The organism is [Rhizobium] kunmingense (genome assembly GCF_977018605.1).
On record NZ_CDRNXG010000002.1, the window covers coordinates 110,950 to 166,295 of the forward strand.

The following is a 55,346-nucleotide window of genomic DNA, read 5'->3' on the forward strand; positions in this document are numbered from 1 at the left end:
CAGCCCGCTCATGGCGACGTTAAGGACGGAGGCATCCCGACCGGCGCACAGGGCTTCAAGGAGGAATGCCTTCGGAATCGCGTGAGCCGAACAGGCCGGAGCGAGACGAACAGCAAGCGGTGCGACCCGCACCATGAGGGAGGAGAATGACATGAAGACTTCGCATTTGCTTGGAGCCCTGCTGGGTTCTGTCCTCGCACTCGGCACCGGCGTCAATCCGGTTTACGCCGCATCGACGGATATCAAGATCGTCCTGCCGGAAGAGGCCGACCTGCTCGAGCCCTGCATGGCGACGCGCTCCAATATCGGCCGCGTCATCATGGAAAATGTCAGCGAGACGCTGACCGAACTCGACGTGCGCGATAAAAAGGGCGTCATGCCCCGCCTCGCCGAAAAGTGGGAACAGACCGCTGACGGCACATGGCGTTTTCACCTGCGTCAGGGCGTCAAATTTTCCGACGGCAAGACGTTTGGCGCAAAGGATGTCAAATACTCGTTTGACCGCATTTTCAGCGACAAGAACATCTGCGAATCCCGCCGTTATTTCGGCGGCATGAAATTCGACGTGAATGTCGTCGACGACAACACGATCGATTTCAAGGTCGATCCGGTTCAGCCGATCCTGCCGCTGCTTCTGTCGCTCGTCACCATCGTTCCGGAAGGCACACCGCTGGAATTCGTCCGCGAGCCGATCGGCACAGGTCCTTACAAGCTCACCAACTGGACGCCGGGCCAGCAGATCGTTCTCGACGCCCGTGACGATTATTGGGGCACGAAGCCCGCCGTCACCAAGGCAACCTACCTGTTCCGCTCGGATCCGGCCGTTCGCGCCGCCATGGTTCAGGCCGGCGAAGCCGATCTTGCACCGTCTATCTCGCAGGTCGAGGCCACCAACGAAAAGACCGACTTCTCCTATCTCGACAGCGAAACCGTCTATCTGCGTATCGATGGCAACATCGCGCCGCTTAACGACGTCCGCGTCCGCAAGGCGCTGAACCTCGCGATCGACCGCCAGGCCTTCATCGGCACGCTGGTGCCGCAGGATGCGGTTCTTGCAACCGCCCTTGTACCGCCGACCACGCTCGGCTGGAACCCGGACGTCAAGGTGCCGGCTTACGATCCGGATCAGGCCAAGAAACTGCTTGAAGAAGCCAAGGCTGCCGGCGTGCCGGTAGACACCCCGATCACCGTTGTTGCCCGCACCGCAAATTTCCCGAACGTGACGGAAATCATGGAAGCCATCCAGGCGCAGCTGCAGGATGTCGGCTTCAAGATCGATCTGCGCTTCGTCGAAGTGGCCGAGCACGAGGTTTATTATTCCAAACCGTTCAAGGAAGGTCGCGGGCCCACCATCGTCGCTGCCATGCACGACAATTCCAAGGGTGATCCGTCCTTCACCATGTTCTTCAAGTACGACTCGAAGGGCACTCAGTCCGGCTATGCCGACCCCAAGGTCGATGATCTCATCGCTCGCGCTTCGGCCGCCACCGGCGATGAGCGTGCAAAACTCTGGTCGGAACTGATCGCCTATGTCCACGACGATCTCGTCGCCGACGTCGCGCTCTTCCACATGGTCGGTTATTCGCGCGTCTCCGAACGTCTGGACTTCAAGCCCAGCATCGCCACCAACTCCATGCTGCAGCTCTCCGAGATCGGCATCAAGAACTAACCACCCCATAAACCTTAGGGCGATCCTGCACCGAGAGGGCTGGGGTCGCCCCAATCGAAGCGAAATGGACGGTGGTTTCGCCGCCGTCCATTCCAGCAAGATCGAGGTCACCATGCTCAGTTTTATCCGCAAGCGCGCCTTCGCCAGTCTCATCTCGCTCATCGGGCTGCTGGTCATGGTCTTCTTCCTGTCCCGTCTGACGGGCGACCCGGCATCGCTGTTCCTTCCCGTCGAAGCCTCCGCCGAAATGAAGGCCGAGTTCCGCGCCCTTCACGGTCTCGACCAGCCGCTGCTCGTTCAGTTCGGCCAGTATGTCGGCAATGTCGTGACCGGCGATCTCGGCGAGAGCCTGCGCAAGGCCCGCCCTGCACTCGATGTCGTGCTCGAAGCCTTCACATGGACACTCTGGCTCGCCGTCATCACCATGACGCTGGTCACCGTCTGCGCCATCGTCGTCGGCTCGCTCGCCGCTTTCCGCACCGGCGGTTTCTTCGATCGTTTTTCCTCGATGGTCTCGCTGATCGGCGCGTCCGTGCCGGATTTCTGGCTCGCCATCGTCGCCATCGTCGTTTTCGCCATCCAGCTTTCCTGGTTGCCGACATCCGGCACCGGCTCGCTGTCGCATTGGATCCTGCCGATCTGCGTGCTGTTCGTTCGTCCCTTCGGCATCATCGTTCAGGTCGTGCGCGGCTCGATGATTTCGGCACTGTCTTCGGCTTACGTGAAGACGGCCCGTGCCAAGGGCGTCAAATCCGGCCCGATCATCTTCGTCCATGCGCTGCGCAACGCCATGCTGCCGGTCATCACCGTCATCGGCGACCAGGCGGCCAGCCTTCTGAACGGCGCTGTCGTCATCGAAACCATCTTCGGTTTCCCCGGCGTCGGCAAGCTGATGATCGACAGCATTTTGCAGCGTGATTTCAACGTCGTGCTGGCGGCGATCCTCGTCACCGCGTTCGCCATCTTCCTCATGAACCTCGTGATCGACATGGCCTACGCCCTGCTCGACCCGCGCATCCGCTACTGAGGATCGACATGACCATGGCCATTCAATCCACACCCACCACCAAGGAAACAGTCGCGGAAGAACCGAGCGCTGTCGTGCGCATGGCGCGCATGCTCTGGGCCGACAAGTTCGCGCTCTGTGCCGCCATCTTCCTCGTTTTCGTCATCATCATGGCCATCATCGGCCCGACCCTTCTCGATGATCTCGCCACCAAGCAGAACCTGCGCGGCCGCAACCTCGCGCCCTTCATGTTCGACCGTGAATGGTTCATGTGGCTCGGCGCCGATGCACTTGGCCGCCCGCTCTGGCCGCGCATCATCGTCGCCACCCAGAACACCATCATGGTCGCCGCCGGCGCCGTGCTGATCTCGGCCGTTATCGGCACCCTGCTTGGCCTGATCGCCGGTTTTGCCTCGGAGCGCACCAGCCAGATCATCATGCGTCTTGCAGACGTCATCATGTCCTTCCCGTCGCTGCTGGTCGCGGTGATCGTGCTCTATATCCTCGGCTCGTCCATCCTCAACCTGATGCTGGTCCTGTCGATCACCCGTATCCCCGTCTACCTTCGAACCACCCGCGCCGAAGTTCTGGAAATCAAGAGCCGCATGTTCGTGCAGGCGGCCCGCGTCATGGGCGCGTCGTCCAAGCGCATCCTGTTCCGCCACATCCTGCCGGTGGTGCTGCCGACGCTGACGACACTTGCCACACTCGATTTCGCCTATGTCATGCTGGCGGAAAGTGCGCTGTCCTTCCTCGGCATCGGCATCCAGCCGCCGGAAATCACCTGGGGCCTGATGATTTCGCAAGGTCGCCAGTACCTCACCAATGCCTGGTGGCTGTCCTTCTGGCCGGGTCTGGCGATCATCCTCACAACGCTCTCGCTCAACCTTCTGTCCAACTGGCTGCGTATCGCGCTCGACCCCGTCCAGCGCTGGCGCCTGGAAATGAAAGGACCGAAAAATGGCTGATCATCTTCTCGAAGTCCGCAACCTCTCGGTCGATTTTCACACCGCAACCGGCACCGTCCACGCCGTGCGCAACATCTCCTACCATCTCGATCGTGGCGAAACGCTCGCCATCCTCGGCGAGAGCGGTTCCGGCAAGTCGGTCTCCTCGTCGGCGATCATGAACCTGATCGACATGCCGCCGGGAAAGATCGCGTCCGGCGAAATCCTGCTCGACGGCAAGGATCTGTTCAAGATGAGCAGCGAGGCCCGTCGCGAGGTCAACGGTCGCCGCATTGCCATGATCTTTCAGGACCCACTCAGCCACCTGAACCCGGTCTATACCGTCGGCTGGCAGATGCGCGAGGCGCTGAAAACCCACGGCAAGGGCAATAGCGAGGCCCAGGCCGAAGCGCTGCGCCTGTTCAAGCGCGTCGCCCTGCCGGAGCCGGAAAAGGCGCTCGACAAATACCCGCACGAATTTTCCGGCGGCCAGCGCCAGCGTGTCATGATCGCCATGGCGTTGGCACTCAAACCGGACCTGCTGATCGCCGACGAACCGACAACCGCGCTCGACGTGACGGTGCAGGCGGAAGTTCTGCTTCTCCTCAAGGAATTGCAGCGCGAGACGGGCATGGGCGTGCTGATCATCACCCACGATCTCGGCGTCGTCTCCGAAGTCGCCGACCGGGTCGTCGTCATGGAAAAAGGCCAGCTGGTCGAAAGCGGCACGGTGCGCGACGTCTATCGCAACCCTCAGCACGCCTATACCAAAAAACTGATCGCCGCCGCTCCGGGCAAGGGCGACATGCACGAACCGGCGACGTCAGGCGAGCCCATCCTCAGCGTCAAAAATGCCAAGAAATTCTACGGCGGCTTCGAAGCCCTGAAAGGCGTGTCCTTCGATCTCAAGGCCGGTGAAACCGTCGCCGTCGTCGGCGAAAGCGGCTCGGGCAAATCCACTCTCGCCCGCATTCTTCTGCGCCTCGAGGAAGCCGATGGCGGCACTGCGGAGTGGAAGGGAAAAGACCTTTTCACCATGTCACCGGGCGACCTGTTCAAGCTGCGCCGCGATCTGCAGATGGTGTTTCAGGACCCCACCCAGTCGCTCAACCCGCGCATGACCGTCTACCAGCTGATTTCGGAGGCCTGGGTCATCCACCCGGAAATCCTGCCAAAAGCGAAATGGCGCGAACGTGCTGCCGAACTGCTCGATCAGGTCGGCCTGTCGCCGGAACATATGGGCCGTTACCCGCACCAGTTTTCCGGCGGCCAGCGCCAGCGTATTGCCATTGCCCGCGCACTGGCACTCGAACCAAAGCTGATCGTCTGCGACGAGGCCGTGTCAGCCCTCGACGTCTCGGTTCAGGCGCAGGTGATCACGCTTCTCGACAAGCTGCGCAAGGAAATGGGCATCGCCTTCATCTTCATCGCCCACGACCTGCCGCTGGTGCGTGACTTTGCCGATTACGTGATGGTCATGCAGAAGGGCGAAGTCGTCGAATTCGGCACCGTCGCGCAGGTCTTCGACAATCCTCAAAAGCCCTATACGCAGGCGCTTCTCGCCGCCAGCCTCGATCCCGACCCGGACGTGCAGGCTGCAAACCGCAACGCGCGCCTCGCAACCGCATCCTGATTTGATTGATACCGGAGTAGAATGATGACCAAGAAAGCCTTTGTCGCGATCGTGACATGCTTCAACGACGACGAAACCATCAATTACGAAGCGACCCGCGCGCAGGTGCGCCGTCAGGTGGCGGCCGGCAACAACATCATGTGCGCCGGCACAAACGGCGATTTTTCGGCGCTAACCTTCGGCGAGAAGGTAAAACTGCTTGAGGAAGTGGTCGATGAAGTCGGCGGCAAGGTCGATGTCATCGTCAATGCCGGCATGCCCGCCACGTTCGAAACGCTGCAGCTGGCCAAGGAATTCGACCGTATCGGCGTCACCGGCATCGCCGTCATCACGCCCTTCTTCATCGCCTGCACGCAGGACGGCCTGATCCGCCACTTCTCCACGGTTGCCGATGCCGTCAAGACACCGGTTTATCTCTACGACATCCCGGCCCGCACCCAGAACCACATTGAGCCGGAAACCGCCCGCAAGCTTGCCACCCACGGCAACATCGCCGGTATCAAGGATTCTGGTGGCGCGCAGGAAACCCTTGCCGCCTATCTGCAGGTCTCCAAGGACGTCGAAGGGTTCGAAGTCTATTCCGGCCCGGACCATCTGGTGCTGTGGTCGCTGCAGAACGGCGCCGCCGGCTGCATTTCCGGTCTCGGCAATGCAATGCCGGACGTTCTCGCCGGCATCGTCGGCGGCTTCAACTCGGGCAATATTGCTGAAGCCGAACGTCAGCAGGACATCTACACCGCTTTCCGCACCGACCTTTACCAGCACGGCTTCCCGCCGGCCATGGTCAAGCGTGCGCTCTATCTGCAGGACGCGTCCGTCGGCGCCAGCCGCCAGCCGGCTCTGCTGCCGAATGCTGAGCAGGATGCCCGGATCGGTGAGACGCTGAAGAAATTCGGCCTGCTGTAAGGAGGCTATCATGTCGATTGTCGTTGCCACGACGTCGCCCGGTTTCGGGCGGCACGGACGTTTGCCGCGACTGCTCGAAGAAACCGGCTGGGAGATCATCCGCTGTACCGACACATCGTTGCCGGATGGCGGTCTGGCGCAGCATATCGATCGGGTTGATTTCCTCGTTGCAGGGCTTGTGCCCGTACGCGCGGAAACGATCGCCACCGCGCCGCGCCTTCGTGCGGTGCTGAAACACGGTGTCGGGGTCGACAATGTCGATATTCCTGCGTGCACGGCTAAAGGCCTTCCCGTCACCAATACGCCGGGCGCCAATTCGAATGCGGTGGCGGAACTGGCGGTGGGCATGATGTTCTCCATGGCCCGCAACATTCCTCAGGGTCACATGAGCGTCGTGTCCGGCGGCTGGGATCGCCGACCGGGAACGGAGATTTCCGGAAAGGTGCTCGGCATCGTCGGGCTCGGGAATATCGGCAAGCTGCTGGCTCGCAAGGCGATTGCGCTCGGCATGACGGTTGTGGCCGCGGATCTCTATCCCGACCAGGCATTCGTTGCCCAGCACGGGATCGAGATCCTCGAACTGGACGCACTTCTGGCACGTTCCGACTATGTGTCGCTGCATGTCTTCGGTGGTACGGGGAATGCGGCCATGATCGGCACGCGGCAGATCGCGGCGATGAAGCCGGAAGCCTGCCTGCTCAATCTCGCACGTGGCGAGGTTGTCGATAACGACGCGCTGGCAGAGGCGCTCGCGCAGGGCAGGCTCAAGGGCGCGGCGATCGATGCCTTCGCCACCGAGCCGCCGGATGTCTCGCACCCGTTGTTCAAGCTCCCGAATGTCGTCTTCACGCCCCATAGCGGTGCCGACAGCCTCGAGGCGATCGAGAATGTCGGGCTGATGGTGATTAGCGACATTCATGATTTCATAGCCGGACGCCGCCCCGAACGCGTTCTCAATCCGGAGGTTTACGACCGATGACCGATCCCCGCTATTCGAGCGATGCACTCGTCGCATTTGCCAGGGCACTTTTCTCTGCCGCCGGCCTGGAAGATGACAAGGCGGACGCTGTTGCCACCTACCTCGTCGAGGCCGACCTGATGGGGCATTCGACGCACGGCCTTGCGCTGGCCGGCTGGTATCTGCAGGGCATTGCCGATGGTGTGGTGACGAAAGCCGGTTCCTACCAGACGGTCAGCGATCGGGGTGCGGCGATCTGCTGGAGCGGCAATCGCCTGCCCGGTGCATGGCTGACATCCGAGGCAGTCAAGCTGGCGGTAGAGCGCGCTCGCGAATTCGGCACGGCGTCTGTCGTGATCGGCAATAGCCATCATATCGGAGCGCTGGCCGCTTATCTGCCAATCGCAACGGAAAAGGGGATGCTGGTCTCGATCGCGTCCTCGTCGCCATCCGGAGCGCAAGTTGCACCTTTCGGTGGAACGAAGGGCGTCTATACGCCCGATCCCGTGGCGCACGGCATTCCGACGCCGGGCGATCCGATCCTGATCGATATCTCGGCGTCGATCACGACGGTGAACATGGCGCAACGACTGATCCGCGAGGGCAGGCAGTACGAGGCTGACTGGCTGATGGATGCGGATGGCAAGCCGTCGCGTGATCCGAAGGTGCTGGAAGCCGGCGGAACGCTTCTGCCGACCGGCGGCATCGATCACGGCCAGAAAGGCTATGGCATGGCGCTGATTGCCGAAGCGCTGACGCAAGGGCTCGCCGGTTATGGACGGGCTGATGCGCCAAAGGGGACCAATGCAGCCGTTACCGTGCAGGTCTGGGACCCGGAAGCCTTCGGCGGCAGCCAGGCCTTTCTGCGGCAGACCGGCTGGCTGGTGGACGCCTGCCGCGCCAATCCGCCCCGGCCGGGCATTGCCGCGGTGAGACTGCCGGGCGAGGCGGCGATGGCGCGCAAGCGCGCGGCAATTGAAGGCGGCGTCGCCCTGCATGCGGGCATCATGGCTTCGCTGTTGACGCATGCCGAGCGTCTCGACATCGAGGCACCGGCACCGCTCGAATAGACCTCGGCCAAACCGGCCAGCCGTGATAATCACGTCCACAAACCGAATCTGTAATTCTCCGGAGACGCCTGATGAACGACACCTCCTCTGCATCCTTCGACTACAACGCCCTGGCCGGCAGCTTGTTTGACCTGCGCGCGGCAGGTCGATCGCAGGCGACTGAAAAGTTTGCCCTGCCACGGGATGTGGCGGAAGGGATGCGTGTTCAGCAGGCTCTCGCCGAGCGGGAAGGCGCGGCCGGTCATGCCTGGAAGGTTGCAATGTCGCCGGACAAGCATCCCGTTGTCGCACCGCTTCATCCCTATGTCGAAGCCAGCCGTGAGGCGGAACTGCCCTATCTGCCGGGGATGAAATTCGAGGTGGAGATCGCATTGCGCCTCGGCCGCGATCTGCCGGTCAGGCAAGATCCCTATTCGCGTGAGGATATCTACGAGGCGGTCTCAGAGGTCTATCTCGGCGCGGAACTGGTGTCGACCGCGATCGAGGAAGGCGGCAAGGTTTCGTTTCCGCTTTATCTCGGTGATCGTATCGGCAATCGCGGATATGTGCTGGGGCCGGTCGTGCCCAAGACGCTTGTCGACACGGTCGGCGGCGCGGCGCTGAGCGTCGTTCAAGCGGGCGTCGAGATCTATCGGGGGCCGGCCAAGCATCCGGTCGAGGACGTGCTTGCCTGGCTCGTTGCCTATGCCAATGACGCAAGCCGCCCCACAGGCTCGCTCGCTTCGGGCATGGTCATCACGACCGGTGCGATTTCCGGCGCAATGCCGCTGCCGGGGCCGGGCACGGTCGAGATCGTGCTGGCCGATGCGTTTGCGCTCGACGTCACGCTTTCTGCCTAACCGGTCACAAACCATGCTCGCCTCGCCCTCTCTGCGATCCGACCTCTGATATGGTCGTGTCGCAGCACATCCCGCAACGGGCTTCGTCGCTGGCGATCGCCTACGCGGCGACTGCCGCTGCCATGACCGCTGTCGATGTGATGATCGTGCGGATGCTGGCAGGCGAGGTACATCCTTTTGTCATGGCATTCTTTCGCGGCTTTTTCGGCCTGCTCGCGATCCTGCCATGGGTGGCGTTCCGGCCTTCGGTCCTCAGAACCCGCTTCCGGATCATGCATGTCTTGCGCGCGACGGTGAAGATATTGTCGATGGTGTGTGCGTTTACCGCCTTTGCGGTCGCACCTCTGGCGGATGTCATGGCAATCCTCTTCACCGCGCCAGTTTTCGTCACGCTGGGTGCCTGGCTTCTGCTGGGTGAGCGGCTGACGTTGATGCGCTCGGCATCCGTTCTCTGCTGTTTCGTCGGCGCCGTCATCATCATCGGGCCTTCGGGGGGCGGCGAGACGATGTTCGCGCTGCTCATGGCCGTGTCGGCGGCCGTTCTTCTGGCCGTGATGCAACTGATGCTGAAGAAGATGTCCTCGGTCGATCCCACCGATACGCTCGTCTCCTGGAACCTGATCGTGACGGTACCGATCGCGGCCGTTCCCGCATGGTTCTTCTGGACGACGCCGAGTTATGAAAACCTGATCCTGCTGGTGCTGCAGGGCATCCTGGGGGCGGCCAATATGTCGATGATGACGAGAGCCTTTTCGCTTGCGCCAGCCACCCATGTCGCCACGGTGGATTTCCTCAGGCTGCCTTTCGTGGCCTTCCTCGGCTTCATGGTCTTTGGGGAGATCGTGCGCCAGAGCACCGTGCTTGGTGCAGTACTCATCGTCGGCGCGCTCACCGTGCCGCTCCTCATGCGAAGCGGCAGGGCTTAGAGAAAGACAGACATTGAGCCGCCAGGGCTTGGGAGGTGGGTGCGCCCGGCGGCTCAAGTCAGACTGGACGAGATCAGATGTCCTCGTCGCCGCCGAAGTCCATGTCGTCCATCGGGGCCTCGGCATCAGGAGCCGCAGCTTCAGGCTCGGCAGCCTGAGCTTCGTCGCCGCCCATCATGCCCATGATCGCGTTGCCGAGCAGCACGCCGCCGGCGACACCCATGGCTGTCTGGGCCGCACCGGCAAGGAAGCCGCCGCCTGCGCGCGGCTGCTGCATGCCCTGCTGGCCGTAGCCGGCCTGACCCTGATTGCCCCACGGAGAGGCTGCCGGAGCTGACGGCTGCCCGTAGGCCGCCTGCTGCGGTGCCTGGCGCGGCATCTGGCGCTGGGGTGCGGCATTGCTGCCGAACATGGAAGAGAAGAAGCCGCCACCGCTGCGCTGCTGGCCCTGCGATGCCTGATATTCGAGCTCCTCGATGCGGCGCTGTGCCACTTCGAGTGCCTGCTCCTGCACGACGATCGTCTGCGCCATGTAATAGGGCGCGGCCGGCTGCTGGCTGATCCGATCCCGGATGAAGCCTTCAGATTCGGCATCACGATTGCCGGACTGGCGCTCCACATGGGCGAGCTTGGAGAACAGGCCGTCAATGGCCTGCTGGTCGTTGCGATCCATGATATGTCTCCTTGGGATGCTGCTTTTATTCTTCGCGCTGGCCGGTGAAGTTCAGCAGCAGCTGGAAGATGTTGACGAAGTTCAGGTAAAGCGACAGCGCGCCGAATACCGCCAGTTTCTGCTGGCTTTCCTGATCGAAACCGTCGGCATACTGCTCCTTGATGTTCTGCGTATCGTAGGCGGTCAGGCCGACGAACACGACGATGCCGATCACCGAAATGGCGAACTGCAGGGCGCTGGAACCGAGGAAGATGTTGACGATCGAGGCGATCATCACGCCGATCAGGCCCATGATCAGGAACGAACCGATCTTGGTAAGATCACGCTTGGTGACGTAGCCGTAGAGGCTGGTGGCGCCGAACATGGTGGCTGCGATGAAGAAGGTGCGGGCGATACTTGCGCCGGTGAAGACGAGGAAGACCGAGGCGAGCGACAGGCCCATGACGGCGCTGAAGGCCCAGAATGCCATCTGCGCCGAAGAGGCGGACATGGCATGCATGCGGAACGAAAAGAAGAAGACGAAGGCGAGCGGCGCCAGCATCACCACCCATTTGAGCGGGGTGGAGAAGATCGGCACGTAGAGCGCCGGCGTCGTGCCGACGACGAAGGCGACGAGGCCCGTCACCACAAGGCCGAGGCCCATATAGTTGAAGACGCGCAGCATATGCTGGCGAAGGCCTTCGTCGAACGCTGCCGCCGACGTGTTGGAAATGCCGCCGAAGCGGTTCTGGTTCGGATACATGAAAGTCTCCTGTTGGGATCAGTAAAGGGAATTCTTCAGAAGCTCTGCTTCGTCGGATAGGCCGGTGCCGGAGGTGCTGGAGACGACGGCATAGGCGACTTCGCCCAGCTGCCACCATGCCGCCTCGGCGGTGGAAAAGGTGACCGCCTGCACGGCCTCGACCGAAAAACTGCCCGGCCGTCCTGCAAACAGCGAAATCGATGCCCCGTCAGCGGTTCTCACCACCGCTTCGACGCTCGGGCCGAAATCGGACGGGAAGACCTGCACGTCCATGACCTGCCAATCCTTCGGCAGGTCGGGCATGGTGATCGCGGTGGCTGCCCTTATGTCGTCGCGGTCATAGGCGCGACTTTCCGGCTGCGACTGCATGCCGGCGCGCACGAGCGCGGTGTCATGGGCGCGTATCGCCTGCTCGATGAAGGCCGGCGGATGGGCCGAGGCATTGACCTCGCGGGTTCCCATGGATGTGTTGGCGAACCAGCCCAGCGACACGAGGATGCCGACGGCCGCAATCTTGCGCAACGTTGTCCACATGCGCGCTTCCGACAGGCCCGATTGCAGCTTGTAGGCGGCGTGGCGGGTCTTCGGGCTGCAGCCGGCGTCGTCCGATGTCATGGCGAGTTTCAATGACGAGCGGATGCCGAGATCCGCCATCACGCGGGCCGCCGTCTCCGGGTGGCCTGCCAGAAAGCTTTCGACACGGATACGGCCTGCCGCATCCAGCTGGCCATCGATATAGGCGTCGATATCCGCTTCGTGGATCGCTACCATGTCAGTCATTGCCGCCTCCGACTATTCTCAGATGGGTGGGCTGTTTCGTGGCGTTTTCGAAATCGCGCAGCGTGGCCCTGGCGCGCGAGACGCGAGACATCAGCGTGCCGACCGGAACGCCGAGCATGGCGGCCGCTTCCTGGTAGGAAAGCTCCTCGATGGCGATGAGATGCAGCGCCTCGCGCTGATCTTCCGGCAGTCGGTCGAATGCCTTCCTGATCTGGGCAAGGCGCACGCCATGTTCCTGGTGTGCCGGATAGGACATATCGGCATCGAGCACCGTTTCGGCGTCGCGACGATCGCGGGCGGAAGAGGAGCGCAGGCGGTCGATATGGGTGTTGTGGAGGATCGACATCAGCCAGCCGCGCAGGTTGGCGCCGCGACGATAGGTCGAACGGCGCTCATAGGCGCGCAGCAGAGTGTCATGCACGAGATCCTCGGCATCGGCCGATGTCTTCGACAGCGACCGGGCATAGCGCTTCAATGCGCCGAGCTGGCCCAACACGTCGAACATGCGTTTTCGATCATCCATACCGCCATATACGGAACGGGGCCGACATTGCTTGCATGAAGTGCCAATTTTTTTTGGCGTCAGGGTGTTTTTTCTTCGGCAGACATTTCTGTCGGCGCGTTTTTCGGGAAGGCAAAGGTCTGTTCGAGCCGCCAGGGGCCATCGAGATAGGCCCACAGGTCCATGCCGATGATGCGGATCGATGAGGGCTGGTATGCTTCCGACAGGCTGCGGAACAGCGTGTCGGAGGATGATTTCGACGCCTTGTTCTGGATCGTGATATGCGGCCTCCACGTATGCATGTCCTGTGAGCCGAGCCAGGGCAGGAAGGATTGCCGCAGCTGATGGCGGATCTCCTGCAACCCGGTGCCGGCAATCGCATAGGCAACGCCCATGCCGAGATGGCGTAAGCCCGTCACGTCGGCCTCAAGGCACGGGCGATCGCTGGCGGCATCCTCAAGCGTGTCCGTGATGCGCTGGCGATACTCGCCCGGCAGACGATGAAACATCGTCAGGTGGGCGGAGAGAAAATTTCGCTCAGACGGAAAATGTGTCCGTCGCAACCGGTCGAAGGGCGCTAGATCGTCATCGTCGATACGGGCGGTGAGAATCAGCGGCTGACGTGTTTTCACATCGTCTCCATGGGAGATGACAAGCGGCAAGGCCATCGGGTTCCTGCCCATATAGGACGTTAGCGTTGAATGGCGAGCGCGCTGTCATAGAGCGTGCAGAACTCCGCCGCGACATCGGATGCAATGCCGGCAATCAGCGATGACAGGCGCGAGGACGGGTTTTCGAGATAGACCGCGAAATAGTCCGTCGAGGGGAAATGCGGGCGGACATTCAGGACCTTGAGCGTGCCGAGCCGCAACTCGTTCTGGATCACGATCGGCGGCAGGACGGAAATGCCGATGCCGGCTGCGATCATGCTGATCGTCGTGGCAAGCGAATTGGAATAATGAACCACGACATCATTGAGGCCATCCTGCGGAAGATAGCTCAGCATTCTCTTGTGCGCGGGCGTGCCGAGCTCGTAGGAGATGATCGGATGAAGCGCCAAGTCGGACTTGCCGATCGCCTCCTCATTGCCGATGGCGATATCGCTCTTGGCGACCCAAAACATGCCGAGCGTGCACAGGTCGATGATCCGATACTTTTCGACATCCGCTCCATGAAAGCCGAGGATGATGTCGAGTTCTCGCTTCTCCAGCTTGTTGAGGATGGTTTGCGAGGCATCCGTCGTGACCGCGACGCGGACGCGCGGGAAACGGGTGCGCAGCGTCTCCATGATGCCGGGGAGAATGGCGAGGGCCATGCTGGGAAGCACGCCGATCCTGACCGTTCCCTCCACCGTTTCCGGCGGGGCGACATCGCTGACCAGGGCATTGTAGCGAACGATGATGTCGCGGGCCCCGTCAACGAAGGAGCGCCCCTCGCTCGTCAGGTGAACATCGCGCGTGTCGCGTTCGAAAAGGCGGATGCCGAGTTCCTGTTCCATGGCGGAAACACGGTTGGAAATGGCGGCAGGCGTTATGTTCATCCGGTCGGCGGTGGCGCGGAAACTTCTCAGCTCGGCAAGCCAGACCACGGTCTCGAGGAAGCGAATGTTCATTGCCGTAATACCCCGCCGCCTTGTCGACGATCAGGCGCCGGCGCACGCGGTGATGGTCGCAACTCGTTGAAATCGCAAATACTAAGTCCACTTGCTCAACAAGCTACACGGTGAGGAGAATATGGCAACGTCTGGCGATGTGCAAAAAATGTTCAAGCACAAAGAAAGGGCAGTCCGATGGATCTCGGACTGCCCGACCGGATGGAGAAGAGCTATTCAGGCGAGTTTCGCCATGACCTTTGCCGTTGCGCCGGTCATATCGCCGAGCTTCTGCACCTTGTCTCGCACGCTGGCTTCACGCTTCTTGCCGGTTTCCTGACGCTTCAGCGCCTCCTCGGAAACCGCACGCACTTCATCACGCGGGATGACCAGAACGCCACTTTCGTCGGCAAGAATGGCATCGCCCGGCATCACCACGGCACCGCCGCAGCTGACCGGGATGTTGAAGCCGCCGCCGAGGTCGTAAAGGCGTGTGGTGATCGGCGAGAGACCACGCGACCACATCGGGAAATCCGAATCCTGGATTTCGGTCAAGTCGGTGCAGGGGCCATCGACGATGCCGGCAACCGCGCCGGCCGCTTTTGCCGCAACGGTAACACCGCCGCCCCAGCAGGCATATTTGTCATCGCCCAGACGGTCGACAACGAGAATATCGCCCGGCCGGAGCTGGCCGGTGGCGTGGTGCAGCAGGGTCGAGTCCGGGCCGGCAATCGCCAGCGTCACGGCGGTACCGACGACGCGGCGGCCGGGAAGCAGCGGCTGGATCTGCCGGTCCATGAAGCCGAACAGACGCCAGTGGCCGACGGTTGCGGTTTCGACACCGGAGAGAAGATCGAGATCTTCCTGCGGGATTTGTTCCGGCATGTCTTTGATAACATACATGATAAAATTCCTTATGCGCAGGCGATGCGACGATGCTGCGTCATCGGGATGAGATTGCGCACGCGCTTGATTTCCTTGGCGTCGATGCGGGCGGTGACATAACCGACCGGATCGGAAGCGCGGGCGATCGTGTGGCCCCACGGGTCGCAGACCAGCGAATGGCCATAGCAGGCGCGCTTTTCACCGTTGACGGTGACGCTGCCGGTCTGGCCGCAGGCAACGAAATAGGTCTGGGTTTCGATGGCGCGCGCACGGGCCAGCACTTCCCAATGGTCCTTGCCGGTCTGCAGGGTGAAGGCGGCAGGCAGGACGATGATGTCGCAACCGGCCTTTTCGAGTTGCAGGAACAGTTCGAAGAAACGGATGTCATAGCAGATGGCGCAACCGACCTTCATGCCGTCGATCTCATAGGTGACGATGTCTTCACCCGGCTTGACGGTGGCGGATTCCTTGTAGGCCGTGCCATCCGGGGCGACGATGTCGAACATGTGGATCTTGCGATAGGCCGCCACTTCCTTGCCTTCGCGGTCGAACACGAAGGAGGTGTTGTAGATGCGGTTTTCGCCCTCGACCTTCTCCATGATCGTGCCGGCGTGGACAAACACCTTGTTCTCGCGGGCAAAATCCTGCGCCATCGTGTAGGCCGCACCACCGGCCGGCTCGGCCAGCGCCAGCTTTTCTTCGGTCGTCGTGCCGTAGACCTCGAAATATTCCGGCAGAACGATCAGGTCCGGCTGGTCGGTCTTCATGGCGTCTGCCATCAGATCACGGGTGATCTTCAGGTTGGCGTCGCGGTCTTTTTGCGGATTGGTCTGGATCAGGCTGATTTTCATGGGTAATCCCTCCGAATTGCGATGTCGCTCAGGCGACGATCTTTTCCTGCTTGAGTGCGTTGACGGTGGACATGATGCCGGCGCGCAGCGCCATGTTCTGGGTGGCGACGACCAGCATTTCGGCGCCTTCCTCCAGAGCGAAAGTGCGCTCGGCCGGTGTCCAGGCCGGCATGATCCACTTCTTGCCCGCGTCACGGGCGGCCTTGGCGATGCGGGACAGGTCGCGACGGTCTTCATCGTTGAAAGAATAAGCACCACGGCCGCAGGCGAGCGCCAGGTCGGACGGGCCGGGGAACAGGCCGTCGACCGTATCGAGCGCGATGATCTTTTCGACATCGGCCAGGCTCTCGGCCGTCTCGATCATCGCGTAGCATTTGGTGCGCTTGTTTTCCTTCTCGAACGCGTCGGAGGACGGGCGGGCGTAACCGAACACGCGGCCGCCGGCATAGGAGCGGATGCCGAGCAGTGGATATTTGGCCGCCTTGGTCACTTCGCGGGCGTGATCGACGCCGAGAATGTGCGGCAGGATGACTCCGTCGGAGCCGAAATCGAGGGCCTGCTGGATGGCTTCCGTTGTCGGCGCGATCACCTTGGTCAGTGCCGGAATGCCGAGCGACTTGGAAAAGGCCAGGAACTGGTCGAGCGTGGCGAGGTCGAATGTGCCGTGCTCGAGTTCGATTACGAGCTGGCTGACGCCGCAGGTCTTGGCGATTTCCAGAAAGCCGAAATGCGGTTGCGACATCCAGAGCGCGATATTGTCCATTACAGAAGTCTCCATTGCAATTTCAGTTACTTGCCCATGGTCTTGGAGAGACCGAGCGTGCGTTCGATGAGGAAGATGATGGCAAGGGTGGCAACGACGAGGACGACGGATACGGCAGCCGTCATCGGGTCGGTCTGGCTTTCCACGTAGTCGAAGATTTCAACCGGCAGGGTGCGCAGGCGCGGCCCGGTGATGAACAGCGAGATCACCACTTCGTCGAAGGACAGAAGGAAGGAGAGGGCGGCACTTGCGATGAAACCCGGCATCATCAGCGGCAGGGTGATGCGACGGACCACGGTGAAAGGCGAGGCGCCGAGCATGGTGGCTGCATCCTCGACCGATGGCGGTATCGTGGAAAATGCCGTCAGCATGATGCGGATAACGTAAGGGGTGGTGATGATCAGGTGGGCGATGATCAGGCCGGTATAGGTGCCGAGCAGGCGGGCCTGCACGAAGACCAGAAGGATGGCGAGGCCGAGCACGATGGACGGCAGAAGGAGAGGGGCCGTGAACAGGTTGAGCAGGAATTCGCGGCCGATGAATTTGCGTCGGCGGATGGCGAAGGCGGCAGGTACACCGGCGGCAAGGCCCAGCACCGTCACCGTGATGGCGATTACAAAGCTGATCCACAGCGCCTGGGCAAAACCGGCATGCGAGAACATCGCGGCATACCAGCGAAGGCCCCAGCTTTCCGGCGGGAAGGTGATGTAGCTGTCATTGCTGAAGGACAAGGGCAGAACGATCAGGATGGGCGCGAGCAGGAAGAGATAGATGCAGGCGACGAGGAGCCTGAACGGAGTGGTCAATTGGCCGATCATGTCAGGGTTCCTCCTTAATCGAAGCGCTTGACGACGCGGGAGTAGACCGCGAGCGCAAGGCCGAAGATGATGAGCACGATGACGGAGATTGCCGCGGCCGTCGGCCATTCCAGCTGAATGACGGCCTGATCGTAGATCTCGGTCGCCAGCAGGAAGACACGTCCGCCGCCCAGAAGTTTTGGCGTGATGAACGAGCTGATCGACAGCACGAAGCAGAGCAGGCAACCGAGTGCGATGCCGGGTGCCGTCAGGGGCAGGATCACGCGGCGAAACCGCGTCCAGCTGTTGGCGCCGAGCGATGCGGCGGCCTCCTCGTAGACGTTTTCGAGACGGCCGAAACCGGCGATCAGCGACAGCGCCATATAGGGGATCAGCACTTCCACCATGCCGATGAAGACGCCGAGCGTGTTGTTGGTGAGCCGCAGCGGGCTGTCGATAATGCCGGATGACATCAGGATGCCGTTGAAAACGCCCTGATCACCGAGGATGACCATCCAGCCATAGGTGCGCACGACGCTGCTGACGAGAAGCGGCGAGACCGTGATGACGAACAGCATGTTGCGCCATTTCGGCGAAACCCGGTGCAGGAAGAGCGCGATCGGATAGGCGCAACACAGCGTGATCAGCGTGACGCCGAAACCCAATATCAGCGAGTTGGAGACCAGTTCGAAGCTGAAACTGTCGGTGAAAAAGCCGATGTAGTTTTCCAGCGTGTAATTGTTGGTGAGCACGCCGCCGCTGCGGCTTTCGATGAAGGAAATCATGCCCAGCCGGACGACCGGCAGGACGAAGGCGACGAAGTTGATGATCGCCATCGGCAGAAGCAGCGCAATCAGCAGGAAAGGAAACTTTCTGCGGGCAGCGGGCGCCTCTGCAAGCGGGATGGATGAGGTGATCGCTGCCATGGTTCAGCTCCCTGAACCTTGACCGAAAACCTGCATATCCTGCGGCTTCCACTCACAGAGAAGCTTTTCGCCGCTCTGGAAACTGTGGCCGGCACTGGCGGTATGCACCTCGGTCGTCAGCGTGTTGCCGCCGATATCGATGTCGTATTGCACGACGTCGCCGATATAGGTGACGCGCGTGACTTTGCCTTGAGCGGCGTTGGTGGCCATGCTGACAAGCGAGCGGTCGCGGCTCGGCGTCAGGCTGATGCGGTGCGGACGGATGGCGGCTTTCGCCTTGCCTGATGTGAGGCCGCGGGTGTCGCAGGGGTAGACGGAAGCACCGATGCGTACACGGTCGAGTGCCTCGATTTCGCAATCGAGAACATTGGTGCGACCGACGAAGTCGGCTACGAACAGATCGGCCGGGCGCTCGTAGATGTCTTCCGGCGTGCCGAGCTGGGCAAGCTTGCCCTTGTGCATGACGCCGACGAGGTCGCACATGGTCAGCGCTTCCACCTGGTCATGGGTGACGAAAACGGTGGTGATCTGCAGGCGCTGCTGGATTTCGCGGATTTCGATGCGCATGTCGTCGCGCAGTTTTGCGTCGAGGTTGGACAGCGGTTCGTCGAGAAGAAGAAGGCGTGGACGGATGACGAGAGCGCGGGCAAGCGCCACGCGCTGCTGCTGGCCGCCAGACATTTCCTTCGGCTTGCGGTCGCCGTAACCGGGCAGGCGCACCATTTCGAGCGCTTCTTCCACACGGTCGCGCGCTTCGACGCGGTTGACGCCGCGCATTTCCAGGCCAAAGGCCACATTCTGCGCCACCGTCATGTGCGGGAACAGCGCGTAATTTTGGAACACGAGGCCTATATCGCGCTTGTGCGGGGGCTTGTGGGAAATGTCGTCGCCGTCGATGGTGATCTTGCCTTTGGTGATGTCCAGAAGGCCGGCGATCATGCGCAATGTCGTGGTCTTGCCGCAGCCGGACGGGCCGAGAAGACCAAGCAGCTTGCCCTTCGGCACGTCGATGTCGAGATCGTCGACGGCCATGTAATCGACGCCGTAACGCTTGGTTATGCCCTTGAGCTTGAGAAAGGCCTGATCGCCGGTATTGGTTTCGGCGGCCAGATGATCCTGGCGCAGTTCCTGAGTTTGCATGTCGTCACCATGTGCGGATTTGAGGTCGTCGAGGGCAACGGGACCAGAGGTCCCGTCACGATGGCGTGCGTGCTCGATCACGCGCGATTGGCGCGTGCCGCAGGGTCGTTGTTTTGAAACAGTGGACGGAGTCCGGGCCTCGGATGGCCCGGAACTTAATTTTAGCGGCCGGCCGGGATGATCTGGCGTCGCCACGGCTGCAGGATGTCATCGCGCATGTCGCCGATCGTCATCCAGTCGACCGGGATCAGCTTTTCGCGCTGCGCCGGGTCCATCATCGGAATGCGCTTGGCGGTGGCTTCGTCCACGACCGCCTTGGTGTTGACCGGTGCATAGAACATCGCCTTGGCAAAGGCTGCCTGTGCTTCCGGGCCGATGGCATAGTTGATGAAGGCCTGCGTTGCTTCGGGCTCGGATGCCTTTTCGATGGCGCTGAGGACGTTGATCTGCGAGGCAGTGCCCTCGGTCGGACCCACCGATGCCATGCGGCCTTCCGTCTGGTCGAAATAGAATTGCGAGCGGGCGTTCCAGCCGATCGAGACCGTGGCCGTGCCATTTGCCACCAATGTGTAGGCGTCCGGCCTCGGTTCCCAGGTCTGGACGCGCGGTGCCAATTCGACCAGCTTGTCGACACCCGGATCGATCGTTGCCTTGTAATCCTGCTCACCGGCCAGGCGGTTTGCAATGATCGTCAGCAGGATCGCCTGTATGTCGCCGCCGCCCTGCGCCGGCAGAACCACCTTGCCATCCTGATTTACATCCCACAGCGCCTCCCAGCTGGTCGGGGCCGTTGGGAAGGCTTCGCTGTTGTAGATCAAAGTAAGGGTGTCGTAAGTCAATGGCACGGCCGATCCGCCTAGATCCTTGCCGAGATCGGAGACGTCCGCGTAATTCGACAGGCTGAACGTATCGAGTTCGGCAACGAGGCCTTCCTCCTTGGCGATCTTGGCGACGGAAAGGTCGTAGATGACCGCATTGACCTGCGGTGCGTCGCGCTGGGCACGCATGTTGCCGAGCGACGTGGCGGCGTTCTGAACGCCATAATAGCGCACGGTGATGTCGGGATGCGCCTTCATGAACGGCTCGATCACCGCCTTGGTGTAGTTTTCTTCAAACGGGCCGCGATAGCCCATGACGGTAATTTCCGCGGCGCTGGCATAGGCTCCCGACAGCATGGTCGCTGCCAGAAGCGTGACGGAAAAGACTTTCGTGGAAATGCGTTTCATATCGATATTCCCCTTGTTTGCCTTTTTGGCCTTGCTTATGGGGAAACGATAGGCAGCGCGTTCGAAGCGGTCCAACGACTAAAATCTATCGGCTGTTCAGAAAAACTGTCCGCCGTTCAGGCGCCTTATCCTGCCCTGTGACGCGGCCTCAGTCCGGCGCGTCGAGGATGGGGGCGAAGGTCGTCGCGTTGAAGACTTCCAGCCGGGGCTCGTCCTTCGGGAAGGCGAGAATGGTCAGGCTGGCGGGGCCGACGGGAATGATCCGGGCGGGTGCAAGCGAGAGTGCGTAGTCGAGGGCGGCGCGGATGACGCCGCCATGGCAGACCATCAGCACGGTTTGGGCTTTCGCCTCAAGGGCCTTTTCGATCGCGGCACCGATACGGGCGCGGAAATCGTGCCAGATCTCGCCGCCTTCCGGCGCAAACGTGCCCGCCCGCCAGCCGGCATAGGCGCCCGGTGCCTCACTCATCAGATGGGCTATTTCCAGTCCCGTCCAGTTGCCGACATTCTGCTCGCGCAGGAGCGGCTCCCTCGCTGCGTCGGGATGGCCGAGCAGGGCGGCCGTGTTGGCGGCGCGCTTCAGGTCAGAGGTGAGCACCAGATCCGGCGAAAAGCTTGCGACCATCGGCGCCAGTGCGTTTGCCTGTTCTCTGCCGCGTGTCGAAAGTTCGATATCGGCCTGTCCCTGAAGACGGCGGACGGCGTTCCATTCGCTTTCGCCGTGGCGCACCAGAAGTATGCGTTTCATAGAATACGTGTTCCCTGTTTATCAAAAATTGCCGCCGGCGCCGCTGGCAGCCGGAAACGGAGTTTGCCGGAGGGGCGGGCTACCTGATCCGAGACCGCGGTGATGCGAATGCCTCCCGCGATGCCGGTTATCAGAAAACGGCCGGCCATCGGTACGACCTCGGCGAGAACCGCGTCGAAGGTGCGCGGCCCATCGTCATCGGCCAGTTCTATCTGTTCGGCGCGCACCATGGCATGGCCGGAATATTCTCCCAGAAGCGGATCGGCGATTGTGCCGAACCATTTGCCGTTTTCGATCGGGATCAGGTTGGCGGCAGGCGTGCCGACGAAGCCTGCGACGAAGGCCGAGGCCGGTTCGGCGAGCAGCCGGTCCGGTGCGTCGAACTGCTCGATGCGGCCGTTGTTCATCACGGCGACATGCGTCGCCATGGTCATCGCCTCGACCTGATCGTGTGTAACGTAGACTGCCGTTGCCCCGGTTGCGGCGTGAACCTTCAAAAGTTCGAAGCGCATTTCGACGCGAAGGGTGGCGTCGAGATTGGACAGCGGCTCGTCGAACAGCATCACTTTCGGGCGAGGGGCGATCATGCGTGCAAGCGCCACGCGCTGCTGCTGTCCGCCTGAAATTTCACCTGGATAGCGATTGGCGAGGTTCTCGATCCCCAGCATGTGCATGGCGACCGTGACGCGCAGGCGGCGTTCCTCCACCGGCAGCTTGGCGACCTTCAGTGGCCATTCGATGTTGCCGGCGACCGTCATGTGCGGCCACAGCGCGTAGGACTGGAACACAAGGCCCGCATTGCGATCGGCGGGCGGTAGCGCATGGCCGGCGTCACCATCGGCAACTAGGGTATCGCCGAACCGCATCTTCCCCGATGTCGGCTGGTCGAGGCCGGCGAGCATGCGCAGCATCGTGCTTTTGCCGCAGCCGGAAGGGCCGAGCAGCACCAGGAAAGCGCCTTCCGGCACCGAGAAACTGACGTCTGACACGGCGTTGGAACTGCCGTAGGATTTTGTGATCTTGTCGAGGGAAATCACGGGGCTTGCCTCAGGTAAAAGACTGGCGACGGCGGCCGCGCAGAAGCGTCGCGGCGCCGGTGGCCAGCATGGAGATGATCAGGATGACGAGCGTGACCGCATTGGCGAACTGGTGGAACGCGTCGGATGCATAGGAATAGGAGAGCACCGCCAGAAGCGGCGATGTCGGCGTGTAGAGAAGAATGGTGATGGCCAGATCGCCGATTACGTTGACGAAAGTGATCAACAGGCCGGCGGCGAGGCCGCGTGCGGCGAGCGGCAGGGTGATCGCACCGAGCCTTCGGAAAAAGCCGGCACCGGTCATGCGCGCCGCCTCGTCGATATCACCGGAGATTTGCGACACTGTTGCGCGGCCTGTCTGCACCGCGAAGGGCAGCATGGCCGCGGTGAGCGCCAGGGCGAGCAGCAGCTTTGTTCCGTAAAGCGCAGGAAGCGGGCCGATCGGTGCACCATAAAGAGCGATATAGGCGGCGGCAAAGGCGATGCCCGGCAAAAGCATCGGCAGGAAACTGAGCTGCGAGACGAGGTTGCTGAGCAGTGGCACCTTCTGGCGGGTAAGGGCGACGGCGATGAGGATGCCGATAATGTTGGCGGCAAGCGCTACCGATGCGCCGAGTATCAGGGTTGTCGTCAAGGCTGAGAGAAGTTGCGGATTGTGGAAAATGCCGGGCTGGCCGCGGGCAAAGGCAGGGTCGGCGTCGCCGATCCAATAGTGCAGCGTCCAGTCGGAAAACAGGGACAGCGAGGAGGGCGCGAGGCTGGCCGCGACGAGCAGCAGGATCGGCAGAATAGTGGTGAGGATACAGATGATCCATGCCGCTGCGGCAAGCGGCAGGCGCGCTCCGCCCAGCGCGAACTGACGCGGTCTGGCGCCTTTGCCGCTGATCGTCGCAAAGCTGCGGCGGCCGGAGAGCAGACGGTTTCCGAGACCAAGGAAGATCGCCGAAATGCCGATCAGAAGGATCGCGAGCACATAACCGCGTTCCGTCTGGCCGATCTCGATCATGCCGAACAGGCGGGTGGACAGCGTCTGCATGCGGACGGGAAGGCCAAGCAGGGCAGGGGCGGCGAAGTTCGAGACCGCTCCGGCAAAGGCGAGCGACCCGCCGGCGATGATGGCGGGTGTAACGACCGGCAGTACGATGCCGAACAGGATGCGCTTGCGCGAGGCACCCGTCATCTGCGCCGCTTCCACGAGGTCGCCGTTGACGGTGGCGAGCGCCGCAGCAATCACCGTGAAGGCGAGTGCATAGTAATGGGCGATCAGCACGATGATGGTGGGTGTCATGCCCCAGGACAGCCAGTCGGGAACTGCAAACCCAAGCCCTTCCAGCAGGCCGCCGCCGCCGCCGACGCGGCCGTTGCGGAAAACGGTCCCCCAGGCAAGCGCCGTGGCAAAGCTCGGGATCATGAAGGGCAGCGTCGCCATGAAGGCAATGGCCGGCCGGCCGGGCACATCGGTCATCACGACCAGCCAGGCGAGGAACCCTCCGAGCAGAACGCAGCCGGCGGCCACACCGAGACCGATGATCATCGTGTTGAGCGTCGGGCGCCAGAACAGGTTCTGCGACAGACGGCTTGCCAGCACATCACCCCAGGCGTCGGATGACGGATAGAATGTCTAGATAAGGATGGTCGCGAGCGGCGCCGCCACCAGCACGGTGAGGACCAGTGCCATGACGAGAGTCAGACCGCGTTTACTGAGTGCTGAACCGATCGGCCCGAGCAGGGTGGTCATGTGGTACTCCGAAAATGTATGGCGGCGTATGGCGCCAATCCTTAGCCCGTTTCCACCGCGCTCGGTGCACCGAACGGGCACGAGCAACGGGTCCCGTTTCTACCTATGAATACTCGTGGCGAGACTGGACTTTGCGGCATGTGTTCTTCTCCCCGTGCGGCAGGGAGAAAGTGTCGGCAGGCGGATGTGGAGCGACCCGACATCCGCCGCCAGAAACCCTACTGCAGGGCAAGAATGAAATCCGCTACTTCGGCGCGGATCTTTGCCGTTTCATCCGGCGCCATCTGCCAGCCCTTGAAGTCGGCAAGCGGGATGGCATCCTTGTGCGGCTTGATGTCGGAGCGGGTTGCCCAGTCGCCGGCCACGTAGAAGGGCTTGAAGCCTTCGCCGCCGGTTTCGCTTTCATCGCCCATCATGAAATCTACGGCCAGGCGGGCCGCCGCAGGGTTTGCCGGTTTCGGGTTCAGAGCCAGGAGTGCCGGAAAGACGATGCCGTTGGCCGGCGCAACGTCGTTTGCCACCTGCAGCGCCCAGCCCTCATCCTCGTTGTCGCGGCGATCCGAATAGCTGGTAAAGCCGATCGGCGGATTTTGCTGGCCCTTTGCGCCGATCGCCTTGTTGACGTCGTCGGTCGAGCCGACCAGGACGAGATCGTTGGCAAAGAGGTCGGTGATGAACTGCTGGCCTGCGTTGTCGTTGCCGTTGGTGAGTTCGATCTTCTTGCCGAAGGCGGCTTCGTAAGCTTGCGCCATCTGGTCCGACTGAAGGACGATCTCGGTCATCAGGTCGAGGTAATCGCCGCGCTGCAGCGGGTCGACCATGATCACGCGGCCTTTCCACTCCGGCTTGGTCAGGTCCCAGAGGTTCTTGACCGGGGAGCCGTTCGGATGGGCCTCCTCGTTATACATCAGGACCTTGGTGGAGAGGCGCTGGGCCAGAAGCGGTGACTTGAAGCTGTCTGCAAGGTCACCTGCCACGCGCGGCGGAATATAGGGGGACACCAGCTTGTTGGCGAAGAGTTCGGTCAGTACGACCGGGGCGTCCGAAATGTAGATGACGTCGGCACCCGGAAGGTTGGCCTGGGCCTCGCTCTTGATGCGGGCGATCTGCTCGGTCGACGACATGTCGAATGTGACCATGTCGATGCCTGGGTAGGCGGCCTCGAAAGCTTTCTCGACGCGGCCGATACGGCTGGTGAACGCATAGACCGTCACCTTGCCCTCCTGCTGGGCTTGCGGCAGCAGGTCGGCAGTGGACTTGGTGTCCAGGTCTTGGGCATGAGCTGTCGTCGCCAGCGCAAGTGCGCAAAGCGGGGCAAGAATTTTGTACATGGGCGTCTCCTCTTGGGTGAAACTATACCTCATGTAGACTTGTCTTGCTACAGTTTTGTGACGTGCAAGTTGTCTTGCAGTTATCTTTCGAATTTTGCAATCAGGTCGCCCAGCCGGTCAAGCTTGGCGAGCGCGTCCGGGCCGCGTCGGTCGGCCAAGGCAAGGATGATGGCGTTGCAGATGGCCATCGGTACGGTGAGCGTCTGAAAACTGTCGGGCATGCCGGCGCGGGGCGCAGACAGAAGCACGTCCGGCGCGGGGGTGAGCGATGGCCCCATCGTGCCCGAGATGACAACGGTCGGCGCATTCACCTCGGCCGCCACCTGCATCAGTCGTGCGTAGTCCGGCGGTTGCCGGCGAAAGGCGAACATAAGAAGCGTGTCGTCCGGCGATAGCGCCAGCATCTTCTCGGCCAGATCACGGGAGCTGCCTGAGAGCGGATGACTGTCGATGCCGAGCCGCCGCAAGCGGCGCTCCATCAGGATCGACAGGATCTCGGCATTGCCATGCCCGTAAATGAAAACCCGGCGTCGATCGAGTTTTTCAGCCGCTTCGGAGATGCGCTTGTCGGTTATGTGATCGCCGATCGCCGAAAGCGCGGTGATTTCGCTTGCCACGAGCAAAGGCAGGAAGCCGTGATCGCGGGCGTTGCTGAGCGTTGCCGAGATGCGTTCGGCTGGATCCGCGCCCTTGAGGAACTCACGCCGCAAATCATCACGAAATTCCGCATAGGAGGAAAAACCGAGCTTGCGTGCCAGGCGGGATGTTGTGGCTTCGTGCACGCCGATCCGGGCCGCGAATTCTCCGGAGGTTCCAATCGCCACTTCGCGCGGCGCCTTCAGAAGCTCGGAGATCAGCTTCTGCTCGGTCGATGTCAGGTTTTCCGCGACAGATTGCACTCGCTCGACAAGCGGCATTTCGACATCGTTCTTGGACATGGCATCACCGGTGATTTCGTTCGTCCCTCGGCTACCGTTCTAACACGTCAAATGCAATCGGACATATGACAGGTTATCTGACAACGTATACGGCGCGGCCGCCTTGCCGCATGGTCATCTTCCGCCAATCCTCAGTCTACGCCGGCGATGGCGGCTTATTGTGCAGCCGAAAACAGAGATATGCATAATGCGCATGGCTGGGCTGCGATGAACCTACTAACCGGCTTTGAGGGATGCTGTATAAACAATCCCAACGAAGCGATGCACCTCCTCCCGCAGAGCTTCGTGTTTCAGACGGCCCACTCCTCCTCCCAGGGACGTCTGAAGGAACGGCGACACTCCTCCTCCCAGTCGCTGTTCGGTTCTTTTCGAAAAGCCTGCCGCACCTCCTCCCGCGGCAGGCTTTTTCGTTTTTCCCCCTTTGTTCCATTTTCCGCCGAATGCCACTGTCGACCGGTTGCTGATGTCTGTGGCATGCGGCCCGCCTATTCGTGGCGTTGCCACAAGACAGCACTTTTCATATTCCGCCGCTGGCCGCCGGACTATGAAAAGGCAGGCCGACGGTGCCGGCCTGCCTCGCTGTTGTTCTGTCCTGTACGGATTATGCGTCGAGATAACGCTCGGCCAGGCGTGCCCACATGGCAGAACCGGTGGTCAGGCTGCCGTCGTTGAAATCGTATTTCGACGAATGCAGGATGGCGGAGTCCTTGCCGTTGCCGAGCCGCAGGAAACTGCCGGGGCGGTGATGGAGGAAATAGGCAAAGTCTTCGCTGCCCGGCAGCGGCGGGCAGGTCGAGACATTGTCCGTACCGACCAGTTCCTGCGCCACTTCACGGGCAAAGGCGGTCTCGGCTTCCGAATTGATCACGACCGGATAGCCGTACTCGTATTCGATGTCGGCGGTAGCGCCATGGCCTTCGGCAACGCTTGCCGTCAGCTTGCGGATACGCTCTTCCAGCAGGTCAGCGACGGCGGGATCGAAATAGCGGACGCTCATCGAGATCTTCGCCGTGTTCGGAATGACGTTCGACGCTTCACCGGCATGAATGGTGCTGACGGTCACGACGGCCGTCTGGGTCGGGTCGATATTACGCGACACGATCGATTGCAGTGTCGTCACCAGATTGCAGGCGATCAGAACCGGGTCGATGGTCAGATGCGGACGGGAGGCATGGCCGCCTTTGCCGTTGATGGTGATCTTGACCGTGTTGCCACCCGCCATGATGGCGCCGGGACGGGTCAGAAGCGCGCCCGCCGGCATTCCGGGATGGTTGTGCAGACCGAAGATGGCGTCGATCGGGAACCGCTCGAACAGGCCGTCGGCAATCATCTTCTGCGCGCCGCTTTCCTTGCCGGCCTCTTCGGCGGGCTGGAAGATCAACGTTATGGTACCGTTGAAGCGCTTGGTGCGGGCCAGATATTCGGCGGCGCCGAGAAGCATCGTCGTGTGGCCGTCATGGCCGCAGGCATGCATCTTGCCCGCAACCGTGCTGGCATAGGCCGCACCGGTCTCTTCCAGGATCGGCAGGGCATCCATGTCGGCGCGGATGCCGATGCTCCTGGTGCCGGTGCCGTTTTTCAGGGTGGCGACAACGCCGTGGCCGCCGACATTGCGGGTGACATCGTAACCCCAGGCTTCCAGCTTTTCGGCGACATAGCGGGCCGTTTCCGCCTCTTCGAAGGAAAGTTCGGGATGGGCGTGCAGGTGGTGGCGGGTTGCCTTCAGTTCGGCTTCCATTGCGTCGAAATCGGCAACGCGGGCGTACAGGTTGTCTTGGGTGGTCATGGCTTGTCCAGACTGTGCGGAATTCGAAAAAAAAGACCCCGGCCTTTCGGCCGGGGCTAGGCGGGGAGGGGGTTTAAAGGAAGCGCGACAGAAAGGCCTGCGTGCGCGGATGCTGCGGATTGCCGATCACATCTTCCGGCTTGCCCTGTTCGACGATCACGCCGCCATCCATGAACACCACGCGATCGGCGGCTTCCTTGGCAAAACCGATCTCGTGGGTGACGACGATCATGGTCAGGCCCTGTTTCGCCAGATCCTTCATCGTTGCCAGCACTTCACCGACAAGTTCCGGATCGAGCGCCGAGGTCGGCTCGTCGAAAAGCATGAGCTTTGGCTTGATCGCCAGTGCTCGGGCGATCGCCACGCGCTGCTGCTGGCCGCCGGAAAGCTGGCGCGGATAGTTTTCCGCCTTTTCCGACAGACCGACACGCTTCAGGAGCTGTTTGGCGTTCTCGATCGCATCCTTGCGGCTGTGGCCATGCACGCCGACCGGTGCCTCGACGATGTTCTGCAGCACCGTCATGTGCGGGTAGAGGTTGAATTGCTGGAACACCATGCCGATCTTTCGGCGCTGCTTGGCGATGCCGTTGGCGGAGAGCTTTTCGAGACGGTCGTTCTTGACCCGATAGCCGATCTGCTCGCCGTCCACCTCGATGAAGCCCTGCTGGATGGCTTCGAGGTGGTTGATACAGCGCAGGAAAGTCGATTTTCCGGAGCCCGAGGGGCCAAGGATGACTACGACTTCCCCCGGCATGACGTCGAGGTCTATGCCCTTCAGCACTTCGAGCTGGTCGAAGGCCTTGTGGACGTTGCGGGCCTGAACGAGAGGTTTTGCATCAATGCCGGTTTCTTGGGAAAGGGCGGTCAATGGCTTGCCTCCTCGGTTACAGCCGCGGGCTTGGCGGCGCCGGCATTGCGGCGTTCGCTGCGGCCGTAATAGGCTTCGATATAGTTCTGGCCGACATTGAGGATCGAGGTGATCAGCAGGTACCAGAGGACGGCGACCAGCAACATCGGGATGATCTCGAACGTGCGGTTATAGATCGACTGCACCGAATAGAGCAGATCGGCCATGGCGATGACGCTGACGAGCGAGGTCGCCTTTATCATGCTGATCAACTGGTTTCCTGTCGGCGGCACGATGGAGCGCATCGCCTGCGGAATGATGATCCGCCACAACGCGCGTGCTTTGGTCATGCCGAAAGCTTCCGCGGTTTCCGCCTGGCCGCGATCGACGGACAGAAGGCCGCCACGAATGATCTCCGCCATATAGGCAGCTTCGTTGAGTGCCAGGCCGACGATCGCCGCGGTCATCGGCGTGATCACCGAATTGGTATCCCAGCTGGCCAGTGTCGGGCCGAAGGGAATGGCGATCGACAGGTTCGGGAACAGCGTCGACATGTTGTACCAGAAAATCAGCTGGACCAGCAGCGGCGTGCCGCGGAAGAACCAGATGAACAGCGAGGCAAAGCCGCTCGCCAGCCTGTCCTGCGACATGCGCATGATGGCGATGACGAGGCCGACGGCGACGCCGATGATCATCGCTATGACGGTCAGACCAAGGCTGACATACAGGCCCTGGATGACGGTCGGGTCAAAGAAATACTGGGCGACGACCGGCCAGCCGAAGTTCTCGTTGTTGGCGACGATCCAGCCGAAATCGACCACGACGATGGCGATGACGAGCCAGAGAAGCAGACGGCCGGTACGGAAGGGCGTGTGGGCCGTTGCCACATCGCGGAAGTCTGCAGCGCCCGAGGGCGCTGCGCTGGTCACGGTGTTGGTGCTCATTTGGGAAGCTGTCCGCCGAGGTTGATGCCGGGTTCCTTGATCATGTTGTTCTCAAGGCCCCACTTGGCCATGATCTTGGCATAGGTGCCGTCCGCCATCATCACCTTGAAGGCGTCGACGAAGAGCGGGCCGAGCGGCGAGCCCTTCGGCACGACGGCGCCCTGGAAGATGTCGCTGAAGCCGTTGCTCTGGCCGACGCCGGTCAGTTCCAGCTGGCCGTTCGCCTGCTGGACGAAATAGGTCAGCGGCGCCTGCGACGAGAAGAAGGCATCGGCGCGCCTGGAGCGGACAGCCAGGATCGAGGCAGGCTGGTCGGTGTAGGACTGGACTTCGACGGCGGCCTTGCCTTCGGCAACACACTTGTCCGACTGGACCTTGATCACGCGTTCGGCGGAGCCGCCGGCCATGACCGAGATGCGCTGACCGCAGGAGGTGTCGAGCGAGGTGATGCCCTTCGGATTGCCCTTCAGCGTTGCGAAGACGACGAATTCCTGAACCCAGTCGACGAAGTCGTTGGCGGCTTCACGGTCCTTGTAGTCGCCCACCGGGCCGAAGGCGAACTGGTAACGGCCCGAGTTGACGCCGGCGAGCAGCGCCGGGAGACCGCCGACGGTCGCATGCTCGATCTTGACACCGAGCAGCTGGCCGAGCGCGTCGGTGAGGTCGGCGCTGGCGCCGGTCATTTCCGTGCCGGTGACGATTTCATAGGGAGGGAACGAGCCGTTGTTGACGGAGATCATCTGGCCGGCCGCCTTGATCTCTTCCGGCAGGCGGTCGTGCAGTTCCTTGTTTACCTCGAGCTTGATGGAGGCGTCCTGCGCTGTCGCCATGCCTGGGAGCGCGGCGCCTGCGAGAGCGGCGCCGGCCAGAGCGAGAGCGATGAGTTTCTTATGCGACATGTTCATTCCCCTTTGTTTTACAAGGCTACGTTTCTTGAGAGATACAAGTTTCAGATCCGGCTGCCGTCGGTATCGTATGCGAACAGTTCTTCCGGTTTCATGTGGCGCTTCATGATGCCCTGCGCATGCAGTTCGCCGGCAAAGTCGTCGATCATCCGACGGTTGGCGGCAAAGCCGCTTGCATCCCAGCCCTTGGGCAGTTCGCGCGAGGTTTTCAGCACTTCTTCGAACATCCAAGGGGTTGTCTCGGCATATTTGCGGCGCTTTTCGGTCCACATCTTCTGCGATTCATCCACCAGTCGGCTTACCTCGGCGATCACCCACGGGTTTTCGGCAACGATCTCGGCCTTGATGCCGATCAGGTGCATGCCGGGAACGTAACCGACCTCGTCAAAGTAGCGGCGTTCTTCGCCCCGGAAATCAGCCAGCACCTGGCGGAACGGCGAGCCCGGCTCGAAATAGCCGTTCGGCATGAACGGCGTGAAGATCGCATCCAGTCCGCCATCGCGCAAAAGATCCACCATCGGCTTTTCGCCAGGGCAGGCCTCGATCAGGCCGGGCTGGCCAAATCCGTCCAGACGGTCGGTGATCGGGTGCGCCTCTGTCAGGCGGCCAGCGTACCACATCGCGTCCTTGACTTCGACACCTTCGCGGCGGATGGCGGCGCGGGTCCAGGTGTTGCCACTATCGCGCCAGCCGGTGACGCCGATGCGCTTGCCCTTGAGCTGGCCGAGCGTGGTGATGTCGCTGTCGGCCATCGTCATGATGCAGCGATGACGGAAGCCGCGCATGATGAAATTCGGGATGCCGACGACACTCTCGTCGCCGTCGTGGCGAAGCTGGGTGTAGCGGCTGAAGGAGATTTCCGCCGCGTCGTGATCGGGATCCTTGCCCAGATGCGAGACCAGCGTGCCGATCCGGTCGACCTGAAGATCGAGCTTGTCGGAGGTGACGTCACCGAGAACCAGAGGCGTCATGTAGTCCCAGTCACGCAGTGCAATTTTAAGGCGCAGTGTCATTTGAGCTACTCATGTCAGAAAATGCTGATGGGCCGAGATTAAAATGTTCAATTCGAAATGATCAAATGTTATTACGTTATTGAACATTAAATCTGGTGACAAAATGAGCGACGCCTATAATTCGACCTGGTTTGCCGAAAAATTAAGCGACCGTACAATTCGCGGAATCGCCTTGGAAACCAGTGCCTTGATCCGCGCCGGCGCGCTGCCGGTGGGGGCGAAACTGCCTCCGATCCGCGACCTCGCCTTCTCGCTCGGTGTCAGCCCTGCGACGATTTCGGAGGCCTGGAGCGAGCTTCGAAAGCAGAAAATCATCACTGGCCGCGGGCGAAACGGTACCTGGGTAAGCGGAGATCGTTTCATCGCGAAACCGGAGCGCCTGGCAAGTTCCGGCTATTACGGCGCCGGCGTGCTGGATCTGACCATGGCCGTTCCCGACCCGACACTGCTGCCACCGCTCGAAAAGGCGCTTGCCCATGGGGCCTCTGCGGAGAATTTGAACAGCTACGAGCGCAGCCGGATACTGCCGGAACTGGAGGCGGAAGTTCGCAGGACATGGCCTTACGAAGCCGAGGCCTTTCTTGCGATGAATGGCGGTTACAATGCGGTCTACACGGCGATCCATGCTCTGGTGAGTAGGGGTGCACCGGTGGCGATCGAGGAGCCGACCGCGATGCGACTGCTCGATATTCTCGAGCATCAGGGCGCCCATATCATACCGGTCAAATGCGACCGGCATGGCCCGCTGCCGTCGTCGCTGAAGGACGCAATGCGGTTCAAGCCGGTCGTCTTTCTGTTCCAGCCGCGATTGCACTCGGTTACCGGCCAGACGGTCAGCGTCGAGCGTCTCTCCGAACTGGCCGATGTCCTGCGAAACAGCGATACGCTGATCATAGAAGATGACGGGATCGCAGATATTTCTGCGGCGAAGCGGTATTCCCTCGGCTCGCATTTTCCCGATCGCGTCATCCATGTGCTGTCGTTTTCCAAGACGCTCGGCCCGGATCTGCGGCTTAGCGTTCTGTCGAGCACCAAACCGATCGTCGAGCAGATCCAGTCCTACCGAAGTTTCAGCGCCGCATGGACCAGCCGCGTGCTGCAGGCGGCCGGTGCGTGGTTGCTGCGGCAGCCCGAAACATGGGATTGCGTCACTGCTGCCCGCGCCATCTACAGGCAACGCCGCGACACACTTGCAGCCGCCTTGCGTGCACGAGGACTTGTTATCCCCGAAGGAGAGGGGCTGTGCCTGTGGGTGCCGGTCGTCTCCGAGCCATTTGCCATGGTGACACTTGCGGCGCGAAACATCGCGGTGAATTCGGGCAGCAAGTTTTCCGTCGGACAGAGCAACCACATCCGTGTTGCGACCGCCCTTATGGGCGATCGCGGTGAGGACGTGGCAGACGCGATCGCGCTTGCTCACGTGATGTGACGCGGTCGCGGCATCCAATTCAGGCGGGTTTTTACTTGCTGAATACGCCGTCGAAATCCTTGAAGCCCTTGACCTCGATCGGGTTGCCGCTCGGATCGAAGAAGAACATCGTGCGCTGCTCGCCCGGTTCGCCCTCGAAGCGGACGACCGGCGGAATGTCGAAGGCGATGCCGGCATTGTTCAGGCGGTCTGCCAGCGCAAACCAGTCGTCGAGCGGCAGGATGACGCCGAGATGGGGCATCATGACCATGTGATCGCCGACCTTGCCGGTGCGCGTGGTCTCGAACGGCTTGCCGAGGTGAAGCGAAATCTGGTGGCCGTAGAAATCGAAATCGACCCATGTGTCGGTGCTGCGGCCTTCGGTGCAGCCCAGTACATCGCCGTAGAAGCGGCGACAATCATCGAGATCCTTGACGTGGTAGGCGAGGTGGAAAAGCGAACGCATCGGGTGTCCTTTCAGGGTGAAGGCCAAGCACTAGCGTATTTCACATGATGTATTTACTATCTTATTGCATCTCAAAGCGTAAGGAAATCTATTGGATATCCGTTTCCTCGAAAGCCTGCTCGCGGTCATCGACACGGGCTCCATCGCTGCTGCTGCACGACGCCAGAACCTGACGCCGGCTGCGATCAGCCAGCGCATTCAGGCGCTTGAAAGGCAATTCGGCAGCGCGCTTCTGGCCCGCAACGCCCATTCGGCCAAGCCGACCGAGGCCTGTCTGGCCCTGATGCCGCGTATGCGTCATCTGATCGTCGAGGCGAAGGCGCTTGCCGATGATCTGGCGAGCGGTGACCTGAGCGGCGAGCTATCCGTCGGCGCGATATCGACGGCATTGACGGGCATGATGCCCGCCGTGCTGAAGCAGTTTGCCGGTTCGGCGCCGAATGTCCGGCTGAAGGTCAGCCCCGGCGCGTCGGACATGCTCTACGAGGCCGTTCTGGCTGGCGAACTCGATGCGGCGATATTGGTGAAGCCGCCCTTTGCCCTTCCAAAGTCACTGAGCATGAAGGTGGTGCGCCGCGAACGGCTGGTGTTGCTGTCGCCACAGCCGATCGGCGGTGCCGGTCCGGAGGCGATCCTGAAGGGCGCACCCTACCTCCGTTATGACCCAGGCTCCTGGGGCGGCCGCATGGCGGCCCGCTTCATCGAGGAGCGCGGGCTGCAGCCCGACGTCTTCTGCGATCTGGACGGGCTGGAGGCGATCGCCATTCTTGTGGCGAACGGTGTCGGCAATTCGCTTGTGCCGGCATGGGCCGGCTTTCGGCCACAGGGGCTTTTCGTTGCCGAGGTGGATGACGATGGACGCTACGACCGTGAAATCGTCCTGCTTCAGTCGTCGCTGCCGAGGCGACCGAAAGCGCTCGACCTGTTTCGCAGGACGCTGGTCGAGACGGTCGACCAGCCCGTGTGATGGATCAGCGCGCCATCCAACCGCCATCGACCATGAGATTGTGGCCGGTCAGGTAGGTCGCCTCGTCGCTCGCCAGATACAGCACGGCGCGGGCAACGTCGATCGGCTTGCCGAGGCGCGGAAGCGGCGTGCGGCTTGCCGAATATTCGAGCATGTCCGGGTCGACTGCACGGCCACCCTTGCCGGTGAGGATCTTTCCGGGCGCCACGGCATTGCAGATGATGCTTTCATGGCCGTAGTCGGAGGCGACCTGCTTGGTCATGTAGACCATGCCGGCCTTGCTGACGCCGTAGGCGAAATCGCCCGGTGCAGCGATCATGCCGTGCTGCGAGGTGATGTTGACGATGCGGCCACGCGCCTCGTCGACGATCTCCTGGCGCAGCATCTGGCGCACGGCGGCGCGAAGGCAGAGATAGGCGCCCTTCAGGTTCACATCGGTGACGCGCTCCCACTCGGCCTCATCGGTGTCGACAAGCGAGGAGCCGCCGCGCACGACGGCATTGTTGACGAGAATATCGACGCGGCCAAAGCGCTTGGCGACATCGTCGAACATGGCCTCAACATCGGCGCCCTTGGAAATGTCGGCCTGGATGAAGGTCGCCTTGTCGGTGACCTTCCGAAGCTCTTCGAGAACCGGTGTCCCGCCTTCTACGACATCGGTCGTCACGTCGGCGGCAATCACTGTCGCGCCTTCCTGGGCGAAAAGAAGGGATATCGCGCGGCCGATGCCGGAGGATGCGCCGGTGATGATCGCGGTCTTGCCAGCCAATCTCATTGTCATGATCCTAGTGCCTGATGACCTGCTGCAGGAAGGTCCTGGTCCGCTCGTGCTGCGGGTTTGAGAAGAACTCTTCCGGCGTGTTGCGCTCGACGATCGTACCGCGATCCATGAAGATGACCTGGCTTGCGACCGAGCGTGCGAAACCCATTTCGTGGGTGACGCAGACCATGGTCATGCCTTCGCGGGCCAGCTCGACCATGACGTCGAGCACTTCCTTGATCATTTCCGGGTCGAGCGCCGAAGTCGGCTCGTCGAACAGCATGATCTGCGGTTCCATGCAGAGTGCGCGGGCGATTGCCACGCGCTGCTGCTGGCCGCCGGAGATCTGCGACGGCATCTTGTGCGCATGTTCGGCGATCCGAACGCGCTCGAGGTAGTGACGGGCAAGCGTTTCCGCCTCGGCACGTGTCTTGCCGCGGTTCTTCATCGGCGCGATCATCAGGTTCTGCAGCACGGTCAGATGCGGGAAGAGATTGAAGTGCTGGAAGACCATGCCGACTTCCTGGCGCACCTTGTCGAGATTGCGGGTGCTGCCGCCGATCGAAATGCCGTCGACAGTGATCGCGCCGGTGTCGAAGGTCTCGAGCCCGTTGATGCAGCGGATGAGTGTCGACTTGCCGGAGCCGGACGGACCGCAGATGACGATGCGTTCGCCGCGCGCCACATCGAGATCGATGCCATCGAGGGCCTTGAAGTTCGAATAGGATTTGGTGACGGCGCGCATCTCGATCACGGTGCGGCCGAGGTTGACGGTATTCATGCGCTTATCCTCTTCGGAAGCGGGGCAAAACGGGTAAGCCATTCGGCATGGTCGGTGGCGGCGGTCTCGCCGATGTAACGGGAACGATAGCCGGTGTCGGAGGAGAGCCGCTCGATGGAGAGCGGGGCGCGGTCCTGCGCCATCGTCACGGTGACGTTGGCCGCTTCAACCCCGGCTGCGAGTGTTGCGCCATTCCCGCCGACGACGGGAGAAAAGGCGTTCGCCCAATCGAGGATTGTTTCACGCGCTCCGGCGCCGACATTGTAAGTGCTGTGCTGCAGGGTGTCGGCCGTCAGCAGATTGACAAGGCCGGCTGCGGCGTCGCGGCTGTAGAGCCAGTCGCCACAGAGCGGACGCGCCAGCGTTGCTGCCGATCCTTTGCGCCATTGCGACAGGACCTGCGCGTGCGGGCTCAAGAGCGGCCGCACGCCGGTGTGATATTCCCAAGGGCCGAACAGCGGCCCGATGCGCGCGATCCTGAGGTCGAAACCATAAAGTGATGCGAGGCGCAGGGCAGTGTTCTCCGCCGCGACCTTGGTGATGCCGTAGAGACTTGCCGGGTTCGGCACGAAGCGTCCTTCGGCGATCGGGCCATCCTCGACACCGACATGGCCATAGACTGCGACGCTGCTGGCAGCGACGACGCGGGTGAGATCCGGTGCGTGGCGCAGCATCTTCAAAAGGGTCGCGGTGCCGCCGACATTAACGGCGATGATCCGCGCCGCCATTTCGCGTTCTGCTTCCAGATCCGGTGTCATGGCGGCGAGATGCAGCACGGCCTGCGGTTTTACTTTCGCGATCGCAGCGCCGATATCGGTCTCGCTGCAGATGTCGCCGAGGATGATGGCCGCGCCGGCAAGCTCGTCGGCATGGGCGAAGGCATCCGGCAGGCCCGCCGTTGCGAACAGCGTTACTTCATGGCCTGCCTTCAGTAGGGCTTCTGCCGTTGCCAGGCCAACAAAGCCGGTGCCGCCGGTGATCAGAATGCGCACGCGATCATGCCTTTCCGATGATGGCTTTGCGCTCGAGGCGGGATACCCAGTGGGAGAAGGGCCAAAGCATGATGAAGAAGATAACGGCGGCGGCCGTGAGCGGTGTCGGGTTGTAGGTCTGTTCCTGGGCGACGCGGGCAGAGCGCAGCAGCTCGGGCAGGGCAACGAGCGAGGCGATCGATGTCGTCTTGACCAGTTCGAGCGAATTGCTGGCGAGCGGCGCGACGACCTTGCGGATCGCCTGCGGCAGGATGATGTAGATCATGCCGCGGAACTTGTGAAAGCCGAGTGCTGCGGCCGCCTCATGCTGGCCCTTCGGGATAGACTCCAGGCCGGCGCGAAAAATCTCGCTGAAATAGCCGGTGTTGTTGATGACGAGCGCGACGACCACGGCGGTGAAGCTGCCTAGCGTCAGGCCGAAGAAGGGCAGGCTGTAATAGATCAGCACCAGCAGGACGAGGACCGGAAAGGCGCGCAAAAGGTCGATGAAGACGACCATCAGCCTGCGAACCCGAGTGCCGGCGAAGCTGTAGGTGACGGCGACCGTGAGGCCGGAGAGAAGCGACAACGGCAGGGCGACAATCGCCAGCAGCAGCGTCACCTGCAGGCCCTGCAGAAGCAGCGGATAGATGAGCTTGAGCGAGTCGATATTGGCGAAATTGATGAGAAGAAGATCCATGTCCGTTTCCCCTCAATGCGAGAATCGACGTTCCACATAGCGGCTGAAGGCCACCAGCGGAATGAAGAACAGAAGATAGAAGAAGGCGGCAAGCGTCAGCGGCGAAGGGTTCGCCTTGATCGACATGATGCTCTGGGCGCTGCCGAGCGTTTCCTGCATCGAGACCGCGACGCCGAGAGCCGTACCCTTGGTGATGGCAATCGAGCGGTTGGTGACGAGCGGCAGGGCCAGCCGCACGGCCTGTGGCAGGACGATGTAGGCGAGCGTGCGCCAGGGTTTGAAGGCAAGCGCCGTTGCCGCCTCCCACTGGCCCTTCGGAACGGCGACGATCGACGCCCAGAAGATTTCCGCAGCAAAGGCGGACAGCACAGCGGAAAGGCCGAACACCGTCGCGAAGAATGGCGATAGCGCAATGCCGAGATAGGGCAGGCCGAAATAGACGAAGATGAGAACCACGAGCTGCGGCAGCGTGCGGAAGACCTCGATATAGGTTGTGATCACCCCATCGATGACGCGATTGCGCAGACAGCGGAGGACGGCGAGCACAAGCCCCGTCAAAAGGCCGATGGCAATGACGGCGAGCGACGCCTGGACGGTCACCCAGAAGCCTGCCAGCACTTCGGGAAAAGCCTCCTTGAGGATTTCCCAGTTGAAATAGTTGTCGATAATTTTCTGCATCGCGCGCTCCCGGAAGAGGCCGCCGGTTGAAGATCGGCGGCCTCCGCGTTCAGGATTTATTTGCAGGCAAGTTCATGCGGGGTGGCATCGTGGCCGGTGAAGCCCGGAGCGCCGTAACCCGGATAGATGGTGCTGAGCGGGCTATCGGCAGCCGGCTTCTCGTTGTACCACTTCTCATAAAGGGCCACGAGAACGCCTTCCTGCTTCAGGCATTCGATCGCGTCTTCCACCTGGTTGCGCAGGGCGACGTCCTCGTTGCGGAAGGCGTAGCCGAACATGCGGCCGTCGAAATCCTTGAAGGCGACTTCGATCGCCGGGTTGCGGCTGGCGGCATAAACCGTGGTCGGGATTTCGTTGAGCGCCGTGAAGGCGCGGCGCGTCAGGACGGCCTGAACGGAATCCGGGAAAGTGTCATAGCGCTGAACTTCAAAACCGTATTTTTCGGCGTTTGCGGTTGCCCAGGTGTCGGACAGCGTGCCGCGGTTGACGGCGATCGCCTTGCCCTTCAGGTCCTCGAAGCCGGCAATCGTGTTGCCCTTGGCGACGATGAAGCCGTTGCCGGTGGCAAAGATCGGCTCGGCAAAGAGCATCTTGCCGGAACGGTCCTGGGTGATGTTGAGCGGGTTGACGGTGATGTCGATACGGCTGGCGAAGAGGGCGGCAAAGAGGCCGGAGAAGTTGACGTCGGTGATCTCGACCTTCGGGCGGCCGATCTTTTCGCCGATGGCATTGATCAGGTCGACGCCAAAACCTTCCGGACCGTTGGCGCCACGGACCATCCACGGGGCGACGCCGAAGTCGGAGCCGACGACGAGCGGTGCTGCGTCCTGCGCGGTGGCTGCGGATGCCATGGTCAGCGCCATGACGCCGGCGATGGTGGAGAGAAGCATTTTCTTCATTTTTCAGTTCCCCTTTTGTCGAACTATGCTTGAGCTGGGTGGTTTGCGTGCCAGTGACGGGCGATATCCGAGCGGGTGTTGACCCACACGTCTTCGCCGTGACCGGCAACGTGATCGAGAAAGCGTTTGAGGCCCGAGGCGCGGCCCGGATGCCCGGCGATGCGCAGGTGCAGGCCGACGGACATCATCTTCGGCGCGGTGGCGCCTTCCTCAATGAGCGTGTCGAAGCTTTCCCGCAGCATGCGGAAGAAGGCTTCGCCGCTATCGATCGCGCCGCGCATGAATTTCGCGTCGTTGTTGGTCAGGCTGTAGGGCACGACCAACTGAGGCTTGCCGTTGACGTCGAGCCAATAGGGCAGTTCGTCGTTATAGGCGTCGCTGTCATAGAGGAAGCTGCCGTTCTCGCTGAGCAGTTCGCGGGTGTTCATGCTCGGCCCGTAGCGGCAGTACCAGCCGTCCGGCGCGCGGCCCGTTGTCTGCTGGATCGATGCGACGGTGCGGGCGATGCGCTCGCGTTCCTCGTCGCGAGTCAGCGCGCGGTGGTGTTCCCAGCGCCAGCCGTGGGCGCAGATGTCGAACAGCTTGCTGTCGCGTACATGGGCGGCGATCTTCGGGTTGCGTTCAAGCGCAAGGCCGCAGGCCATGATCGTCGCCGGCATCCGGCGCTCTTCGAACAGGCGGGCAATGCGCCAGTAACCGACGCGGCTGCCATATTCGAACATCGATTCGGCTGCCAGGTCGCGGCCGGGGAAGTTGCCGGAGGCACCTTCCGTCAGTGCCGATTCCGTTGCCGGATCGCCATCCTCGATGGAAGGCTCTGAGCCCTCCTCGACATTGATGACGAAATTCAGCGCCAGCTTTGCGCCGCCCGGCCATTTCGGATCCGGCGGGGTCTGGCCATAGCCTTCGAAATTGCGGTTTGGGTGCTTGGCCTGCATCAGACGAGTTCCTTGAAATCGACGTTGAAGGGCTTGTCCAGCGGCAGGAAAATGTCGGTATCGGCCGCCGACCGCTCCATCGCCATGGTCACCACGAATTCCGACGGGAGATCGAGCACGGACATGCCCGTATGCCAGACGTTGCGGCGGTAGAGGATGCCCTGTCCCGGCTCCGAGACGAAGGCGCGCACATCCGACAGGTCCGGCCCGCCATCTTCCAGAGTTGGGCAGACGACGATCAGCATGCGCTGGCCGGAAAGCGGAAAGAATGCCTGATCCGAATGCGGGTGGCGCTCCATCTGCGATACGGTGAAGGGAAACGCGATCGCTTCGGCAACCTTCGTCACCCAGAATGCCTGACCAAGGCCGTCTGCGCCCTCAAGCGGAAAGTAGTGACGGCGTTCGCTGCCCTGATGGGCGATCACTTCACCGAATTCCGAGAAGGCTTCCGCGGACAATGGGCGGGCATGCAAATTCACGAGGGAACTCCGTCTGAGGATGCGCTTTACTAAGTTTGAATACCTGTGGTATCCCAGATGGATACTGACGGGATTTTTATCGTGAAAAAATCTTATGTAAAGAGTTTCGTTGCGCCGCAGCATAAAATATTGCGAAAGCGTCTGACGTCGGTCCTGCGACTGGTGTTCGGCATTCGCCTGCATTAACGAGTGTAGTTGTGGCGTGCTTTACGGCACACGCGATCAATTGGGAGACAGCACATGGCTGAGGCCGCAGAAATCGCCAGGACGGCAGGCAAGAGATCCGTCAGCCTGACGGAACAGGCCTACCAGTATGTCCGCAGCCTCATCCTGGCGCAGGAGCTTCAGCCGGGCGAGGTGTTCACCGAGCGCGCCCTGGCCGACCAGTTGAGCGCGTCAAGAACGCCGATGCGGGCCGCGATCAACCGGCTTGTCGGCGAAGGTCTGGTCGAGCGTCTTTCCAACGGCACGATCGTCATCAAGCAGGTGGCGATCGAAGAACTGATGGATATCCTGATCATCCGCCGGATGCTGGAAGGCGAGGCGGCCGCGCAGGCTGCACAGCGGCATGTGCCCGAAAGCGTCGAGGCCATATTGCAGAAGAGCCGGGACGTCGCGGCCAATCCGGAAATGGACCTGGAGCCGTTCTGGAAATACGATGACGAATTCCATGAATTCGTCGCGGAAGCCAGCGGCCGGCCGATCCTGAAGCAATATGTCCAGAACATCCGCCAGCGGGCGCGCATGTGCCATGTGGTGCGCATGGAGAAGAATTTCGAGCATCAGGCCATGGAACATATCGCCGTGCTGGAGGCGATTGCGGCAGGCGATGCGGCCCGCGCACGATCCGCAATGGAAGCACATGTGGACGGGGTCAAGGACCGTTTCGTTCGCTGGTATTTCGCCTGACCGCTTGTCGGATGATCAGGCCACCTGCCGCCAGCTGTGCCACAGAATGAACATGCCGACCGTCAGGATGACGAGGCGGAAGAGCCGGGAAAGCGCCGTGCGGCTTTTTGCCATGCGGGTGGCGAGAAGCGTCCCTAGAATGCCGCCGCCAAGCCCGCCGGCGATGAAATACCCGGCCACATGCCAGTCGATGAGGCCGGACAGGGCGTAATTGATCGCCGTGGTCATGCCGAAGGTGCCGACGGCCAGCAACGACGAGCCTACCGCATTGATGAGCGGCATGCGGGTGGCGAAGAAGAGCGCCGGAACGATCAGGAAACCGCCGCCGATACCGAAGAAGCCGGAGCATAGCCCTGTGACCAGCGCCGCAATGGTCGTCTTGCGATAGTCGCCGGTCGTCAGGGATTGCGGCGTTGTCTCTGATTGGGTGCTCACCGGCTGCATCACCAGGGCGACGAACATCATCAGCAGACCGAAGGTGAAGAGAAGGCTTTGGCCGTCAACCGTCTTGCCGAGACTGGAGCCGATATAGGCGCCGAGCGATCCCGCAATAGCGAAGATGAGGGCGCAGCGCCACCACACATGGCCGCGGGCCGCATGACTGATCAGGTTGAGATAGGCGTTGACGGAAACCGCCAGGGCGCCCGTGCCGATTGCCGTATGCACATCTTTGACGCCGACGACATACAGCAGAAGCGGCGTTGCCAGGATGGATCCGCCGCCACCGATCAGCCCCAGAACGAAGCCGATCAGCGAGCCGGAGCCGATCGCGAGCAGGGCCTGCGGGATCAGCCCGCTCACGAGGGGCTACCAGACCGAGCCGGGCAGGGCATCGATCGGGATTCTGATATAGCGGCGGCCATTATCCTCTGCTTCGGGCAGACGCCCGCCGCGGATGTTGACCTGCAATGCATGAAGGATGAGTTTCGGCATGGGCAGAGTGCGGTCGCGTGTCTCGCGCAGCGCCACATATTCCTCTTCCGATTTGCCGAAGACATGGGGGTTGCTGGCCTTCTGTTCGGCAACGGTTGCCTCCCATCGCGCCTCGCGCCCGCCCGGCCGATAGTCGTGGCCGGTGAAGAGGCGGGTGTCGTCCGGCAGGGCGAGTATTGCCTGGATGGAGTTCCAGAGGTTCAGCGCGCTGCCGCCAGGGAAATCGGCGCGGGCCGAGCCGCTGTCGGGCATGAACAGCGTATCGTGAATGAAGGCGGCATTGCCGACGACATAGGTGATCGACGCCAGTGTGTGGCCCGGCGAATGCATCACGCGGGCATTGAGTTCGCCGATCCTGAATGTGTCGCCATCAGCAAACAGGCGATCCCACTGGGAGCCGTCACAGGTGAGATCCGGCAAGTTGTAGATTTGCTTCCAGATCGTCTGAACGCCGCGGACGTGTTCACCGATCGCGGTAGGTGCGCCGGTGCGTGCCTTGAGATACCGGGCGGCGGAAAAGTGGTCGGCATGCGGATGGGTATCGAGGATCCATTCGACGGAAAGGCCGTTGGCCGAAACATGCGCGAGTATGGCATCCGCATTAGTCGTCGCCACCGATCCGGACTTCTCGTCATAGTCCAGTACCGGATCGATGATGGCGCATTTCCTGCTCGCGGGATCGGCCACGACATACTGGATGGAACCGGTACGGGCGTCGTAGAAGGCCGAAACATCGGGGCATTGCATGGTTTAAGTATTCTCCGTGACGGCCCGGGGGAAAAAGATCGCCCGCGCCGGGTTGAAATCGTAATCTTTCGCAAAAAGGCTTGCGTCGCCCGCCAGTTGAGCGACGCAATCGAGTATGAATTTGACTTTGGCGTCGCCGAGCAGAACGCTGAAATTGAGGCGCGTGAAGCCCGGCTTCCTTATCTCGTCTCCGGCCAGAATGGCCTGCCGCATATTTTCTGACTGTTCCTCATCAATGTCCAGCAATCGGTGGACATAAGGCCCTGCGCAGGCGCAGCCACCGCGCGCCTGGATGCCGAAGCGGTCGCTCAGCATGCGCGTCACCAGCTGTTGATGGACATGGCCGCCATGCCCGTCCTTCACGCGGAAAGAGAAGATCGGCAAGCGGTGAGGCTCGGCAAGTCCGAGGATTTCGAGATTGGGCACGGTCTTCCACGCGGCGAAGGCGCTTTGCGTGAGTGCCGCGTTGCGGTCGCTCATCCTATTCGCGCCGATCGCATCCTTGACGATGAAGGCAAGTGCTGCGCGGATATCGCCAACGACATTCGGCGTTCCGGCCTCCTCGCGCGCCTCGATACTGTCGCTGTAATCATGGCTCGTCGGAGAGACGAACCGGACCGTGCCGCCACCCGGCCACGATGGCTTTTTCGTCGCCAGCGCATCATGGCGCAGGATGAGGATGCCCGAGGCGCCGGGACCGCCGAGAAACTTGTGCGGAGAGGTGACGATTGCGTCGATCTCGGCTTCAGGCTCCGGCGACATGGCGATCGGCACGTAGGGACCAGCGCCGGCATAGTCCCAGATCATTTTTGCGCCCGCAGCCTTCACTCGCGCGGTGATCCCGGCCACGTCGGCCACGATCCCGGTAATGTTGGAGGCAGCCGAAAAACTGCAGATCGTCAGAGCCGGCGCGCCGCGCGCGAGCGCTTCATCAAGCTCGGCCAGATCCGGCCCGCCGGTTGATGCTTCCGCAATCTCGATGATGTCCGCGCCGCTTTCGCGCCAGGGAAGAATGTTCGAATGATGCTCATAGGGGCCGATGATGACCCGCACGGCCCTGTTCGCAGCGACCGCGTCGCTGACGCCGAAGAGCTTGACGAGCCGGTTGATGCCGGCGGTCGCGCCGGAGCCGGTAAAGATGACGGCATGGCGCTCGTCGGCACCGCAAAAGGCGGCAATCATCGAGCGGGCTTCGCGCCGCAGCCGGGTCATGAAGCCACCGCAATAGGAGGCTTCCGTGTGGCTGTTGGCGTAATAGGGAAGCACGTCCTCGAGCACGAAACGCTCGACCGTATGCAGCGCCCTGCCGGAGGCCACGTAATCCGCATAAACCAGATCGCGGGCGCCATAAGGTCCTTCGATCCTTGCCGTCGCACCAACCAGATCGTCGCCCAGATAGGCGACCGGATCGGCCTGCTGCATCAGGCCGGCGTGAAACCTTGCAAGCGGAGTGGCGGAGGCACCGGATACGGGATTTGTCGCGCTTCGCAGCAGGTTTGTGGCGGCGCTTGGCACAGTCTTCCTCCGAGTCTGAAATGTGACGCGGATTTTAATCTGGCTTGCCGGATAAAATTCACATTTTTTCGAACGAAATTCCTTCTTCAGTGGTGATTTTGATATTCTTTTGATGCAAATTTTGTATTTTTGATCGAATTAATGAGGATTGAAGGTCCTTCATGATATGCAGAAATAATCTGCCAGCTCTAAGATTGCTGAAAGCGGATTGTCGCCTCGAAGCCATCCGCCCGACCGCTCGCCGGCGAGAGGAGTGTGAGTTCCGCGTTCATCTCCTTCACGAGACGGTCCACGATCGACAGACCAAGCCCCGAGCCGGCGGCTTCCGTGCGCCCGCGGCCGAAGCGCTTGCGGATCGACACGAGTTCGGCGTCACTGATCACCGCTGATCCGTTGACGATGCGTACCAGGCCTTCGGTCTCGACGAACAGCTCGACCGGTTCCGTCGACCGGCCATGCACCAGGGCGTTCTCAATCAGATTACGCAGGACGATTGCGAAGGCATCTTCGCTATAGGGGCCGGCCAGTGTTGCACCGGCGGCCTTGTGCACCCGCAGGCGCTCCGGATTGTCGCTGGCGCGCCGGAAGTCCGTCACCACCATGTCTATGACGTGGCCGAGGTCTGTCTGTCGATCGGTCATGCCGATACCTGCCTCGGCGCGGGAAAGCTGCAGCAGCTTTTCGGCGAGGTGGCCGAGGCGCCGCAGAGAGGTCTCGATCTGGCCGGCGCGCTGGCGGTGGGCGGCTTTTTCCAGCTCGCTGATCAGCATCTGGGTCTGCGCCAGCGCGCCGGCAATCGGGGTGCGCAACTCGTGGGCGCTGTTGGAGGTGAACTCGCGTTCGGCATCGAGCGCCGTGCGCAGCCGTTGCATGAGAAGGTTGACCGAGATCGCGATCGGCTGCAGCTCGCGCGGCAAGCCGGCAGCATCGATTGGCTCCATATTGCCGCCGTCCTTCGTCTCGATGTCGCGGCGCAATTCGTCGACGGGCTTCATTGCTCTGCGCACGACGAACCATATCGCCATGCCGCTGACGGGCACGAGGAGGAGGATCGGCAGGAACAGCGCCATAGCCCCCTCCTGCAACGCCTCTTCCCGGTTCTCGAAAGCGTCTGCGACCTGCACCAATATGCTGCCGTCGGCATTGGTGGCGGTGTAGAACTGATAGGTGGCGTCCTTCCAGAACCCCGCTTTCAACGGGGTTTGGAAAGGCTCTTCCGGCGCATCGTGCGAACGGATGAGGATATCGCCCGAACGGTTCCTGACCTGATAGATCAGGTACTCGCGATCGCCGCTGGAACTGGCCGTCTGCAACTGTTGCGGCGAGGCACCGGGTGCGCCGCGGTGTTCAAGATCGTCTACGACGAGCGGAACCAGGCGTTCCGCGGTGTCTTGCAGGGTGCCGTCGAAAGTTTCGGCAAGCTCTTCCTCCATCACCACAAGGCCCAGCCCGACCGCCAGGAACCAGAGAAAGGTGATGACGAGGGTGAGCGACAGGATGAGCCGCCGGGTCATGGATGGCTGCGATTGCGTGAAAAGCGCCTTCATTGTTCCTGTCCAAGCCGGTAGCCGATGCCGCGCAGGGTGGCGATATGGTCGCGGCCGAGCTTCTTGCGCAGCCGGCTGACATAGACTTCGACCGTGTTGCTTTCGATCTCCGAGCCGAAGGCATAGAGTGCTTCCTCTATCTGCGCCTTGGAGACGACGGCGCCGGGCCTCGCGGCAAGTGCATCCAGAACCGCCCATTCGCGGCCGGAAAGCGCGATTGCCTCACCGGCTGCGGTGACGCGCCGGTCGGATGCATCGATTTCCAGATCGCCGATGCGCAGTGTCGAGACCGGACGGCCGCTGTATCTGCGGGTGACCGCCAGCATGCGGGCGGTCAGTTCACCGAGGTTGAAGGGTTTGACCAGATAATCGTCGGCGCCGCTGTTCAGGCCTTCGATGCGGTCTGAAATCTGGTCATGAGCCGTGAGGATGATGACCGGCGTTGTAATGCCCCTGGCACGGATCTGCCGCAACAACGTGATGCCGCTGCCGTCCGGAAGGCGCAGATCCAGCAGGACGAGCGCATAGCTGGTGGTCGATAGCGCGCTTGCGGCGGTGTCGATCGTCTTCATCCAGTCGACGGCATGATCGCTATTTGCCACATGATCACGCACGGCCCCGCCGAGCGTGATGTCGTCCTCGATCAGAAGAACCCTCAATATGTCTGCTCCATCCCGCGGAGTATCATTGTGCTGTCGATCTCTAGCAGAGAACGGCGGTGGAATTCGAGAGGAGATAAACGCGGTGGTGCGATCACGGCGTCGCCAGCCTCGGCAGGATGACCAGGCCGGCCATCAATGCGTTGACGGCGAGCATGCAAAGGACGGCGAAGGAACCGAGATCCTTGGCATGCCGCCCGGTGCTCGACCATTCCGGCGAGATGTGGTCGATGATTTCCTCGATCGCGGTGTTGAGCGCCTCCGCTGCCGCCAGACCGAGGATCATCATCGCCATGATGACGTAGTCGGAAAGGCTCGCACCGACGACCGCGAACGCAGCGAAAATGGCGGCGGCGGCGATGAGTTCATGGCGGAATGCGGTTTCGCGCAGCAACCTGCCGGCGCCGCCCAGCGAATAGCCGAGCGCCGCCAGCAGGTGCCGGCCGCCGGTCACCTTGCTGATGGAGGGGGCGGGGGGCGGTCCATCAGCAATCGGGGTAACCGGTCTCGTGACCTTTCCGATCGCGGCATGATCGGGGAAGGTCATGAGCTTGCTCCACGCTTCGCAGTATCTGTGCGGCACGCGGCCAGCACATCCAGCGCCGGCTTGTAGACAGATGTCTCGACCGCCATCAGGGCGAGCGTGGTGTGGAAGAGATTGTCATGCGAGGCCGCTTCGCTTGCCCGCGCAGACAGGCACCCGGCATCGACCGAGGCCTTCATCTCGGTTCCCTGCCACAAGACGAAGGGGACATGGGTCTGTTGCGAAGGGGCGACGAAATAAGGGGCGCCGTGCAGATAGAGCCCGTGTTCGCCGAGCGATTCTCCGTGGTCGGACATGTAGATCATGGCCGGTGCGATACTGTTTTCACGGGCCTTCAGCTTGTCGATGACCGATGCGAGAATGTGGTCGGTGTAGAGGATGGTGTTGTCATAGGCATTGACCACTTCTTCATGGCTGCAGCTGCCAAGTTCTCCGGTCCGGCATTCGGGCGTGAAGCGTGCGAAGGCTTGCGGATAGCGCAGGTAGTAGGTCGGGCCGTGGCTGCCGAGCTGATGCAGGACCAGAACGCTGTCGCCCTTGACGTTGGACAGCCAGTCGTCAAGATCTGCGACCATTACGTCGTCCAGGCATTCGCGGTCTATGCAGTAGCGGGGATCGTTTACATTCGAGTAGGAGTGATAGCGGGTGCGATCGGCGACGGCCTTGCTTCCCGTATTGTTATCCCACCATTCGGTCGTGATCCCGGCATGCCCGAGCACGTCCAGCAGGTTTTCGCTCGCCAAAGCGGCCCGGTGGGAATAGCCGCGACGGGTGAGGTTGGAGAACATGCAGGGGACCGAGATCGCAGTGGCCGTGCCGCAGCTGGAGGTGTCGGAGAAGTAGGTAATGTCTCTCTTTGCCAGTTCCGGATTGGTCTCGCGTCCGTAACCGCTAAGCGAAAAATTCTCTGCTCTCGCCGTTTCTCCGGTGACGATGACGAGAACGCGGGGCTTGCCCGATGCGGTCTTACCTGCGACATGCGCATCGGTGCCGAGCGGCTGCACCACGATATTCCTGTCGGCCTCCGTCGAAAAGGCGAACAGAAGTGCGCTGCCGACAGGAATGAACGGATTGAGCGTCATCATGAGGTCGCGATGCAGCCGTGTTACCGAGGCGATGCTGCGGGCACTGCTGACGCCGCATGCGAGTGCGATGAGAAGCAATGGCACGATTGCTGCGAGATTCCATCCGACCTTGGCCGGGAAGGGGCGGTGCGCGATCCTGACCCAGAACAGCAAAAGCACCGGGACGAGACCGAAGACGGTCATGTGCAGGATGAACGCGGGGGTAACCAGATGACCCGCCTCCGCCGGCGTTGTCTGTGCCGCGTTGCGGATCATGTCGACATCGACGATCGTTCCGAACCGGTCGAGAAACCAGGAGGCGGCGGCAGCGCTCATGATCAGCACGGCCAGAACCGGCTTGAGAAGATACTTGACCGAGATCGTGATCGTGAACGCCATGAACAGGCATGTCAGGCCGAGCGAAAAGGCAGCCAGCGTCAGATGATTGTCGAAATAGGCGTATGCGCGTGAAAAGAACGTGTGGTTGGTAAATGCGATCAGGTAAAGCGCGCCGATGACGGCGAGCGTGATGCTGCCGAGCGTCGGTCTGGCGAAACGCCGCGCGGGTCGGCGCAGGACGTTCGTACTATTTTCTATGGACAAGGATCATGCCCCCGGCTGTTGGATCTGCCGGCGGGATCGCACCCTATCCTGACACGCACCTGAAAGCGTCGGGCATTGCAATCTTCAGGTGGTTGTCAGCTTCGCCCCTCATTCTGCCGTCAATTGCAGCAGGAGTGGGCGTATCGTGAATGCGTTGAGAACACGTCTCGGAATGATCTATGTGGCGGCGCTGATCCTCGTGATCGTTTCCATTCCCCTCCTGCATGACGGCCGGCATGCGCATGCGTCGCAGAACTGGCCCGCCGGCATCGGCCGGCAGGCCTATAGCCAGCAGGGTTGAAGGAGGGGCGGCGAACGCCTACCCCTCATGCCTGAGGCAGCGGTCGTCCGACAGGATCAGAAGACGGGCACTGCGCCGGTGATTACGGCCACGAACAGCATCACCATGCCCAGCAGCGCCGCCCATTTCAGCGTGAACCGCTGATGCGCGCCGAACTCCACCTTGGCAAGGCCGGTCAGTACATAGGCGGCCGGAACGAGCGGGCTCAGCATATGCACGGGCTGGCCGATCAGCGAGGCGCGGGCGATCACTTCCGGCGGGATGCCGTAGGCGGATGCGGCATGGGCAAGCACCGGCACGACGCCGAAGTAGAAGGCATCGTTGGACAGGAAGAAGGTGAACGGTCCGCTCAGGAGTGCCGTGATAAGCGGAATGTATTCGCCGGCGGCATTGGGGATCATGTTGACGACGCTTTCCGCCAGCGCCGTCGTCATGCCGGTGCCGGACAGGATGCCGGTGAAGACGCCGGCGCCGAAGACGACCGAGACGACCATCAGCACGCTGCCCGCATGGGCTTCGATGCGCTCGCGCTGCTCGTTGATGCCGGGGAAATTGACGGTCAGTGCAATTGCGAAGCCGACCATGAAGATGAGGCCGAGCGGCAGGACATCCATGATCAGAAGGACAAGAATGGCGACGGTAAGGAGCGCATTGAAGACCTGCAGCGCAGGCCGGCGCGAAACGACTGCCTGGGTTGCGGCATCGGCGGCATTGCGGGCTTCCTCCTCCGCCTGACGGTTCATGGTGATCATGCCGAGACGGCGGCGTTCCTTGAGGCCAAGATAGGCGGCGATCAGGATGGCCGCGAGACAGGACATGATGATCGCCGGAACGAGCGGCAGAAAGACCTGGCTTGCATCGACCTTCAGTGACGCCATGACGCGCGCGGTCGGCCCGCCCCATGGCGCGATGTTGATGATCGCATTGGGCAGGACGGTGACGGCCGGCAGGATCAGCGGATTGATACCCATGCGGCGATGCAGCGGCATCATGGCACTGACGACGAGCAGGAAGGTCGTCGACCCGTCGCCGTCCAACGAAATGACCGTCGACAGGATTGCTGTGCCGACGATGATGCGCAGCGGATCGCCGTGACAGACGCGCACGACGAAACGGATCAGCGGATCGAAAAGACCTAGATCGATCATCAGGCCGAAATAAAGGATGGCAAACAGCAACAGCACGGCGGTGGGCGCAATGCTCTTCATGCCGGCGATCGCCATTTCCGGGATCTGCGGGCCGAAGCCGCCGATGATCGCAAAGACGATGGGTACCGTGATCAGCGCAATCAGCGCCGACATGCGGTTGGTCATGATGAGCGCCATGAAGGATGCGATCATGGAATAGGCAAGAACTGTAAGCAAAAGACCTCCTGTGGCATCCGCCTCAGGCGGATACTCCGTTGCTTCAACAAAACTGGGGGGCGATCCGGCCTATCGCCGGCGGTCAATCAGGCGATGGTCTGTCAGCGCGGCTCTTTCTCCTTGGCCGCAGAGGCTGCGTGATCTCTTACAAAGTCGGTCAGGGCGTCGCCGACCAGCGGGGAGGGCTGCAGATAGTTGGCTGCAAGTATGTCGCCATAGCCAGGCCCGGCCAGTGCTGTGCGAAATGCCTCGACCCAGAAAGCGTAGTCGGTTTCACTGACGTCAGGCCCCACATAGACGCCGCGAACGACCGGCCAGACGATGTCGAAACCCTGTTCGCGGGCGGTGGGCACGGAATTGAGCTTCCCGGACAGGCGCTCTGCCGAATAGACCGCCAGCATGCGCACCGGCAGTCCCTTGTCGATGCGTGACTGTGTGGTGGCGGCATCGTTCATGCAGACCTGAACATGGCCGCCGGAGAGGGCTGCAACGCAATCGCCGCCACCTTCGAAGGCGACGAAGCGGACGCGGCGAATATCGACATCGGCAAGCTCCGCCATGTTGGCGGCGCGCAGCCAGTCGCGTCCCTTGATCGTGCCGGACCCGCCGATCGCAATCGATTGCGGGTCTTTGGCCATCGCATCCACCAGGTCGCTGAGCGTCTTCCAGGGGGAGTCCTTGTGGACGGCTATGGCGCCGTGGTCGACCCCGAGAACCGCGACCCATCGCACATCGCGCCAGTCATGCGGGCCGAACTTGCCACGAGCGAGATTGAACAGCGACCCTTCGGAAAAGGCGACGAGAGTGCCGGGTTCTGAGCGGCGGGTGCTGGTGAAGGCATTGTAGGTGATCGCACCGACGCCGCCCGGCATGTTTTCGATTGCCAGAGGCCGAGGCAAGGCATCGGTCTTGGCAAGCGCTTCCCGCGCCAATTCGCAGGTCAGCTGAAAACCGCCATCCGGTGCTGATGGGACTATGCATAGCGGATCGGCCGGCGCGGCGACGCTATTTCCGGCGCAGGCCAGGAACACGGACAGGATGAAAAGAAATGTGATTTTCAATCGCCCCCTCCCAAAGAACGCTGATCCGAACATCGAAATCGACCGATACCTCATCGTTGCTGTCAGGAAGCTGTCAAGCTGCTGCTTTTTGTCGCAGCGGACTGTTGGGGCAGCTTCAATCTCGCCTCCAGACCGCCTTCAGCCCGGTTGGTAAGCGTCAGGCTTCCTCCGTGAGCCTCGGCAATTTCGACGACGACGGCAAGGCCGAGACCGGCGCCGCTGCGGTTTCCGGTCGGCTCTAGGTGACGGTTGCCGGCGCGTGCCATGTCCTCCGGTTTCATTCCCGGTCCTTCATCCATCACGATGATGTGCAGATGCTCCGGCTGCACGTTCAGCTGGATGGTAACGGCGCCGGCCTCCGGCGAGTGGCGCAAGGCATTGTCGAGGAGGTTGCTGACAGCCTCGAAGATCAACGTTTCCGATCCGCCGACGAAGACATTCTCCTCGGGCAGATCGAGGTTGAGATCGACACGGCGGCGGCGCGCGTCAGCCAGCCGCATGCGGGCGAGTTCGGTCAGGAGGGCTGAGAGGTCCACCGGCAGGCGCGCGTCCGGCTCGATCTCGCTGGCGAAATTGCGGGTTCGCGCCATGGTCAAAAAATGCGTCGTCGTGCGCGTCGCCCGATCGACGATCTGCCGCATGGCCTGCAGCACCGACAGCCTTTCCGCTTCCACCTTGGTGAAGAGGGCATAGTCTATCTGGGTTCTCAAGACCGCGATCGGCGTGCGCAGCTGATGCGATGCGTCGTCGAGCAGCCTGCGCTGCGCTTCCGCCTGTGCCGTATGCCGGCCCAGCAGGCGGTTGAACGTATCGACGAGCGGGCGGATTTCTCGCGGCAGCATGCTTGCATCGACAGGTGAAAGATCGTTGGGGTCGCGTCGTTCGAAGCCGGTTCGCAGGGCAGACAGCGGCGAGAGGGCGCGCATCAGGCCGGCGAGCAGCAGGACAACGACCGCGACGACGCAGAAGAGGTTGAGCGCCGCCGTGCTCCTGATGATGTCGAACCGAAATTCGTCGCGCGACTGCATGCTTTCGGCAACCTGCAGAATGATCGTCTGCGGCACAGCCGCGCCATAGAGCGGTCGATCCAGCTGCCGTTTGAGGATGCCCATGCGGATCGGCTTGCCGAGGAACTCGTCATTGTAGAAGTGAGAGCCGTTGCTTTCGAAATCACGCGGGCGCGGCAGAAAGCTGTCACCGATCTCGACGAGCCCATCCTCCGTGGCGACGCGGAAATAGACATCGCCCGACGCCGTCGCCTCGAAGGCTTCGAACAGGGGATAGGGCAGCTCGACGCCGATACCGCCGCTCTCGGTGGATATGTTGAGGTCGATCGCCCGCAACGCTCCGGCAATCGAGCGGTCATAGGCGCTGTCGGCAAGGCTCGTTGCCGTCCGGCTGGTGACGAATGTCGTGCCGGCCACCAACGCGACCAGCGCCGGCGCTATCCAGACGCTGAGCGTGAAGAGAAGCGAACGGCCGGAACCTGCCTCACTCCTGGCCATTGTTCGCCTCGAGGAAATAGCCCAGACCGCGGAGCGTGATGATGCGGACATCCGAATTCTCCAGCCTTTTTCGCAGCCGGTACATCATCACCTCGACAGACTCCAGCTGCATCTCCTCGTCGGAGCTTATCAGGCGATCGAGGATCTGCTGTTTTGAGATCGGCTCACCCACCCGCTGGATCAGGATGGCAAGCACCGCGTGTTCGCGCGCCGTCAGCGTCATCCTGGCGCCGTTGAGGAAGAAGAGTTGCTGCGACTGGTTGAAGCTTAGCGAACCGCACTCATAAACCCCGCGGCCATGCCCGCGGCTGCGTCTCACGAGCGCGACGAGCCGCGCCTCCAGCTCTTCCATGGCGAATGGCTTGGTGAGGAAATCATCCGCGCCGGCATGCAGAAGAGCCACCCGGTCAGGCAGGTCGTCGCGTGCGGTGATAACGATCAGAGGGGTTACATCGCCGCGATCGCGCATCTTGTCGAGCAGACGCGCGCCGCTCAACATGGGCAGGCCGAGATCGAGGATGATGGCATCGAAGGTCTCAGCGGCGATGCGCCGGTCCGCCTGCGCGCCGTCTTCTTCCCATTCGACGAACAAGCCGCGCTGTTGCAGCGAGCGCTGCAGCCAGAGCGCCAGATCCCTGTCATCTTCCACCAACAATAATCGCAAACCGGTGCTTCCTGTCGTTTCTGGTCGGGCTCGATAGACCGCAACCGCATCTCGCCCTGGGTCTGCCTTGCGGGCTGACGTGACTATGGAGCACGCATCAGCAGCGAAGAAAAGGCAAGCCGGCGGGCCCATCCAAGCTTACCGGAGGCTGACGATGCCTGTGGGAAATGTGTTGATCACGACCGCTGTTGGTGCCCAAAGTTGACGTCCAGATACCAGTTTAATACGCCAAGCTTCAAGTCGAAGATCTTGTTGGCTCATTTCAGGAGAAGTCCGGTGAAGCGTTTTCTGGTCGGTCTGGCGCTCAGCCTTTCCTTGGTCGTCCCGGCAGCAATGGCTGCTCCCATCACCGTCAATGACGGTACCCACACGATCACGTTGCCGGATACGCCGCAGCGCATCGTTGTCCTGGAGTTTTCCTTCGCGGACGCGCTAGCGGCGGTCTCCGTCGCTCCGGTCGGTGTCGCCGACGACAAGGACCCGAAGCGCATTCCGCAGGCAGTGCGGGATATCATCGGTACCTGGACATCCGTCGGAACGCGCGGCCAGCCGAGCATCGAGGCGATCGCAGGTCTGAAGCCGGATCTGATCGTTGCCGATCTGGATCGTCACGAGTCTGTCTACAAGGAGCTCAGCGCGATCGCGCCGACGATGCTTTTGTCGTCGCGGGGCGAAAACTATGAAGGCAGCCTGAAGTCTGCGGCGCTGATCGCCCATGCTGTCGGCAAGACGGCTGAAATGGATGCTCGTCTGGCCAAGCATCGTG

General features: G+C 61.7%; 58 protein-coding genes (2 of these 58 only partly in view). 14 read left to right on the top strand and 44 right to left on the bottom strand.

Going from position 1 to position 55,346, the window contains the following annotated elements; all coding sequences use genetic code 11:
• Positions 1-153, bottom strand: partial view of a hypothetical protein gene (locus AC0JZ4_RS18850; protein ID WP_471888041.1) — the 5' portion only. 15 nt of this gene lie to the left of the window's left edge; only the first 153 of its 168 coding nucleotides appear in the window; it begins with the start codon at positions 151-153; the stop codon falls past the left edge of the window.
• Between AC0JZ4_RS18850 and AC0JZ4_RS18855 the strand changes: the two genes are divergently transcribed.
• The 9 genes from AC0JZ4_RS18855 (at position 152) to AC0JZ4_RS18895 (ending at position 9,954) form a co-directional block, all read left to right on the top strand.
• Entirely contained in the window at positions 152-1,669 is a 1,518-nt protein-coding gene (locus AC0JZ4_RS18855) for an ABC transporter substrate-binding protein (RefSeq protein WP_471888042.1), read from the top strand. The two genes, AC0JZ4_RS18850 and AC0JZ4_RS18855, sit on opposite strands and share 2 nt — an antisense overlap.
• 112 nt (positions 1,670-1,781) lie before the next feature.
• Positions 1,782-2,696 (top strand): ABC transporter permease, encoded by a 915-nt coding sequence (locus AC0JZ4_RS18860; RefSeq protein WP_132272499.1) that lies wholly within the window; start codon positions 1,782-1,784, stop codon positions 2,694-2,696.
• Positions 2,697-2,710: 14 nt separating this feature from the next.
• Complete coding sequence (locus AC0JZ4_RS18865; RefSeq protein WP_471888043.1) at positions 2,711-3,643, top strand: ABC transporter permease; 933 nt, start codon at positions 2,711-2,713, stop codon at positions 3,641-3,643.
• Positions 3,636-5,255 (top strand): ABC transporter ATP-binding protein, encoded by a 1,620-nt coding sequence (locus tag AC0JZ4_RS18870; protein ID WP_471888044.1) that lies wholly within the window; start codon positions 3,636-3,638, stop codon positions 5,253-5,255. The genes AC0JZ4_RS18865 and AC0JZ4_RS18870 overlap by 8 nt, the downstream gene beginning before the upstream one ends.
• Before the next feature lie 24 nt (positions 5,256-5,279).
• Complete coding sequence (locus AC0JZ4_RS18875; RefSeq protein ID WP_471888045.1) at positions 5,280-6,161, top strand: dihydrodipicolinate synthase family protein; 882 nt, start codon at positions 5,280-5,282, stop codon at positions 6,159-6,161.
• 10 nt (positions 6,162-6,171) lie between these two features.
• Positions 6,172-7,140 (top strand): phosphoglycerate dehydrogenase, encoded by a 969-nt coding sequence (locus AC0JZ4_RS18880; RefSeq protein WP_471888046.1) that lies wholly within the window; start codon positions 6,172-6,174, stop codon positions 7,138-7,140.
• Positions 7,137-8,189 carry an Ldh family oxidoreductase gene (locus AC0JZ4_RS18885; RefSeq protein WP_471888047.1) on the top strand — a complete coding sequence of 351 codons (1,053 nt, stop codon included), beginning with the start codon at positions 7,137-7,139 and terminating at the stop codon, positions 8,187-8,189. Before AC0JZ4_RS18880 ends, AC0JZ4_RS18885 begins: the two co-directional genes overlap by 4 nt.
• A gap of 71 nt (positions 8,190-8,260) precedes the next feature.
• On the top strand, positions 8,261-9,028 hold the full coding sequence (locus tag AC0JZ4_RS18890) for a fumarylacetoacetate hydrolase family protein (RefSeq protein WP_471888048.1): 768 nt from the start codon (positions 8,261-8,263) through the stop codon (positions 9,026-9,028).
• A gap of 56 nt (positions 9,029-9,084) precedes the next feature.
• The gene (locus AC0JZ4_RS18895; protein WP_471888049.1) at positions 9,085-9,954 is read left to right on the top strand and encodes a DMT family transporter; all 870 of its coding nucleotides are present in this window, start codon (positions 9,085-9,087) and stop codon (positions 9,952-9,954) included.
• A gap of 73 nt (positions 9,955-10,027) precedes the next feature.
• Here the strand turns inward: AC0JZ4_RS18895 and AC0JZ4_RS18900 are convergent, their stop codons facing one another.
• The 23 genes from AC0JZ4_RS18900 to AC0JZ4_RS19010 form a co-directional block, all read right to left on the bottom strand.
• Entirely contained in the window at positions 10,028-10,627 is a 600-nt protein-coding gene (locus AC0JZ4_RS18900) for a DUF2076 domain-containing protein (protein ID WP_471888050.1), read from the bottom strand.
• Positions 10,628-10,652: 25 nt separating this feature from the next.
• Positions 10,653-11,369: a Bax inhibitor-1/YccA family protein gene (locus tag AC0JZ4_RS18905; protein ID WP_471888051.1), complete on the bottom strand. Its 717-nt coding sequence runs from the start codon at positions 11,367-11,369 to the stop codon at positions 10,653-10,655.
• Between the two features lie 18 nt (positions 11,370-11,387).
• Positions 11,388-12,149 (bottom strand): anti-sigma factor family protein, encoded by a 762-nt coding sequence (locus AC0JZ4_RS18910; RefSeq protein WP_471888052.1) that lies wholly within the window; start codon positions 12,147-12,149, stop codon positions 11,388-11,390.
• Positions 12,142-12,672 (bottom strand): sigma-70 family RNA polymerase sigma factor, encoded by a 531-nt coding sequence (locus AC0JZ4_RS18915; RefSeq protein WP_471888053.1) that lies wholly within the window; start codon positions 12,670-12,672, stop codon positions 12,142-12,144. Before AC0JZ4_RS18915 ends, AC0JZ4_RS18910 begins: the two co-directional genes overlap by 8 nt.
• 59 nt (positions 12,673-12,731) lie before the next feature.
• Positions 12,732-13,283 (bottom strand): 2'-5' RNA ligase family protein, encoded by a 552-nt coding sequence (locus AC0JZ4_RS18920; protein ID WP_471888054.1) that lies wholly within the window; start codon positions 13,281-13,283, stop codon positions 12,732-12,734.
• Positions 13,284-13,342: 59 nt separating this feature from the next.
• Positions 13,343-14,263 carry a LysR family transcriptional regulator gene (locus AC0JZ4_RS18925; RefSeq protein ID WP_471888055.1) on the bottom strand — a complete coding sequence of 307 codons (921 nt, stop codon included), beginning with the start codon at positions 14,261-14,263 and terminating at the stop codon, positions 13,343-13,345.
• A gap of 216 nt (positions 14,264-14,479) precedes the next feature.
• A complete protein-coding gene (locus AC0JZ4_RS18930) occupies positions 14,480-15,145 on the bottom strand; it encodes an RraA family protein (RefSeq protein WP_471888056.1) in 666 nt (221 codons plus the stop codon).
• An 11-nt stretch (positions 15,146-15,156) separates the two neighbouring features.
• A complete protein-coding gene (locus tag AC0JZ4_RS18935) occupies positions 15,157-15,978 on the bottom strand; it encodes a carbon-nitrogen hydrolase family protein (protein WP_471888057.1) in 822 nt (273 codons plus the stop codon).
• Positions 15,979-16,006: 28 nt separating this feature from the next.
• The gene (locus AC0JZ4_RS18940) at positions 16,007-16,741 is read right to left on the bottom strand and encodes an HpcH/HpaI aldolase family protein (protein ID WP_471888058.1); all 735 of its coding nucleotides are present in this window, start codon (positions 16,739-16,741) and stop codon (positions 16,007-16,009) included.
• 26 nt (positions 16,742-16,767) lie between these two features.
• Positions 16,768-17,559: an ABC transporter permease gene (locus AC0JZ4_RS18945; RefSeq protein ID WP_471888059.1), complete on the bottom strand. Its 792-nt coding sequence runs from the start codon at positions 17,557-17,559 to the stop codon at positions 16,768-16,770.
• Between the two features lie 14 nt (positions 17,560-17,573).
• Positions 17,574-18,464, bottom strand: coding sequence for an ABC transporter permease (locus AC0JZ4_RS18950; protein ID WP_471888060.1), 891 nt, complete (start codon positions 18,462-18,464; stop codon positions 17,574-17,576).
• A 3-nt stretch (positions 18,465-18,467) separates the two neighbouring features.
• Positions 18,468-19,604, bottom strand: coding sequence for an ABC transporter ATP-binding protein (locus AC0JZ4_RS18955; protein ID WP_471888061.1), 1,137 nt, complete (start codon positions 19,602-19,604; stop codon positions 18,468-18,470).
• Between the two features lie 161 nt (positions 19,605-19,765).
• Entirely contained in the window at positions 19,766-20,830 is a 1,065-nt protein-coding gene (locus tag AC0JZ4_RS18960; RefSeq protein ID WP_471888062.1) for an extracellular solute-binding protein, read from the bottom strand.
• Between the two features lie 148 nt (positions 20,831-20,978).
• Positions 20,979-21,578 carry a histidine phosphatase family protein gene (locus AC0JZ4_RS18965; RefSeq protein WP_471888063.1) on the bottom strand — a complete coding sequence of 200 codons (600 nt, stop codon included), beginning with the start codon at positions 21,576-21,578 and terminating at the stop codon, positions 20,979-20,981.
• A complete protein-coding gene (locus AC0JZ4_RS18970) occupies positions 21,575-22,615 on the bottom strand; it encodes an ABC transporter ATP-binding protein (protein ID WP_471888064.1) in 1,041 nt (346 codons plus the stop codon). Before AC0JZ4_RS18970 ends, AC0JZ4_RS18965 begins: the two co-directional genes overlap by 4 nt.
• A 10-nt stretch (positions 22,616-22,625) precedes the next feature.
• Positions 22,626-24,203 (bottom strand): ABC transporter permease, encoded by a 1,578-nt coding sequence (locus AC0JZ4_RS18975; protein WP_471888065.1) that lies wholly within the window; start codon positions 24,201-24,203, stop codon positions 22,626-22,628.
• A gap of 368 nt (positions 24,204-24,571) precedes the next feature.
• Complete coding sequence (locus AC0JZ4_RS18980) at positions 24,572-25,684, bottom strand: ABC transporter substrate-binding protein (protein ID WP_471888066.1); 1,113 nt, start codon at positions 25,682-25,684, stop codon at positions 24,572-24,574.
• 80 nt (positions 25,685-25,764) lie between these two features.
• The gene (locus AC0JZ4_RS18985; RefSeq protein WP_471888067.1) at positions 25,765-26,622 is read right to left on the bottom strand and encodes a MurR/RpiR family transcriptional regulator; all 858 of its coding nucleotides are present in this window, start codon (positions 26,620-26,622) and stop codon (positions 25,765-25,767) included.
• A gap of 601 nt (positions 26,623-27,223) precedes the next feature.
• The gene (locus AC0JZ4_RS18990) at positions 27,224-28,408 is read right to left on the bottom strand and encodes a M20 aminoacylase family protein (RefSeq protein ID WP_471888068.1); all 1,185 of its coding nucleotides are present in this window, start codon (positions 28,406-28,408) and stop codon (positions 27,224-27,226) included.
• 73 nt (positions 28,409-28,481) lie between these two features.
• The gene (locus AC0JZ4_RS18995) at positions 28,482-29,276 is read right to left on the bottom strand and encodes an amino acid ABC transporter ATP-binding protein (protein ID WP_471888069.1); all 795 of its coding nucleotides are present in this window, start codon (positions 29,274-29,276) and stop codon (positions 28,482-28,484) included.
• Complete coding sequence (locus AC0JZ4_RS19000; RefSeq protein WP_471888070.1) at positions 29,273-30,199, bottom strand: amino acid ABC transporter permease; 927 nt, start codon at positions 30,197-30,199, stop codon at positions 29,273-29,275. The genes AC0JZ4_RS18995 and AC0JZ4_RS19000 overlap by 4 nt, the downstream gene beginning before the upstream one ends.
• Positions 30,196-31,098: an ABC transporter substrate-binding protein gene (locus AC0JZ4_RS19005; RefSeq protein WP_471888071.1), complete on the bottom strand. Its 903-nt coding sequence runs from the start codon at positions 31,096-31,098 to the stop codon at positions 30,196-30,198. The genes AC0JZ4_RS19000 and AC0JZ4_RS19005 overlap by 4 nt, the downstream gene beginning before the upstream one ends.
• 50 nt (positions 31,099-31,148) lie before the next feature.
• Complete coding sequence (locus tag AC0JZ4_RS19010) at positions 31,149-32,117, bottom strand: substrate-binding domain-containing protein (protein WP_471888072.1); 969 nt, start codon at positions 32,115-32,117, stop codon at positions 31,149-31,151.
• Positions 32,118-32,220: 103 nt separating this feature from the next.
• Here AC0JZ4_RS19010 and AC0JZ4_RS19015 point away from each other — a divergent pair, with 103 nt between their 5' ends.
• Positions 32,221-33,546 (top strand): aminotransferase-like domain-containing protein, encoded by a 1,326-nt coding sequence (locus tag AC0JZ4_RS19015; RefSeq protein WP_471888073.1) that lies wholly within the window; start codon positions 32,221-32,223, stop codon positions 33,544-33,546.
• Positions 33,547-33,577: 31 nt separating this feature from the next.
• Here AC0JZ4_RS19015 and AC0JZ4_RS19020 read toward each other — a convergent pair whose 3' ends face one another.
• Positions 33,578-33,991, bottom strand: a complete 414-nt coding sequence (locus AC0JZ4_RS19020) for a VOC family protein (RefSeq protein WP_471888074.1) — start codon at positions 33,989-33,991, stop codon at positions 33,578-33,580.
• A gap of 91 nt (positions 33,992-34,082) precedes the next feature.
• Between AC0JZ4_RS19020 and AC0JZ4_RS19025 the strand changes: the two genes are divergently transcribed.
• Positions 34,083-34,958 carry a LysR family transcriptional regulator gene (locus AC0JZ4_RS19025; protein WP_471888075.1) on the top strand — a complete coding sequence of 292 codons (876 nt, stop codon included), beginning with the start codon at positions 34,083-34,085 and terminating at the stop codon, positions 34,956-34,958.
• Positions 34,959-34,962: 4 nt separating this feature from the next.
• On the opposite strand, the gene AC0JZ4_RS19030 is transcribed toward AC0JZ4_RS19025, so the two are convergent.
• From AC0JZ4_RS19030 to AC0JZ4_RS19065, 8 genes are read right to left on the bottom strand one after another with little or no spacing between them, the layout of a single operon-like run.
• Positions 34,963-35,739, bottom strand: a complete 777-nt coding sequence (locus AC0JZ4_RS19030; RefSeq protein WP_471888076.1) for an SDR family NAD(P)-dependent oxidoreductase — start codon at positions 35,737-35,739, stop codon at positions 34,963-34,965.
• 4 nt (positions 35,740-35,743) lie between these two features.
• Positions 35,744-36,499, bottom strand: a complete 756-nt coding sequence (locus tag AC0JZ4_RS19035) for an amino acid ABC transporter ATP-binding protein (RefSeq protein ID WP_471888077.1) — start codon at positions 36,497-36,499, stop codon at positions 35,744-35,746.
• Entirely contained in the window at positions 36,496-37,491 is a 996-nt protein-coding gene (locus AC0JZ4_RS19040; protein WP_471888078.1) for an NAD-dependent epimerase/dehydratase family protein, read from the bottom strand. Before AC0JZ4_RS19040 ends, AC0JZ4_RS19035 begins: the two co-directional genes overlap by 4 nt.
• 4 nt (positions 37,492-37,495) lie before the next feature.
• Positions 37,496-38,170, bottom strand: a complete 675-nt coding sequence (locus AC0JZ4_RS19045; RefSeq protein WP_471888079.1) for an amino acid ABC transporter permease — start codon at positions 38,168-38,170, stop codon at positions 37,496-37,498.
• 12 nt (positions 38,171-38,182) lie between these two features.
• Positions 38,183-38,848 (bottom strand): amino acid ABC transporter permease, encoded by a 666-nt coding sequence (locus tag AC0JZ4_RS19050; RefSeq protein WP_471888080.1) that lies wholly within the window; start codon positions 38,846-38,848, stop codon positions 38,183-38,185.
• Between the two features lie 56 nt (positions 38,849-38,904).
• Entirely contained in the window at positions 38,905-39,747 is an 843-nt protein-coding gene (locus AC0JZ4_RS19055) for a substrate-binding periplasmic protein (protein ID WP_471888081.1), read from the bottom strand.
• A 23-nt stretch (positions 39,748-39,770) separates the two neighbouring features.
• A complete protein-coding gene (locus tag AC0JZ4_RS19060; RefSeq protein WP_471888082.1) occupies positions 39,771-40,685 on the bottom strand; it encodes a polysaccharide deacetylase family protein in 915 nt (304 codons plus the stop codon).
• Positions 40,685-41,164: an ureidoglycolate lyase gene (locus tag AC0JZ4_RS19065; RefSeq protein ID WP_471888083.1), complete on the bottom strand. Its 480-nt coding sequence runs from the start codon at positions 41,162-41,164 to the stop codon at positions 40,685-40,687. The genes AC0JZ4_RS19060 and AC0JZ4_RS19065 overlap by 1 nt, the downstream gene beginning before the upstream one ends.
• 240 nt (positions 41,165-41,404) lie before the next feature.
• Here AC0JZ4_RS19065 and AC0JZ4_RS19070 point away from each other — a divergent pair, with 240 nt between their 5' ends.
• Positions 41,405-42,073 carry a GntR family transcriptional regulator gene (locus AC0JZ4_RS19070; protein WP_471888084.1) on the top strand — a complete coding sequence of 223 codons (669 nt, stop codon included), beginning with the start codon at positions 41,405-41,407 and terminating at the stop codon, positions 42,071-42,073.
• A gap of 15 nt (positions 42,074-42,088) precedes the next feature.
• On the opposite strand, the gene AC0JZ4_RS19075 is transcribed toward AC0JZ4_RS19070, so the two are convergent.
• The 7 genes from AC0JZ4_RS19075 to AC0JZ4_RS19105 form a co-directional block, all read right to left on the bottom strand.
• On the bottom strand, positions 42,089-42,874 hold the full coding sequence (locus AC0JZ4_RS19075) for a sulfite exporter TauE/SafE family protein (protein ID WP_471888085.1): 786 nt from the start codon (positions 42,872-42,874) through the stop codon (positions 42,089-42,091).
• A 6-nt stretch (positions 42,875-42,880) separates the two neighbouring features.
• Positions 42,881-43,753, bottom strand: coding sequence for an MBL fold metallo-hydrolase (locus AC0JZ4_RS19080; RefSeq protein WP_471888086.1), 873 nt, complete (start codon positions 43,751-43,753; stop codon positions 42,881-42,883).
• A gap of 3 nt (positions 43,754-43,756) precedes the next feature.
• On the bottom strand, positions 43,757-45,175 hold the full coding sequence (locus AC0JZ4_RS19085; RefSeq protein ID WP_471889032.1) for an aminotransferase class V-fold PLP-dependent enzyme: 1,419 nt from the start codon (positions 45,173-45,175) through the stop codon (positions 43,757-43,759).
• A 281-nt stretch (positions 45,176-45,456) separates the two neighbouring features.
• Entirely contained in the window at positions 45,457-46,815 is a 1,359-nt protein-coding gene (locus AC0JZ4_RS19090) for a sensor histidine kinase (RefSeq protein ID WP_471888087.1), read from the bottom strand.
• Entirely contained in the window at positions 46,812-47,474 is a 663-nt protein-coding gene (locus AC0JZ4_RS19095) for a response regulator transcription factor (RefSeq protein ID WP_471888088.1), read from the bottom strand. The genes AC0JZ4_RS19090 and AC0JZ4_RS19095 overlap by 4 nt, the downstream gene beginning before the upstream one ends.
• A 94-nt stretch (positions 47,475-47,568) precedes the next feature.
• A complete protein-coding gene (locus AC0JZ4_RS19100; RefSeq protein WP_471888089.1) occupies positions 47,569-48,021 on the bottom strand; it encodes a diacylglycerol kinase in 453 nt (150 codons plus the stop codon).
• Positions 48,018-49,685 carry a phosphoethanolamine transferase gene (locus AC0JZ4_RS19105; RefSeq protein ID WP_471888090.1) on the bottom strand — a complete coding sequence of 556 codons (1,668 nt, stop codon included), beginning with the start codon at positions 49,683-49,685 and terminating at the stop codon, positions 48,018-48,020. Before AC0JZ4_RS19105 ends, AC0JZ4_RS19100 begins: the two co-directional genes overlap by 4 nt.
• A gap of 145 nt (positions 49,686-49,830) precedes the next feature.
• Between AC0JZ4_RS19105 and AC0JZ4_RS19110 the strand changes: the two genes are divergently transcribed.
• Positions 49,831-49,986 (top strand): hypothetical protein, encoded by a 156-nt coding sequence (locus AC0JZ4_RS19110; protein ID WP_471888091.1) that lies wholly within the window; start codon positions 49,831-49,833, stop codon positions 49,984-49,986.
• Positions 49,987-50,042: 56 nt separating this feature from the next.
• Here the strand turns inward: AC0JZ4_RS19110 and AC0JZ4_RS19115 are convergent, their stop codons facing one another.
• The 4 genes from AC0JZ4_RS19115 to AC0JZ4_RS19130 form a co-directional block, all read right to left on the bottom strand.
• The gene (locus tag AC0JZ4_RS19115) at positions 50,043-51,350 is read right to left on the bottom strand and encodes a CitMHS family transporter (RefSeq protein WP_471888092.1); all 1,308 of its coding nucleotides are present in this window, start codon (positions 51,348-51,350) and stop codon (positions 50,043-50,045) included.
• A 101-nt stretch (positions 51,351-51,451) separates the two neighbouring features.
• Positions 51,452-52,411: a Bug family tripartite tricarboxylate transporter substrate binding protein gene (locus tag AC0JZ4_RS19120; protein ID WP_471888093.1), complete on the bottom strand. Its 960-nt coding sequence runs from the start codon at positions 52,409-52,411 to the stop codon at positions 51,452-51,454.
• A gap of 62 nt (positions 52,412-52,473) precedes the next feature.
• Positions 52,474-53,916 carry a sensor histidine kinase N-terminal domain-containing protein gene (locus AC0JZ4_RS19125; RefSeq protein ID WP_471888094.1) on the bottom strand — a complete coding sequence of 481 codons (1,443 nt, stop codon included), beginning with the start codon at positions 53,914-53,916 and terminating at the stop codon, positions 52,474-52,476.
• Complete coding sequence (locus AC0JZ4_RS19130) at positions 53,903-54,712, bottom strand: response regulator (RefSeq protein WP_471888095.1); 810 nt, start codon at positions 54,710-54,712, stop codon at positions 53,903-53,905. Before AC0JZ4_RS19130 ends, AC0JZ4_RS19125 begins: the two co-directional genes overlap by 14 nt.
• Before the next feature lie 144 nt (positions 54,713-54,856).
• Here AC0JZ4_RS19130 and AC0JZ4_RS19135 point away from each other — a divergent pair, with 144 nt between their 5' ends.
• A protein-coding gene (locus tag AC0JZ4_RS19135; protein WP_471888096.1) for a Fe(3+) dicitrate ABC transporter substrate-binding protein crosses the window boundary here: on the top strand, positions 54,857-55,346 show its 5' portion. It continues 416 nt past the right edge of the window; the window shows 490 of its 906 coding nt (coding positions 1-490); the start codon lies at positions 54,857-54,859; the stop codon falls past the right edge of the window.

What these genes read in the sequence shown, in the direction of transcription:
- AC0JZ4_RS18855 (WP_471888042.1), top strand. Translation starts at nt 152, where the DNA reads ATGAAGACTTCGCATTTGCTTGGAGCCCTGCTGGGTTCTGTCCTCGCA.
- AC0JZ4_RS18860 (WP_132272499.1), top strand. Translation starts at nt 1,782, where the DNA reads ATGCTCAGTTTTATCCGCAAGCGCGCCTTCGCCAGTCTCATCTCGCTC.
- AC0JZ4_RS18865 (WP_471888043.1), top strand. Translation starts at nt 2,711, where the DNA reads ATGGCCATTCAATCCACACCCACCACCAAGGAAACAGTCGCGGAAGAA.
- AC0JZ4_RS18870 (WP_471888044.1), top strand. Translation starts at nt 3,636, where the DNA reads ATGGCTGATCATCTTCTCGAAGTCCGCAACCTCTCGGTCGATTTTCAC.
- AC0JZ4_RS18875 (WP_471888045.1), top strand. Translation starts at nt 5,280, where the DNA reads ATGACCAAGAAAGCCTTTGTCGCGATCGTGACATGCTTCAACGACGAC.
- AC0JZ4_RS18880 (WP_471888046.1), top strand. Translation starts at nt 6,172, where the DNA reads ATGTCGATTGTCGTTGCCACGACGTCGCCCGGTTTCGGGCGGCACGGA.
- AC0JZ4_RS18885 (WP_471888047.1), top strand. Translation starts at nt 7,137, where the DNA reads ATGACCGATCCCCGCTATTCGAGCGATGCACTCGTCGCATTTGCCAGG.
- AC0JZ4_RS18890 (WP_471888048.1), top strand. Translation starts at nt 8,261, where the DNA reads ATGAACGACACCTCCTCTGCATCCTTCGACTACAACGCCCTGGCCGGC.
- AC0JZ4_RS18900 (WP_471888050.1), bottom strand. Translation starts at nt 10,627, where the DNA reads ATGGATCGCAACGACCAGCAGGCCATTGACGGCCTGTTCTCCAAGCTC.
- AC0JZ4_RS18905 (WP_471888051.1), bottom strand. Translation starts at nt 11,369, where the DNA reads ATGTATCCGAACCAGAACCGCTTCGGCGGCATTTCCAACACGTCGGCG.
- AC0JZ4_RS18910 (WP_471888052.1), bottom strand. Translation starts at nt 12,149, where the DNA reads ATGACTGACATGGTAGCGATCCACGAAGCGGATATCGACGCCTATATC.
- AC0JZ4_RS18915 (WP_471888053.1), bottom strand. Translation starts at nt 12,672, where the DNA reads ATGGATGATCGAAAACGCATGTTCGACGTGTTGGGCCAGCTCGGCGCA.
- AC0JZ4_RS18925 (WP_471888055.1), bottom strand. Translation starts at nt 14,263, where the DNA reads ATGAACATTCGCTTCCTCGAGACCGTGGTCTGGCTTGCCGAGCTGAGA.
- AC0JZ4_RS18930 (WP_471888056.1), bottom strand. Translation starts at nt 15,145, where the DNA reads ATGTATGTTATCAAAGACATGCCGGAACAAATCCCGCAGGAAGATCTC.
- AC0JZ4_RS18935 (WP_471888057.1), bottom strand. Translation starts at nt 15,978, where the DNA reads ATGAAAATCAGCCTGATCCAGACCAATCCGCAAAAAGACCGCGACGCC.
- AC0JZ4_RS18940 (WP_471888058.1), bottom strand. Translation starts at nt 16,741, where the DNA reads ATGGACAATATCGCGCTCTGGATGTCGCAACCGCATTTCGGCTTTCTG.
- AC0JZ4_RS18945 (WP_471888059.1), bottom strand. Translation starts at nt 17,559, where the DNA reads ATGATCGGCCAATTGACCACTCCGTTCAGGCTCCTCGTCGCCTGCATC.
- AC0JZ4_RS18950 (WP_471888060.1), bottom strand. Translation starts at nt 18,464, where the DNA reads ATGGCAGCGATCACCTCATCCATCCCGCTTGCAGAGGCGCCCGCTGCC.
- AC0JZ4_RS18955 (WP_471888061.1), bottom strand. Translation starts at nt 19,604, where the DNA reads ATGCAAACTCAGGAACTGCGCCAGGATCATCTGGCCGCCGAAACCAAT.
- AC0JZ4_RS18960 (WP_471888062.1), bottom strand. Translation starts at nt 20,830, where the DNA reads ATGAAACGCATTTCCACGAAAGTCTTTTCCGTCACGCTTCTGGCAGCG.
- AC0JZ4_RS18965 (WP_471888063.1), bottom strand. Translation starts at nt 21,578, where the DNA reads ATGAAACGCATACTTCTGGTGCGCCACGGCGAAAGCGAATGGAACGCC.
- AC0JZ4_RS18980 (WP_471888066.1), bottom strand. Translation starts at nt 25,684, where the DNA reads ATGTACAAAATTCTTGCCCCGCTTTGCGCACTTGCGCTGGCGACGACA.
- AC0JZ4_RS18985 (WP_471888067.1), bottom strand. Translation starts at nt 26,622, where the DNA reads ATGTCCAAGAACGATGTCGAAATGCCGCTTGTCGAGCGAGTGCAATCT.
- AC0JZ4_RS18990 (WP_471888068.1), bottom strand. Translation starts at nt 28,408, where the DNA reads ATGACCACCCAAGACAACCTGTACGCCCGCGTTGCCGATTTCGACGCA.
- AC0JZ4_RS19000 (WP_471888070.1), bottom strand. Translation starts at nt 30,199, where the DNA reads ATGAGCACCAACACCGTGACCAGCGCAGCGCCCTCGGGCGCTGCAGAC.
- AC0JZ4_RS19005 (WP_471888071.1), bottom strand. Translation starts at nt 31,098, where the DNA reads ATGTCGCATAAGAAACTCATCGCTCTCGCTCTGGCCGGCGCCGCTCTC.
- AC0JZ4_RS19010 (WP_471888072.1), bottom strand. Translation starts at nt 32,117, where the DNA reads ATGACACTGCGCCTTAAAATTGCACTGCGTGACTGGGACTACATGACG.
- AC0JZ4_RS19015 (WP_471888073.1), top strand. Translation starts at nt 32,221, where the DNA reads ATGAGCGACGCCTATAATTCGACCTGGTTTGCCGAAAAATTAAGCGAC.
- AC0JZ4_RS19020 (WP_471888074.1), bottom strand. Translation starts at nt 33,991, where the DNA reads ATGCGTTCGCTTTTCCACCTCGCCTACCACGTCAAGGATCTCGATGAT.
- AC0JZ4_RS19030 (WP_471888076.1), bottom strand. Translation starts at nt 35,739, where the DNA reads ATGACAATGAGATTGGCTGGCAAGACCGCGATCATCACCGGCGCATCC.
- AC0JZ4_RS19035 (WP_471888077.1), bottom strand. Translation starts at nt 36,499, where the DNA reads ATGAATACCGTCAACCTCGGCCGCACCGTGATCGAGATGCGCGCCGTC.
- AC0JZ4_RS19045 (WP_471888079.1), bottom strand. Translation starts at nt 38,170, where the DNA reads ATGGATCTTCTTCTCATCAATTTCGCCAATATCGACTCGCTCAAGCTC.
- AC0JZ4_RS19050 (WP_471888080.1), bottom strand. Translation starts at nt 38,848, where the DNA reads ATGCAGAAAATTATCGACAACTATTTCAACTGGGAAATCCTCAAGGAG.
- AC0JZ4_RS19055 (WP_471888081.1), bottom strand. Translation starts at nt 39,747, where the DNA reads ATGAAGAAAATGCTTCTCTCCACCATCGCCGGCGTCATGGCGCTGACC.
- AC0JZ4_RS19060 (WP_471888082.1), bottom strand. Translation starts at nt 40,685, where the DNA reads ATGCAGGCCAAGCACCCAAACCGCAATTTCGAAGGCTATGGCCAGACC.
- AC0JZ4_RS19070 (WP_471888084.1), top strand. Translation starts at nt 41,405, where the DNA reads ATGGCTGAGGCCGCAGAAATCGCCAGGACGGCAGGCAAGAGATCCGTC.
- AC0JZ4_RS19080 (WP_471888086.1), bottom strand. Translation starts at nt 43,753, where the DNA reads ATGCAATGCCCCGATGTTTCGGCCTTCTACGACGCCCGTACCGGTTCC.
- AC0JZ4_RS19085 (WP_471889032.1), bottom strand. Translation starts at nt 45,175, where the DNA reads ATGCAGCAGGCCGATCCGGTCGCCTATCTGGGCGACGATCTGGTTGGT.
- AC0JZ4_RS19090 (WP_471888087.1), bottom strand. Translation starts at nt 46,815, where the DNA reads ATGAAGGCGCTTTTCACGCAATCGCAGCCATCCATGACCCGGCGGCTC.
- AC0JZ4_RS19100 (WP_471888089.1), bottom strand. Translation starts at nt 48,021, where the DNA reads ATGACCTTCCCCGATCATGCCGCGATCGGAAAGGTCACGAGACCGGTT.
- AC0JZ4_RS19125 (WP_471888094.1), bottom strand. Translation starts at nt 53,916, where the DNA reads ATGGCCAGGAGTGAGGCAGGTTCCGGCCGTTCGCTTCTCTTCACGCTC.
- AC0JZ4_RS19130 (WP_471888095.1), bottom strand. Translation starts at nt 54,712, where the DNA reads ATGGGCCCGCCGGCTTGCCTTTTCTTCGCTGCTGATGCGTGCTCCATA.